At 31.8% G+C, this 57,671-nt stretch carries 60 protein-coding genes (1 of these 60 running past the window's edge); 51 read left to right on the forward strand and 9 right to left on the reverse strand.

The genetic code is table 11. From position 1 onward, the window contains the following. From rpsE to ACSYT2_RS15165, 24 genes are all read left to right on the forward strand, one after another. Positions 1-139 carry the final stretch of a 30S ribosomal protein S5 gene (gene rpsE / locus ACSYT2_RS15050; protein WP_430857746.1) on the forward strand. The gene continues 359 nt to the left of window position 1, outside the view, so 139 of the gene's 498 nt are visible here — the last part of the coding sequence; its start codon lies beyond the left edge, outside the window; it ends in the stop codon at positions 137-139. Positions 140-152: 13 nt separating this feature from the next. Continuing rightward, positions 153-332 (forward strand): 50S ribosomal protein L30, encoded by a 180-nt coding sequence (rpmD, locus tag ACSYT2_RS15055; RefSeq protein WP_430857745.1) that lies wholly within the window; start codon positions 153-155, stop codon positions 330-332. A 21-nt stretch (positions 333-353) separates the two neighbouring features. Next, positions 354-794, forward strand: a complete 441-nt coding sequence (gene rplO, locus ACSYT2_RS15060) for a 50S ribosomal protein L15 (protein ID WP_430857744.1) — start codon at positions 354-356, stop codon at positions 792-794. A 2-nt stretch (positions 795-796) separates the two neighbouring features. Continuing rightward, entirely contained in the window at positions 797-2,071 is a 1,275-nt protein-coding gene (gene secY / locus ACSYT2_RS15065) for a preprotein translocase subunit SecY (protein ID WP_430857743.1), read from the forward strand. Positions 2,072-2,094: 23 nt separating this feature from the next. Next, a complete protein-coding gene (locus ACSYT2_RS15070; protein ID WP_430857742.1) occupies positions 2,095-2,742 on the forward strand; it encodes an adenylate kinase in 648 nt (215 codons plus the stop codon). Next, positions 2,742-3,491 (forward strand): type I methionyl aminopeptidase, encoded by a 750-nt coding sequence (gene map / locus ACSYT2_RS15075; RefSeq protein ID WP_430857741.1) that lies wholly within the window; start codon positions 2,742-2,744, stop codon positions 3,489-3,491. Before ACSYT2_RS15070 ends, map begins: the two co-directional genes overlap by 1 nt. A gap of 76 nt (positions 3,492-3,567) precedes the next feature. Then, positions 3,568-3,849, forward strand: coding sequence for a hypothetical protein (locus ACSYT2_RS15080; RefSeq protein WP_430857740.1), 282 nt, complete (start codon positions 3,568-3,570; stop codon positions 3,847-3,849). Between the two features lie 7 nt (positions 3,850-3,856). After that, positions 3,857-4,075 carry a translation initiation factor IF-1 gene (gene infA, locus ACSYT2_RS15085; protein WP_310939275.1) on the forward strand — a complete coding sequence of 73 codons (219 nt, stop codon included), beginning with the start codon at positions 3,857-3,859 and terminating at the stop codon, positions 4,073-4,075. 40 nt (positions 4,076-4,115) lie between these two features. Beyond that, positions 4,116-4,229 (forward strand): 50S ribosomal protein L36, encoded by a 114-nt coding sequence (rpmJ, locus tag ACSYT2_RS15090; RefSeq protein ID WP_003448032.1) that lies wholly within the window; start codon positions 4,116-4,118, stop codon positions 4,227-4,229. Positions 4,230-4,443: 214 nt separating this feature from the next. Next, on the forward strand, positions 4,444-4,809 hold the full coding sequence (gene rpsM / locus ACSYT2_RS15095) for a 30S ribosomal protein S13 (protein ID WP_430857739.1): 366 nt from the start codon (positions 4,444-4,446) through the stop codon (positions 4,807-4,809). A gap of 15 nt (positions 4,810-4,824) precedes the next feature. Further along, positions 4,825-5,220, forward strand: a complete 396-nt coding sequence (rpsK, locus tag ACSYT2_RS15100) for a 30S ribosomal protein S11 (protein WP_430857738.1) — start codon at positions 4,825-4,827, stop codon at positions 5,218-5,220. A 26-nt stretch (positions 5,221-5,246) separates the two neighbouring features. Next, positions 5,247-5,867 carry a 30S ribosomal protein S4 gene (gene rpsD, locus ACSYT2_RS15105; protein ID WP_430857737.1) on the forward strand — a complete coding sequence of 207 codons (621 nt, stop codon included), beginning with the start codon at positions 5,247-5,249 and terminating at the stop codon, positions 5,865-5,867. A gap of 102 nt (positions 5,868-5,969) precedes the next feature. Next, on the forward strand, positions 5,970-6,917 hold the full coding sequence (locus tag ACSYT2_RS15110) for a DNA-directed RNA polymerase subunit alpha (RefSeq protein ID WP_430857736.1): 948 nt from the start codon (positions 5,970-5,972) through the stop codon (positions 6,915-6,917). A gap of 12 nt (positions 6,918-6,929) precedes the next feature. After that, complete coding sequence (gene rplQ / locus ACSYT2_RS15115; protein ID WP_430857735.1) at positions 6,930-7,271, forward strand: 50S ribosomal protein L17; 342 nt, start codon at positions 6,930-6,932, stop codon at positions 7,269-7,271. Positions 7,272-7,492: 221 nt separating this feature from the next. After that, a complete protein-coding gene (locus ACSYT2_RS15120; RefSeq protein ID WP_438385111.1) occupies positions 7,493-8,338 on the forward strand; it encodes an energy-coupling factor transporter ATPase in 846 nt (281 codons plus the stop codon). Further along, positions 8,323-9,180, forward strand: coding sequence for an energy-coupling factor transporter ATPase (locus ACSYT2_RS15125; protein WP_430857733.1), 858 nt, complete (start codon positions 8,323-8,325; stop codon positions 9,178-9,180). The genes ACSYT2_RS15120 and ACSYT2_RS15125 overlap by 16 nt, the downstream gene beginning before the upstream one ends. Positions 9,181-9,193: 13 nt before the next feature. Then, on the forward strand, positions 9,194-9,997 hold the full coding sequence (locus ACSYT2_RS15130; protein WP_430857732.1) for an energy-coupling factor transporter transmembrane component T family protein: 804 nt from the start codon (positions 9,194-9,196) through the stop codon (positions 9,995-9,997). 13 nt (positions 9,998-10,010) lie between these two features. Next, positions 10,011-10,745, forward strand: coding sequence for a tRNA pseudouridine(38-40) synthase TruA (truA, locus tag ACSYT2_RS15135; protein ID WP_430857731.1), 735 nt, complete (start codon positions 10,011-10,013; stop codon positions 10,743-10,745). Between the two features lie 155 nt (positions 10,746-10,900). After that, positions 10,901-11,335 (forward strand): 50S ribosomal protein L13, encoded by a 435-nt coding sequence (rplM, locus tag ACSYT2_RS15140; protein WP_430857730.1) that lies wholly within the window; start codon positions 10,901-10,903, stop codon positions 11,333-11,335. 26 nt (positions 11,336-11,361) lie between these two features. After that, positions 11,362-11,754, forward strand: coding sequence for a 30S ribosomal protein S9 (gene rpsI, locus ACSYT2_RS15145; protein WP_430857729.1), 393 nt, complete (start codon positions 11,362-11,364; stop codon positions 11,752-11,754). A 215-nt stretch (positions 11,755-11,969) separates the two neighbouring features. After that, positions 11,970-13,571 carry a Na/Pi cotransporter family protein gene (locus ACSYT2_RS15150; protein WP_430857813.1) on the forward strand — a complete coding sequence of 534 codons (1,602 nt, stop codon included), beginning with the start codon at positions 11,970-11,972 and terminating at the stop codon, positions 13,569-13,571. Positions 13,572-13,685: 114 nt separating this feature from the next. Continuing rightward, entirely contained in the window at positions 13,686-14,333 is a 648-nt protein-coding gene (locus ACSYT2_RS15155) for an N-acetylmuramoyl-L-alanine amidase (protein WP_438385112.1), read from the forward strand. Between the two features lie 342 nt (positions 14,334-14,675). Further along, positions 14,676-15,518, forward strand: a complete 843-nt coding sequence (locus ACSYT2_RS15160) for a fumarate hydratase (RefSeq protein WP_430857727.1) — start codon at positions 14,676-14,678, stop codon at positions 15,516-15,518. A 9-nt stretch (positions 15,519-15,527) separates the two neighbouring features. Then, positions 15,528-16,094: a Fe-S-containing hydro-lyase gene (locus ACSYT2_RS15165; RefSeq protein ID WP_430857726.1), complete on the forward strand. Its 567-nt coding sequence runs from the start codon at positions 15,528-15,530 to the stop codon at positions 16,092-16,094. A 23-nt stretch (positions 16,095-16,117) separates the two neighbouring features. Here ACSYT2_RS15165 and ACSYT2_RS15170 read toward each other — a convergent pair whose 3' ends face one another. Further along, complete coding sequence (locus ACSYT2_RS15170; protein WP_430857725.1) at positions 16,118-16,975, reverse strand: YitT family protein; 858 nt, start codon at positions 16,973-16,975, stop codon at positions 16,118-16,120. 206 nt (positions 16,976-17,181) lie between these two features. On the opposite strand from ACSYT2_RS15170, the gene ACSYT2_RS15175 reads away from it, so the two are divergent. Beyond that, on the forward strand, positions 17,182-17,895 hold the full coding sequence (locus ACSYT2_RS15175) for a tetratricopeptide repeat protein (protein ID WP_438385113.1): 714 nt from the start codon (positions 17,182-17,184) through the stop codon (positions 17,893-17,895). A gap of 39 nt (positions 17,896-17,934) precedes the next feature. On the opposite strand, the gene ACSYT2_RS15180 is transcribed toward ACSYT2_RS15175, so the two are convergent. Next, the gene (locus ACSYT2_RS15180) at positions 17,935-19,515 is read right to left on the reverse strand and encodes a putative ABC exporter domain-containing protein (protein WP_438385114.1); all 1,581 of its coding nucleotides are present in this window, start codon (positions 19,513-19,515) and stop codon (positions 17,935-17,937) included. After that, positions 19,515-20,225, reverse strand: coding sequence for an ABC transporter ATP-binding protein (locus ACSYT2_RS15185; protein ID WP_430857722.1), 711 nt, complete (start codon positions 20,223-20,225; stop codon positions 19,515-19,517). The genes ACSYT2_RS15180 and ACSYT2_RS15185 overlap by 1 nt, the downstream gene beginning before the upstream one ends. A gap of 206 nt (positions 20,226-20,431) precedes the next feature. Between ACSYT2_RS15185 and ACSYT2_RS15190 the strand changes: the two genes are divergently transcribed. The 5 genes from ACSYT2_RS15190 (at position 20,432) to ptsP (ending at position 28,382) form a co-directional block, all read left to right on the forward strand. Continuing rightward, a complete protein-coding gene (locus tag ACSYT2_RS15190) occupies positions 20,432-21,115 on the forward strand; it encodes a response regulator transcription factor (protein WP_430857721.1) in 684 nt (227 codons plus the stop codon). Continuing rightward, a complete protein-coding gene (locus ACSYT2_RS15195; RefSeq protein ID WP_430857720.1) occupies positions 21,105-22,925 on the forward strand; it encodes a sensor histidine kinase in 1,821 nt (606 codons plus the stop codon). Before ACSYT2_RS15190 ends, ACSYT2_RS15195 begins: the two co-directional genes overlap by 11 nt. 260 nt (positions 22,926-23,185) lie before the next feature. Then, positions 23,186-25,414 (forward strand): ribonucleoside-diphosphate reductase subunit alpha, encoded by a 2,229-nt coding sequence (locus tag ACSYT2_RS15200; protein ID WP_430857719.1) that lies wholly within the window; start codon positions 23,186-23,188, stop codon positions 25,412-25,414. 68 nt (positions 25,415-25,482) lie between these two features. Then, complete coding sequence (locus ACSYT2_RS15205; RefSeq protein ID WP_430857718.1) at positions 25,483-26,517, forward strand: ribonucleotide-diphosphate reductase subunit beta; 1,035 nt, start codon at positions 25,483-25,485, stop codon at positions 26,515-26,517. A 245-nt stretch (positions 26,518-26,762) separates the two neighbouring features. Beyond that, positions 26,763-28,382 (forward strand): phosphoenolpyruvate--protein phosphotransferase, encoded by a 1,620-nt coding sequence (ptsP, locus tag ACSYT2_RS15210; protein ID WP_430857717.1) that lies wholly within the window; start codon positions 26,763-26,765, stop codon positions 28,380-28,382. 37 nt (positions 28,383-28,419) lie between these two features. Here the strand turns inward: ptsP and ACSYT2_RS15215 are convergent, their stop codons facing one another. Then, positions 28,420-29,289: a DegV family protein gene (locus ACSYT2_RS15215; protein ID WP_430857716.1), complete on the reverse strand. Its 870-nt coding sequence runs from the start codon at positions 29,287-29,289 to the stop codon at positions 28,420-28,422. A gap of 205 nt (positions 29,290-29,494) precedes the next feature. Between ACSYT2_RS15215 and ACSYT2_RS15220 the strand changes: the two genes are divergently transcribed. From ACSYT2_RS15220 to iadA, 4 genes are read left to right on the forward strand one after another with little or no spacing between them, the layout of a single operon-like run. Continuing rightward, complete coding sequence (locus tag ACSYT2_RS15220; RefSeq protein ID WP_430857715.1) at positions 29,495-30,028, forward strand: chromate transporter; 534 nt, start codon at positions 29,495-29,497, stop codon at positions 30,026-30,028. A gap of 3 nt (positions 30,029-30,031) precedes the next feature. Beyond that, positions 30,032-30,562, forward strand: coding sequence for a chromate transporter (locus ACSYT2_RS15225; RefSeq protein ID WP_430857714.1), 531 nt, complete (start codon positions 30,032-30,034; stop codon positions 30,560-30,562). Next, on the forward strand, positions 30,563-31,813 hold the full coding sequence (locus ACSYT2_RS15230) for a tetratricopeptide repeat protein (RefSeq protein WP_438385116.1): 1,251 nt from the start codon (positions 30,563-30,565) through the stop codon (positions 31,811-31,813). A gap of 16 nt (positions 31,814-31,829) precedes the next feature. Next, entirely contained in the window at positions 31,830-33,002 is a 1,173-nt protein-coding gene (iadA, locus tag ACSYT2_RS15235) for a beta-aspartyl-peptidase (RefSeq protein WP_430857712.1), read from the forward strand. A 25-nt stretch (positions 33,003-33,027) separates the two neighbouring features. On the opposite strand, the gene ACSYT2_RS15240 is transcribed toward iadA, so the two are convergent. Together ACSYT2_RS15240 and ACSYT2_RS15245 are read right to left on the reverse strand one after the other, a co-directional pair. After that, positions 33,028-33,600: a cell wall hydrolase gene (locus ACSYT2_RS15240; protein ID WP_430857711.1), complete on the reverse strand. Its 573-nt coding sequence runs from the start codon at positions 33,598-33,600 to the stop codon at positions 33,028-33,030. 61 nt (positions 33,601-33,661) lie between these two features. Further along, entirely contained in the window at positions 33,662-34,648 is a 987-nt protein-coding gene (locus tag ACSYT2_RS15245; protein ID WP_430857710.1) for a hypothetical protein, read from the reverse strand. Positions 34,649-34,831: 183 nt separating this feature from the next. Here ACSYT2_RS15245 and cdaA point away from each other — a divergent pair, with 183 nt between their 5' ends. From cdaA to ACSYT2_RS15275, 6 genes are all read left to right on the forward strand, one after another. Next, positions 34,832-35,683 (forward strand): diadenylate cyclase CdaA, encoded by an 852-nt coding sequence (gene cdaA / locus ACSYT2_RS15250; protein ID WP_430857709.1) that lies wholly within the window; start codon positions 34,832-34,834, stop codon positions 35,681-35,683. Then, on the forward strand, positions 35,656-36,885 hold the full coding sequence (locus ACSYT2_RS15255; RefSeq protein ID WP_438385117.1) for a CdaR family protein: 1,230 nt from the start codon (positions 35,656-35,658) through the stop codon (positions 36,883-36,885). Before cdaA ends, ACSYT2_RS15255 begins: the two co-directional genes overlap by 28 nt. 80 nt (positions 36,886-36,965) lie before the next feature. Then, complete coding sequence (locus ACSYT2_RS15260; RefSeq protein ID WP_430857707.1) at positions 36,966-38,567, forward strand: NAD(P)/FAD-dependent oxidoreductase; 1,602 nt, start codon at positions 36,966-36,968, stop codon at positions 38,565-38,567. 199 nt (positions 38,568-38,766) lie between these two features. Continuing rightward, positions 38,767-39,675, forward strand: coding sequence for a phosphate butyryltransferase (ptb, locus tag ACSYT2_RS15265; RefSeq protein ID WP_438385118.1), 909 nt, complete (start codon positions 38,767-38,769; stop codon positions 39,673-39,675). A gap of 23 nt (positions 39,676-39,698) precedes the next feature. Further along, entirely contained in the window at positions 39,699-40,766 is a 1,068-nt protein-coding gene (gene buk, locus ACSYT2_RS15270) for a butyrate kinase (RefSeq protein ID WP_438385119.1), read from the forward strand. Between the two features lie 226 nt (positions 40,767-40,992). Then, positions 40,993-41,145 (forward strand): zinc-ribbon domain-containing protein, encoded by a 153-nt coding sequence (locus ACSYT2_RS15275; RefSeq protein WP_438385120.1) that lies wholly within the window; start codon positions 40,993-40,995, stop codon positions 41,143-41,145. 306 nt (positions 41,146-41,451) lie between these two features. On the opposite strand, the gene ACSYT2_RS15280 is transcribed toward ACSYT2_RS15275, so the two are convergent. The 3 genes from ACSYT2_RS15280 to ACSYT2_RS15290 all read right to left on the reverse strand — a co-directional run bounded on the left by ACSYT2_RS15280 (position 41,452) and on the right by ACSYT2_RS15290 (position 44,700). Then, positions 41,452-42,507, reverse strand: coding sequence for an Ig-like domain-containing protein (locus ACSYT2_RS15280; protein ID WP_438385121.1), 1,056 nt, complete (start codon positions 42,505-42,507; stop codon positions 41,452-41,454). A 74-nt stretch (positions 42,508-42,581) separates the two neighbouring features. Continuing rightward, positions 42,582-44,018 carry a sensor histidine kinase gene (locus tag ACSYT2_RS15285; protein ID WP_438385122.1) on the reverse strand — a complete coding sequence of 479 codons (1,437 nt, stop codon included), beginning with the start codon at positions 44,016-44,018 and terminating at the stop codon, positions 42,582-42,584. After that, positions 44,008-44,700, reverse strand: a complete 693-nt coding sequence (locus ACSYT2_RS15290) for a response regulator transcription factor (protein ID WP_438385167.1) — start codon at positions 44,698-44,700, stop codon at positions 44,008-44,010. Before ACSYT2_RS15290 ends, ACSYT2_RS15285 begins: the two co-directional genes overlap by 11 nt. Before the next feature lie 213 nt (positions 44,701-44,913). On the opposite strand from ACSYT2_RS15290, the gene ACSYT2_RS15295 reads away from it, so the two are divergent. The 11 genes from ACSYT2_RS15295 to ilvC all read left to right on the forward strand — a co-directional run bounded on the left by ACSYT2_RS15295 (position 44,914) and on the right by ilvC (position 57,635). After that, positions 44,914-45,744: an AIM24 family protein gene (locus ACSYT2_RS15295; RefSeq protein WP_430857702.1), complete on the forward strand. Its 831-nt coding sequence runs from the start codon at positions 44,914-44,916 to the stop codon at positions 45,742-45,744. Between the two features lie 83 nt (positions 45,745-45,827). Next, a complete protein-coding gene (locus tag ACSYT2_RS15300) occupies positions 45,828-46,124 on the forward strand; it encodes a YerC/YecD family TrpR-related protein (RefSeq protein WP_430857701.1) in 297 nt (98 codons plus the stop codon). A 92-nt stretch (positions 46,125-46,216) separates the two neighbouring features. Next, complete coding sequence (gene glmM, locus ACSYT2_RS15305) at positions 46,217-47,563, forward strand: phosphoglucosamine mutase (RefSeq protein ID WP_430857700.1); 1,347 nt, start codon at positions 46,217-46,219, stop codon at positions 47,561-47,563. A gap of 623 nt (positions 47,564-48,186) precedes the next feature. After that, the gene (gene ilvN / locus ACSYT2_RS15310; protein WP_430857699.1) at positions 48,187-48,702 is read left to right on the forward strand and encodes an acetolactate synthase small subunit; all 516 of its coding nucleotides are present in this window, start codon (positions 48,187-48,189) and stop codon (positions 48,700-48,702) included. A 37-nt stretch (positions 48,703-48,739) separates the two neighbouring features. Further along, entirely contained in the window at positions 48,740-50,335 is a 1,596-nt protein-coding gene (gene cimA, locus ACSYT2_RS15315; RefSeq protein ID WP_430857698.1) for a citramalate synthase, read from the forward strand. A 16-nt stretch (positions 50,336-50,351) separates the two neighbouring features. Then, on the forward strand, positions 50,352-51,611 hold the full coding sequence (gene leuC, locus ACSYT2_RS15320; RefSeq protein WP_430857697.1) for a 3-isopropylmalate dehydratase large subunit: 1,260 nt from the start codon (positions 50,352-50,354) through the stop codon (positions 51,609-51,611). A 14-nt stretch (positions 51,612-51,625) separates the two neighbouring features. Then, positions 51,626-52,114: a 3-isopropylmalate dehydratase small subunit gene (gene leuD / locus ACSYT2_RS15325; protein WP_430857696.1), complete on the forward strand. Its 489-nt coding sequence runs from the start codon at positions 51,626-51,628 to the stop codon at positions 52,112-52,114. Positions 52,115-52,155: 41 nt separating this feature from the next. Further along, positions 52,156-53,226: a 3-isopropylmalate dehydrogenase gene (gene leuB / locus ACSYT2_RS15330; protein ID WP_438385123.1), complete on the forward strand. Its 1,071-nt coding sequence runs from the start codon at positions 52,156-52,158 to the stop codon at positions 53,224-53,226. A 16-nt stretch (positions 53,227-53,242) separates the two neighbouring features. Next, the gene (ilvD, locus tag ACSYT2_RS15335) at positions 53,243-54,901 is read left to right on the forward strand and encodes a dihydroxy-acid dehydratase (protein WP_430857694.1); all 1,659 of its coding nucleotides are present in this window, start codon (positions 53,243-53,245) and stop codon (positions 54,899-54,901) included. 45 nt (positions 54,902-54,946) lie between these two features. Beyond that, entirely contained in the window at positions 54,947-56,614 is a 1,668-nt protein-coding gene (gene ilvB / locus ACSYT2_RS15340; RefSeq protein ID WP_438385124.1) for a biosynthetic-type acetolactate synthase large subunit, read from the forward strand. 19 nt (positions 56,615-56,633) lie between these two features. Continuing rightward, a complete protein-coding gene (gene ilvC, locus ACSYT2_RS15345; protein ID WP_430857692.1) occupies positions 56,634-57,635 on the forward strand; it encodes a ketol-acid reductoisomerase in 1,002 nt (333 codons plus the stop codon). The last annotated feature ends 36 nt before the right edge of the window (positions 57,636-57,671 follow it).

Raw genomic sequence — 57,671 nt, forward strand, 5'->3', positions numbered from 1 at the left:
GGATGTTAGAGCTAAGTCACTTGGTTCAAACAATCCAAGAAACATGGTTAACGCTACAATTAACGGATTAGCAAACTTAAGAACAGCTGAAGATATAGCTAAATTAAGAGGAAAATCTGTTGAAGAGATTTTAGGTTAGGAGGGAATTTGTAATGGCAAAGTTAAAAGTTACTTTAGTAAAGAGCTTAATCGGAAGAAAGAAGGCTCACATAGCTACTGCAAATGCCCTTGGACTTAAGAAGATCGGTAAAACAGTAGAACATGAGGGTACTCCTCAAATACAAGGTATGATTAAAAAAATAGACTACTTATTAAAGGTAGAAGAAATATAAAACAGAGGAGGTGCACTGAGTATGAAACTTCATGAATTAAAGCCAGCAGCAGGTAGCAGAAAGGCTCCAAAAAGAGTTGGTAGAGGTACAGGTTCTGGTTTAGGAAGAAACGCTGGTAAAGGTGAAAAGGGACAAAACGCTAGATCAGGCGGTGGAGTTAGACCTGGATTTGAAGGGGGTCAAATGCCTCTATACAGAAGACTTCCAAAGAGAGGGTTTACAAATATATTTGCTAAGAAGATTGTTAGCATAAACGTTGATAGATTAAATATGTTTGAAAACGGAACAGAAATTACTCCAGAAGTTTTACTTGAAACTAGAGTTATAAGTAAGGTTATGGACGGAGTTAAGATCTTAGGAAACGGAAACTTAGAAAAGAGCTTAACAGTTAAAGGCTGTAAGCTTTCAAAATCTGCAGTAGAGAAAATCGAAGCAGCTGGAGGAAAAGTTGAGGTGATTTAATAATGCTATCAACCCTACGTAATGCCTGGAAGGTTCCAGAATTGAGGAAAAAGTTTTATTGGACGCTAGCATTAGTTGCAATTTTCAGGATAGGAACTCATATTCCTGTTCCTGGAATGAATTCAGACTTCCTAAAAGAAGCTACTCAATCTGGGTTACTTGGTTTCTATGATTTAATATCTGGTGGAGCTTTCAGTAATTTTAGTATACTAGCACTTGGTGTTATGCCATACATTAATGCTTCTATAATAATGCAGTTGTTAACAATTGCTATACCATCCTTGGAGCAACTTCAAAAAGAAGGTCAGGAAGGTAGAAAGAAGATACAAAATGCAACACGTTATGTGGCAATTGTTATTGCTGTAATAACTGCATTTGGTATGGGAGCATCTCTTGCCCAAAAAGGCGGAGCTGCAGGAATAACGTCATTTGAGTTTGCTATAGTTGTACTATCGTTAGTAGTAGGATCCACATTCTGTATTTGGTTAGGAGATCAAATTACTGTAAAAGGTTTTGGAAATGGTACATCAATTTTAATCTTTATAAATATAATTTCAAGATTACCAATGACAATAGGTAGGTTACTACAGATGGAAGATGCTGGTACAGTAACTATCGTAGAATTAACACTATTCTTTGTAGGTGCAATTGCTCTTGTTGCAGTGGCAATTTTCTTCAGCTTAGCTGAGAGAAGAATACCAGTGCAATATGCAGGAAAAGCTGTAGGTAATAAAATGATGAAGGGACAATCAACTCATATCCCGCTTAGCATTATAAGTGCAGCAGTAATAGCAATAATATTTGCAATGTCTGTTATGGGATTCCCAGAAGCAATAGCGAACTTCTTCCCAGGAAGAAGTTGGTCTGATTGGATATTAAATAGTCCTTACAGTATATTTAATAAGAGTACATGGATGTATCCAGTAATATATGCTGTATTAACAGTATTCTTCACTTGGTTCTATAACGAAGTTACATTAAAACCTGATGAAATGGCAGAGAACTTAAATAAATCTGCAGGGTTTGTACCAGGAATAAGACCAGGAGAGCCAACAACAGAATTCTTTGAGAAGGTATTAGCTAGAGTATCTATAATAGGAGGCTTATTTGCAGCAGTTTTAGCTGTAATACCTATATTAATAGCACAATACTCAGCATTTGAACAAATATCCTTCGGAGCAACAGCGGTATTGATAGTTATTGGTGTAGCACTTGATTTTTCAAGGCAACTTGAATCTCAAATGGTTATGCGTCACTATGAAGGATTCCTTAAATAGATTTGAAAATGGAGATGATGCCCGTGAAGATTATATTATTAGGTCCTCCTGGAGCAGGAAAAGGAACACAGGCAAAATCAATTAGTAATAGATACTCCATACCACATATTTCAACTGGTGATATTTTCAGAAAGAATATTTCAGAAAATACACCACTTGGAGTAGAAGCTAAGAAGTATATAGATAACGGACAATTAGTTCCTGATGAAGTGACTATAGATATGGTTAAGGATAGACTTCAACAAGAAGATTGTAAACAAGGATATCTATTAGATGGTTTCCCAAGAACGGTAAATCAAGCTGAAGCACTTCAAGATTTCTTAAAAAATATAGATGAATCTTTAGATACTGCTTTATTAATTGAAGTTCCTAGAGATTTTATTCTTGAAAGAATGACTGGAAGAAGAGTATGTCCATCATGTGGTGCAAGTTATCATGTTAAATTCAACCCACCAGTTGAAGGTAAATGTGAACTTTGCGGATCTGATGTCGTTCAAAGAAAGGATGATACTGAAGAAACTGTAAAGGAAAGACTTGACGTATATGAAAGACAAACGCAGCCGCTAATTGATTTCTATAAAGATAAGAACTTACTTTCAATAGTAGATGGAACAAAAGCTATTAATGAGGTTTTTGAAGGTATTTGCGATATATTAGGGAGCGACAAGTAATGATTATTATTAAAAATAATCATGAAATCGACCTAATGCGTGATGCCGGCCGAATTGTAGCAGAAACACTACTATTAGTGGAAGAGAAAGTTAAACCTGGTATAACTACTGCAGAATTAGACAGGATTGCAGAAGAATTTATAACTAAGCATGGAGCAAAGCCATCCTTTAAAGGGTTATATGGTTTTCCTTCTTCACTATGTATATCTGTGAATGAGCAAGTAGTTCATGGAATACCAGGAGCCTATATTCTAAAAGAGGGCGATATAATCAGTGTAGATTGTGGAGCACTTCTAAATGGATTCCATGGAGATGCAGCAAGAACTTTTCCAGTAGGGAAAGTATCACAAGAAGCACAAAAACTTATAGATGTTACAAGAGATTGTTTCTTTGAGGGAATTAAGTTCGCTCAAGTAGGCAATAGATTGACTGATATTTCACATGAAATACAAAGCTACGTAGAAGATTCAGGTTTCTCAGTAGTAAGAGATTTCGTTGGACACGGGATAGGCAAAAATGTTCACGAAGATCCTGAAGTACCAAATTTCGGTAGACCAGGTAGAGGTCCAAAACTTTCAGCAGGAATGGTATTAGCTATTGAGCCTATGATAAATATAGGATCATATAGAGTCAGAACTCTTGAAGATGATTGGACTGTTGTAACAAGTGATGGAAGCCTATCTGCACATTATGAAAATACTGTTGCAATTTTACCAGATGGACCCGAAATATTAACACTGATTAAATAAAAGTGTTGCTTAGTTATAAATTCGCATGTAGAAATAATATGTGATTTATACTAAGGTAATCATCGAGGTGAAGAATTTGCAAAACAATGACTTGATTGGAAGAGTTGTACTTTCTAAAGCAGGAAGAGATAAAAATCATTTATATATTGTTGTTAGGCAATTAAACGATGAGTATGTACTATTAGCTAATGGTTGTACGAAGACTTTTGAAAAGCCTAAGAAGAAAAAACTTAAACACTTAAGTTTAATAAATAGTATGGATGAAGAGATCAAATCGGCTATTGTGAATAACGATAAGGGTACGGACTTAAAAATTAAGAGGTTTCTAAAATTAAAAGGCATTGTTAAGGAGGGTTGATTACCTTATGTCAAAAGATGATGTTATTGAAATGCAGGGTACAGTACTAGAATCTTTACCCAATGCAATGTTTCAAGTTGAACTTGAGAGTGGGCATACAATTTTAGCACATATATCAGGTAAGTTAAGAATGAACTTCATAAGAATTCTACCAGGAGACAAAGTTACTGTAGAGCTTTCTCCTTATGATCTAACAAGAGGTAGAATTACATGGAGAGCTAAATAGGTAGATTAGTCTACCAGGACAAATACAAGGAGGGTTAGCTATGAAAGTAAGACCATCAGTTAAGCCTATTTGCGAAAAGTGCAAGATTATAAGAAGAAAAGGACGAGTAATGGTAATCTGTGAAAATCCAAAGCACAAGCAAAAGCAAGGCTAATATAAAATAATATTAGACAAAAAATACAGATAAGGCATTTAAAATTTATTGACTTTTATACTAAAGTCAAATATGATTATATAGGCAATAATTTAATAATTAGGTTTTAGGAGCGGCTGACAATAGAGAGTATTCTCTAATGACCTAAAATTTTATTATATACTATAAAATCGACTTTTTAAGGCATTTTAATTACCAGGAGGTGTAAATTTTAATGGCAAGAATAGCAGGTATTGACCTACCAAGAGAAAAAAGAGTTGAAATAGGTCTAACATATATATTCGGAATAGGTTTAGCAACATCTCAAAAGATTTTAGCAGAACTTAACATTAATCCGGATACTAGAGTTAAAGATTTAACTGAAGATGAAGTTAATGCAATCAGAACCTATATCAAAGAATTAAATGTTGAAGGTGACCTAAGAAGAGAAGTTGCATTAAACATTAAAAGATTAACAGAAATAGGATGTTATAGAGGAATTAGACATAGAAGAGGTCTTCCAGTAAGAGGACAAAAGACTAAAACAAATGCGAGAACAAGAAAAGGTCCTAAGAAGACTATCGCAAATAAGAAAAAGTAATAAGGAGGGAAGATAATGGCAGCTCAAAAGGTTAAAAAGACTAGAAGAAGAAAAGAAAGAAAAAACGTTGAGCATGGTGCTGCACACATCAAGTCAACTTTCAATAACTCAATAGTTACTTTAACAGATGCAGCAGGAAATGCGTTATCATGGTCAAGTGCAGGTGCTCTTGGATTCAGAGGATCAAGAAAGAGTACTCCATTCGCTGCACAAATGGCAGCTGAAACAGCAGCTAAGACAGCAATGGAACATGGCTTAAAGAGCATTGAGGTTTATGTAAAGGGACCAGGAGCAGGTAGAGAAGCAGCTATAAGATCCCTACAAGCGGCAGGATTAGAAGTAACTCTAATTAAAGATGTTACTCCAATCCCACACAATGGATGTAGACCACCAAAAAGAAGAAGAGTCTAGTACAACCATAACAGGAGGTGTAATTAATGGCAAGATATACTGGAGCTACATGTAGATTATGTAGAAGAGAAGGTATGAAACTATTCCTTAAAGGGGATAGATGTTATACAGATAAATGTGCTTTTGCTAGAAGAAGCTACGCACCAGGACAACATGGAGCTAACAAAAAGAAAGTTTCAAACTATGGTGTTCAATTAAGAGAAAAACAAAAAGCTAAGAGAATATACGGCGTGTTAGAAAGCCAATTCAGAAATTACTATGAAAAAGCTGAACACATTAAAGGTATTACAGGTGAAAACTTACTTAAGTTACTAGAATTAAGACTTGATAACGTTGCTTATAGATTAGGTTACGGTGCATCAAGAAGTGAAGCTAGACAGTTAGTTACTCACGGACATTTCTTAGTAAATGGCAAGAAAGTTGACATTCCTTCATATAAGGTTTCTGTTAACGACGTAATTTCTGTATGCGAAAAGAGCAGAGGAAGCGAGAAATTCAAGATATTTGCTGAAAATCCGAAGACTTTACCAAAATGGTTAGAAGCAAACGTTGAAAACTATGAAGGCAAAGTAGTTGCTGAACCAGCAAGAGAAGATATCGACGTACCAGTTAACGAAACTCTTATTGTTGAGTTATACAGCAAGTAATATATTAGTATTTGTTAAAAAGATTTCTATCTTTTTAACAAATATAAGAATCAGTTGCCCTCAAAATAAGGTTGCCATTTTAATAATAAGGAGGGTTTGTGTATGTTAGAAATTGAAAAGCCAATAATCGAATGTGTAGAAGCGAATGAAGACGGTACTTATGGAAAGTATGTAGTTGAACCACTTGAAAGAGGATACGGAATTACTCTTGGTAATGCTCTAAGAAGAATTTTATTATCATCTTTACCAGGTGCTGCAACTACATCTGTTAAAATCGATGGAGTACTTCATGAATTCTCTACTGTACAAGGAGTTAAGGAAGATGTTACAGAATTAATTCTTAATATTAAAGCCTTAGCTTTAAGAATGAATGGTGAAGGTCCTAAGACTATCTATATAGATGCAAAGGGCCCTGGAGTTGTTACAGGAGCTGATATTAAGACTGATGGAGATATCGAAGTTGTTAATAAGGATTTACATATTGCAACTTTAGATAATGACGGAAGACTTTATATGGAACTTACAGTAAATAAGGGAAGAGGATATGTTACTCAAAATAAAAACAAGAGTGAAGAATTACCTATTTCTGCAATTGCTGTCGACTCAATATACACACCAGTTAAAAGAGTTAACTTTACTGTAGAAAATACTAGAGTTGGTCAAATTACTGACTATGATAAGTTAACTTTAGAGATATGGACTAATGGTACTATAAAAATTGATGAAGCTATAAGCTTATCAGCAAAAATTCTTATAGAACATTTTAAATTATTCATGTCATTAACTGATAATGCTAATGATGTTGAGATAATGATAGAAAAAGAAGAAGATAAAAAGGAAAAAGTCCTAGAGATGACTGTAGAAGAACTTGATTTATCAGTTAGATCATATAACTGTTTAAAGAGAGCTGGCATCAATACTGTTCAGGAGCTTGCAACAAGATCAATGGATGATATGATGAAGGTTAGAAATTTAGGAAAGAAATCCTTAGAAGAAGTAGAAAGAAAACTTAAGGAACTAGGCTTAAGTTTAAAACTAAACGACGAGTAAGGAGGGAAATCCATGGCAGGTTATCGTAAGTTAGGTCGTCCTACTGACCAAAGAAGAGCTATGCTAAGAGGTCTTGTAACAAGCTTCTTAAAGTATGGTAAAATAGAAACAACTGAAACTAGAGCTAAGGAAGCAAGAAGCCTTGCTGAAAAGATGATCACTCTTGGTAAAAGAGGAGATCTTCATGCTAGAAGACAGGTTTTAGCTTTCGTTCAAGAAGAAGCAGTAGTTAAAAACCTATTTGACAATGTGGCTCCACAATACGCTGAAAGAAACGGTGGATATACAAGAATGTATAAAAAAGGCCCTAGAAGAGGGGACGGAGCTGAAATAGTTATACTTGAATTAGTATAATAATTAGGGGATTAAGTGTAGACTTAGTCCCCATTTTCTAATATAAAAAACATTTTCTATGTAGTATAGAGAGGGACTAATGTTATAATATTCAAAATAATATAGAGTTAACTTTAGATTAGGATATAATAAATTTAGGAATAGTGTGAATTTACATAATAAAGTCCTTTTGTATAATGGATAGAAGAATTTTTAGTTTGATATAGGCATGGAGGTTAGAGATGAGTGAAAAGATGATAACTTTTGATAAGCTTACTTATAAATATATGTCTCAAGAAGAGGGCAAAGAAAAGTATGCTGTTAAAGGTATAGATTTAGACGTCAAGAAAGGAGAATTTCTTGTTATTTTAGGACACAATGGATCTGGTAAATCAACAGTTGCAAAACATATAAATGCATTGCTATTACCAAGTGAAGGTACTGTTTTTGTTGATGGATTAGATACTTCAGATTCTAAAAATTTATGGGATATACGTAGTAAAGCAGGTATGGTGTTTCAAAATCCTGATAACCAGTTAGTTGCAACTATAGTAGAAGAAGATGTTGCATTTGGACCAGAAAATTTAGGTATAGAGCCTAAAGAGATAAGAAGACGTGTAGATGATAGTCTTGATAAGGTAGGGATGAGTGAATATAAGAGACATGCACCACATTTGCTTTCTGGTGGACAGAAGCAAAGAGTTGCTATAGCTGGGGTTTTGGCTATGCAACCTGAATGTATTGTTTTTGATGAGCCTACAGCAATGCTAGATCCTAGTGGAAGAAAAGAAGTAATGAAGAATATTAAAGAATTAAATGAAGTTTATGGAATAACAATAGTACTAATTACTCACTATATGGATGAAGCGGCACAGGGAGATAGAATTGTGGTTATAGATAATGGATCTATTGTTATGGAGGGAAATCCAAGGGAAGTATTTTCTGAAGTTGAGAAAATGAAAGAAATAGGATTAGATGTTCCTCAAGTAACAGAACTTGCGTATGAACTTAAAAAATCTGGTATTAATATTGATACAGATATATTAAATGTGGATGAGATGGTGGATGTGTTATGTCAATTAAGATAGAAAATTTAACTCATGTATATATGCCTAAGAGTCCTTTTGAGAAGGTGGCATTAGATAATGTAAGTATAGAATTTAATGATGGAGAATTTATTGCACTGATAGGTCATACGGGATCAGGTAAATCTACATTAATTCAGCACTTAAATGGGCTTTTAGAAGCCTCTAGTGGTAAGATAAAAGTTGATGATATTGAGATTACAGCTAAAGGTGTAAAATTAACAGATATAAGGAAAAAAGTTGGACTTGTATTTCAGTATGCAGAATATCAACTTTTTGAAGAAACCATTGAAAAAGATATTGCTTTTGGACCTAAGAATCTTGGGTTGAGTGAAGAAGAAATCAATATAAGAGTTAAGGATGCAATGAATATGGTAGGACTTAACTATGAAGAATATAAGGATAAATCACCTTTTGATTTGAGCGGTGGTCAAAAAAGAAGAGTAGCAATAGCTGGTGTTATTGCTATGAAGCCAAGAGTTCTAATATTAGATGAACCAACAGCAGGGTTAGACCCAAAAGGAAGAGATGATATTTTAGATCAAATAAAAAAGCTTCATGATGAGTATTCTATGACAATAATATTGGTGAGTCATAGTATGGAAGATGTAGCTAAGATAGCACAAAGGGTTGTTGTAATGAATAAAGGAAAGATAGCTTTACAAGGAAAGCCTGATGAAGTGTTTAGAGAAGTTGAAACTCTTGAAGAGATAGGTCTTGGAGTTCCGCAAGTAACTTATTTAATGAAAGCATTAAGAGAAAAAGGCTTTAATATCTCAGATGAAGCTTACACAATAGAACAAGCTAAAAAAGAATTATTGCAGATATTAAGTGAGAATAGATAAGGGGGAATATAAGGTGTTAAAAGATATAACAATAGGACAGTACTTACCGGGTGAATCATTTACTCATAAGTTAGATCCGAGAACAAAAATAATAATATCTATTTTATTCATTGTATCCTTATTTATTATAGATAAATTTCCAGGATATTTGTTAGTTGTTGCATTTCTATCGGCAGTTATAATTAATGCTAAGGTACCTTTAAGATTTATATTTAAAGGGCTGAAGCCAATACTATTTTTAATAATACTTACAGCAGCGTTAAATATTTTTATGATAAAGGGAACAGCTGATACTTTATTAGTACAGATAGGTTTTTTAGAGATTTATTTAGAAGGTGTAAGAACGGCTGTATTTATGGGATTAAGGTTAGTTTTTCTAATAGTAGGTACTTCATTATTAACTTTAACAACATCACCTATAGAACTTACTGATGGTATAGAAAGATTACTTAGACCAATTGGAAAAGAATTAGCTCACGAATTAGCTATGATGATGACGATCGCTTTAAGATTTATTCCAACTTTAACTGAAGAGACAGATAAGATAATGAAGGCTCAAAAAGCAAGAGGAGCTGATTTTGAAACTGGAAATATAATTCAAAAGGCAAAGAGTTTAATACCACTATTAGTTCCTTTATTTATTAGTTCTTTTAGAAGAGCTGATGAACTTGCTATGGCTATGGAAGCAAGATGTTATAGAGGGGGAGCAGGTAGGACTAGAATGAAAGAGTTAAAACTTTCATCAAACGACTTTATGGCCTTTGTAATTTTTGGAATACTATTTATTGGCAGTTTTGTAATAAGGTTTGTTTTATAAGATAGGAGAACTAATGAGAAATATAAAGCTAATAATAGAATATGATGGAACAAATTATGGTGGATGGCAGAAACAAAATAATAATAAGACTATTCAAGAGAGTATAGAGAAATCTATATATAAAGTGACTGGGGAAGAGGTTAATTTATTTGGTAGTTCTAGAACTGATGCAGGAGTGCATGCAAGAGGGATGGCTGCTAATTTTGTAACGAATAGTAAGATACCTGAAGAAAAATTTCGTGAAGCAATTAATAGTAAGTTACCAGATGATATTGCTATCATAAAATCAGAAGAAGTTGATAAGGAGTTTCATGCCAGATACTGTAGTAAAGGTAAGACTTACTCCTATACAATTATAAATAGATATGAAAAAGTTGCTATAGGGAAACAGTATTCTTATCATATTAGAGATATACTAGACATTGATAAGATGAGTGAAGCTTGCAAATATTTTGTTGGGACCCATGATTTTAAAGCATTTAGAACAGCTGGAAGCTCTGTAAAGACATCAATTAGAACAGTATCAGAACTATATATAGAAAGGAATTGTGGTGAGTTAAAAGTTTATATAACTGCGGATGGATTTTTATATAACATGGTGAGAATCATAGTAGGTACTTTAATTGAAGTAGGAAAAGGGAAGATAGAGCCTAATGATATAGAAAATATTATATTAAGTGGAGATAGAACTAAGTCAGGGCCATGTGTTCCACCAAATGGATTAATTTTAGAGAAAGTTTACTATTAAAGATAAAAAAATGTTGACACGCCCGTAAGCGTGTATTATAATAATCTTGTTTGTTAGAAATATTTATGTGTATAAGATCCACTAGCCCCGGGTCTTGACATAAATGCAATACTTGAAAAAGTGGAGCGAAAATGTAAGTTCAGGGAGGGAAAGAGATGAAATCATACATTGCAAAAGCACAAGAAGTTGAAAGAAAATGGTATGTAGTAGACGCAGCTGGAAAGCCACTAGGAAGAGTAGCTAGCCAAGTTGCTTCAATATTAAGAGGTAAGAACAAGCCAACATTTACACCAAATGTTGACTGTGGAGATTTCGTTATAGTAATTAATGCTGAAAAGGTTGTTTTAACTGGTAAGAAGTTAGATCAAAAGATGATGAGAAAGCATAGTTTCTATCCAGGCGGATTAAAGGAAACTCCATACAGAGAAGTATTAGAAAAGAAGCCTGAATTCGCTTTCGAAGAAGCAGTAAGAAGAATGCTTCCAAAGGGTGTTTTAGGTAGACAAATGTTAAAGAAGTTAAAAGTTAACAGAGGTGCAGAACACGATAATGCAGCTCAAAAACCAGAAGTGCTTGAATTAAAGTACTAATACAAGCTCGGGAGGAGGAATAATAAATGGCAAAAGTTCAATACATGGGTACTGGAAGAAGAAAGAAATCAGTTGCAAGAGTAAGACTTGTACCAGGAAATGGTAAGGTTGTTGTTAATAAAAGAGAAATCGAAAACTACTTTGGTTTAGAAACTCTAAGAATGATAGTTAATCAACCATTAGTATTAACTGGAACTAAAGATAAGTTCGACGTACTAGTTAACGTACATGGTGGTGGATTCACAGGTCAAGCTGGAGCTATCAGACACGGAATTACAAGAGCTTTAGTTAAGGCTGACGAAGCTTTAAAGCCAGAATTAAAGAAGGCTGGATTCTTAACAAGAGATCCTAGAATGAAGGAAAGAAAGAAATACGGTCTTAAGAAGGCAAGAAGAGCTCCACAATTCTCAAAGAGATAATATTGTTGGAAGCAAGAATCCCACAAACCTTATGGTTGTGGGATTTCTTTTTATGTATTTTCAATTTTTAAGATTTTATCTCATAATAGGAAGTAAATGTTTATTAAAATCATGTTAAAACTTTGTTTAATATATTAACAAATAGTTAAAAATAAAGTAAACTAGTCTAGTAAACATTAAACGAGTCGGAGGAGAAGATTTTGGAATCTACAATAATGATAATCATAAAATTAATGGGTGGACTTGGTTTATTCATATATGGAATGAAGCTTATGGGAGACGGCCTAGAAAATGCTGCTGGAGATGGGTTAAAAAAAATACTTGAGAAAGTAACAAGTAATCCATTTAAATCAGCATTAGTAGGTGTGATTGTAACTGCAGTAATACAAAGTAGTAGTGCTACCACAGTTATGGTAGTAGGGTTTGTAAATGCAGGATTAATGAATTTAACACAAGCAACAGGTATAATAATGGGAGCTAATATTGGTACTACAATAACAGCTCAATTAGTATCATTTAAACTTGATCAAATAGCACCTATCTTTGTATTTGTTGGTACTGCTATGGTTATGTTTGCGAGAGGAAAAAAGAGAAAAGAAATTGGAAATATAGTTCTAGGATTCGGTATTTTATTTACAGGTATGGGAATAATGAGTGGAGCTATGAAACCACTTACTTCTTCGCCAGTATTTGAACAACTAATAGTAACAATAGGCGATAATTGGCTACTAGGTGTTGTGGCGGGTACAGCTATTACGGCTATATTACAAAGTTCTTCAGCTACAACTGGGATTCTAGTTGCTTTAGCTACAGCAGGAGCAATAAATATAGATATTGCATTACCTATTATATTTGGATGTAATATAGGTACTTGTATTACAGCTATGATAGCAAGTGTAGGGGCTAATAAAACAGCTCATAAGGCGGCAGCAGTGCATTTGATATTTAATATAGTGGGAACAATTATATTCCTACCTTTTTTATCAATATTGGGATCAGTGGTAAAAGAAATGACACCGGATGTTAGTAGACAAATAGCTAATGCACATACAGTATTTAATATTGTAAATACATTACTACTATTACCATTTAGTAAATATTTAATAGTAATAGTTAATAAGATAATACCAGGGGAAGATGAAATAGAGAAGGTTGGACCTAAATACATAGATGATAGATTTTTAGAGACCCCTGTAATAGCTGCAGGACAAGTTATTAAAGAGACTATTAGAATGGCAACAAAGGCAAAACAAAATCTTGAATTATCAATGAATGCTTTTACTGGCCAGGATGAAGAGTTAGTTAAAAAGGTTTATGAAAATGAAAAGATAATAAATGTATTAGAAGAAGCAATAACTACCTATTTGGTTAAGCTTTCAAAGTGTGAATTATCTGATAAAGAAGCAGGTATTGTAGCATCTACATTCCATGTTATTACTGATATTGAGAGAATAGGAGACCACGCTAAAAATGTTGCAGATTTAGCAGCCCAGAAGATAAATAAAAATCTTTCATATAGTTCTGATGCTATAGAGGAGTTATATGAAATATATAACTACACAATGACTGCATTACAGTTAGCTATAGAAAGTTATGCAAATAGGGATGTTGAAAAGGCAAGAGGAATACAATCTATTGAATCAAGAATTAATGCATCACAAAAGAAATTTAGAGAGAAGCATATCAAAAGATTATATGATGGAAAGTGTAATGCTTATGCAGGAGCAATATTCCTAGACTTAATTAGTAACTTTGAGAGAATTGGTGATCATTCAACTAATATTACAGAAAGTGTAATTGAGAATCATTCAATTTAGTTTAATTTAATTTATAAACGCTATGATTAATCATAGCGTTTATTTTTATAGAATAAATGGACAAATTATTCACATAATAAAACTGTAATGAATTGAGTGAATGGAGGAAGAATTATGAGAATAAAGAGATTACTATGTGCATTAATAATTGCTTTATTATCTTTTACAACACCAGTAATAGCAGAGGAGAACAAAGGTATAATATTGATAGATGCTGGACACGGAGGAATAGATGGGGGCGCAAAGTCTAAGAATGGAACTGTTGAAAAAGAGATAAATCTTATAATTAGTCAAAAGTTAAAGAAAAGGTTAGAAAGTGATGGTTATACGGTGTATATGACTAGAGATGAAGATACTCAGTTATCAAAGAAAAAGGTAGAAGATTTAAATCTTAGATGTAAGTTGAAGAAAGAAACTAAGTGCGATGCCTTTATATCAATACATCAAAATAAATTTGGAAAGGAAAATTGTTTTGGAGCTCAAGTATGGTATTCAAATAACGATAAAAGTGCAAAACTTGCCAATTTAATTCAGGATGGTTTGAAAGAGAAAGTTGATGATAATAATAAAAGGTTAGCAAAATCAGCAAAAGAACAATATAGAATATTAAGAGATGGCTATGAAGGTGCATCTATTATTGTTGAGTGTGGTTTTATATCTAATAATGCTGAAGAAGAAAGATTAAAGACTGATATACATCAAAATAAAATAGTTGAGGGGATTAGTTGTGGAATAAATAAATATTTTGATGAGAATAAATAATTTCCTAGGAAATATGGAGAACTAAGAAAGGAAGCCTAAAAATTTAGGCTTTCTTCACTATTTGGAGGAGATACATTAATGCTATTATTAGGAGGATTTTCACTTATTTTGTTTTGATGAATTAAATATATGTTATAAAATATTAGCAAAGATAGGAGGATAATAAGTATATATATTGTTAAATTTATTATCTTATAAATGTTTTTTGAATTCATATTAGTACCTCATACATTTTTAATTAAGTATAATATTCAATCTATGAAAATATGATAATTATTGATTATAACTTGTAAAAAATAGCAAAAAGAAATAAACTATTATTATATTAATGGAGGTGCAATAGTGAGGGAAATACATATTAAAGAAATAGAAAATGCAATAAGAGATCTATGTATAGATGCAAATTATTATATAGGGTCAGATATAAAAAAAGCTCTTGAGGATTCGAAAGAAAGAGAAACATTTAAAATTGCTGAGGATGTTTTAGATAAAATTATTATAAATAATGATATTGCCTGCAATGATAAAATGCCTATGTGCCAAGATACAGGTATGGCATGTGTATTCTTAGAAGTTGGACAAGATGTTCACTTCATAGGTGGATTGGTAGAAGTGGCTATAAATGAAGGTGTTAGAAGAGGATATGAGGAAGGATATTTAAGAAAATCAGTTGTTAAGGATCCGATAAATAGAGTAAATACAAAGGATAATACACCAGCTGTAATATACTATGATATCGTGGCAGGAGACAAGGTTAAGATTACTCTTGCACCTAAAGGATTTGGATCTGAAAACATGAGTAGGATAGGTATGCTTAAGCCAGCAGATGGATTAGAGGGAGTTAAGAAATTTATAATAGAAACTGTTAGGTTAGCAGGACCTAATCCATGTCCGCCAATGGTTGTCGGTGTAGGAATAGGTGGTACATTTGATAAAGCCGCATACTTATCTAAGAAGGCTTTATTAAGACCAATAAATGAAGGGAATAAGGAAGAGTTTTATAGAAATTTAGAAATTGAATTGCTAGAAGAGATGAATAAATTAGGAATAGGACCTCAAGGTTTTGGTGGTAGAACAACTGCATTAGGACTTAATATAGAAACATATCCAACACATATAGCAGGTTTACCAGTAGCGGTTAATATAAGTTGTCATGCAACAAGGCATAAGGATATTATTTTATAGGAGGAGACTATGAATATTAAAGTTACTACACCATTAACAGAGGATAAGGTTAGAGTGCTGAAAGCTGGAGATAGTGTGTTATTATCAGGAGTTATATATACAGCTAGAGATGCAGCTCATAAAAGGCTAATTGAGTTATTAGAAAAAGGAGAAGATCTACCTTTAAAAATAAATAATGAAATAATATATTATGTAGGACCAAGTCCAGCTAAACCTGGACAAGTTATAGGGTCTGCAGGGCCAACAACAAGTTATAGAATGGATCCCTATACTCCAAGATTATTAGATTTAGGTTTAAAGGGAATGGTAGGTAAAGGAGCTAGAAATAAAGAAGTAATTGATTCAATAGTAAGGAATAAAGCAATTTACTTTGGAGCAATAGGTGGGGCAGCTGCACTTATAGGTAAAAGTATAGTTAAGTCTGAGATAATAGCCTATGAGGATTTAGGTGCTGAAGCAATAAGAAGAATAGAGATAAAGGATATGCCATTAACCGTCATTATTGATAGTGAAGGAAAGAATTTATATGAGGTAGGGCAGAAGGAATATTTAGATAGCATAAAACAAGACAGATAACTAAAAATTATCTGTCTTGTTCTTTAAATATTTTGGAATCCATGACCTTTTACTTCAGATATATCTAATATACTTATGAAAGCCTTCGGGTCTCGAGCAAGAATACTAGATTTCAATGTAACCATCTGTCTAGATGTAACAACACAATAAAGCATACGTCTATTACTATCGGTAAATTCACCTCTTGCAGGAAGGGTAGTTACTCCTCTATTTAAATCTTTTATTATGTACTTAATTATTTCATCTTCTTTTTCAGTAAGAATTAGCATTAATTTCTTACTAGAGAATCCTTTAAGCATTTGATCTAAGACTATACCTTGAATGAATATTGAGATAAGTGTGTATAGGGCTTTAGGTATACCGAAAATCATAGCACCAATAATAACTATAATACAGTTTATTGAAAAGCCAACAGCACCTATGTTAAAGTTTGAATATTTTTTTCTTATAAGCATAGTTATAATATCTGTACCACCAGCTGAACCATTTCTCAGAAATATTAGTCCATAGCCAATACCGCATAATACTCCACCATAAATGCAATATAATAATATATCATTTACATTAATAAATGAAGAAAGTGGTTTAGTTATAATTAATGATAATGAAAGGGACACCATTCCTATAGCAGAATAGGTTGTAAATTCTCTACTAAGCTTCTTATAGCTTAATAAAAACAATGGCAAATTAATTATAAATACAGTAAACCCAGCTTGAAATTCTGTAAGGTATTCAAGGATAAGAGCTATACCAGTAGCACCACCACTTAATAACTCCGCATGAGTTAAGAATAGATTTACTCCAAGAGATGCTATAAAGCATCCAATAAAAATTAAAATAACATCCATGATAAAATCTTTTTGCTTAAATAAAATGTTCATATTAGACCCCTCAGCTAAAAATAGTTTTTCATTTGTTTCATTGTTAATTATATATAAAAAGCTATATAAAGTTAAGCTCTATTATAGGATGAGAGTGAACAATATAGAGAATATGCTCTAAATATGTCAATATAACGGTGAATAACATATATTCCTTGTAAAACATAATATTTTTTAGGATAATAAAAAAGAAAGGCGTGAGAGATATGAGTAGAGTGAAGTTACCTGGAAGCTTAAAGGTGAAAAAGATATTATTATCAATTCTAGTTGTTGTGGCTATAGGAGTGGTAGTTAAAGTTGGTATAGATAATAGAAGGGAAAAAGAAACTAATGAGAAGATAATATCAGAAGAAATAGCAGATAGAGAGAGAATAAAGAAAGAAGAGGAAGAAATAAGAAGAGCTTTAGAAGAAAAGGAAGAAGCTTTATATAGTGAGGCATACAACTCATTTTTTGGAGAGCTTAACTATAAGGATACAATAGATAAAGCTAATATACTTATACAAGAGTTTCCTCAAAGTTATAAGGGGTATAATATAAGAGGGATAGCTAAAGCTTATAATGGAAGTTTTGAAGATGGAATGCAAGACATAGAAAAGGCTTTAGAATTAAAAGATGATTATGGTTATGCTAGATTTAATAAGGCTCTAAATTATGAGCTCTATAATAGATTAGATGATGCATTGATATGGTATGATAAGGCATTGGAAGTTGAAGAATATATATGGAGCCACTACGGAAAGGCGTCTATATATGGACGAAGAGGTGATGTGGAAAATACAGTTTCCAATTTAAAAAAAGCAATTGATTTAGCTGCGAAATCCGGGCAAGATCAGGCAGTTAAGGAAGAGGCGAAAACTGAACATGATTTTGACCCAGTTAGAGGAAAGAGTGAATTTGAAGATTTAATTAATAGTTAGAAAAAAGTAAGGATGTAGCACTGGCTACATCCTTTAATTCTAAGTTTCAATACTATCGTATATACCTTTGGCACCTTGTATTATAACTAATGATGCTATTGTGTTATAAATTATAAAAGATAAATGGAGGGCATAGGGACCAAAAATTTTAAGCTGAAAGCTCAGAAGTAGTCCAACTACTATTCCTGGTAATATAAATATGAATAGAGTAATCATCATAAATATACCCTTCATCATTTGATTTGAAACTCTATCAAATAACTTATAGTTTAATACTGCACCATAGGTAGATATAGCACCAAACGATACATAAGCAAGTATTGATAAAAGTATTTCTAAAAGCGTAGATCCTGTAAGTATTCCAGCTGGTATGAATAATATTAACCCATCCACTAAATATTTAATAATAGATGACAGGGTTGAATAGAACAATTTTGATGCACTACTTGCAGGAATAAGGAATATATAGTGTCCGTTGAAATCTGATGACCATTTACCAGCATAGGTTGCGATAACCATAATATACACTGCAAATAGTAAGAAGAAATATAATGGAGCTTTTATATATAAACCAAAAATCATGGAGACAACAAAATAAATCCCTGAAAGGATATTTAAGAAGTAGAAACCAGTCTTTTTATATTCTAGCATATGTCTAAAAAATATTGACTTAGCATAGAAGGCGTTATAGTTCATAGTAGTTTTTCTACGAGCTAAAGGCTTACGTACTTTATTCATTTGAGCTAATTGCTTTGGATCATAACCACTATTTTTATAACTTTGAGCTACCTCATTTTGTTCTGCTGATGGTAAGGCATCTTCATAAAAATCTAAATTTAGATTATAAAGAATAACACCGGAAATTATACAAGTTATAAGTAATAATCCAGAGTATAAAATTGTAGAAGAATTAAATCCTTCAATACATTGAATAAGCAATGAGCGTATCCAACCTACTATAGGAATATAGTTCCACAATTCCTCATTAAAAAAGTTAATTCCGAAATTAAAGTAATCACCTTTAGAAGAGGTATAAATATATATTGCAATAGTAAGGAGTACTAATAGTATAGCTGCCTTTGCTATCTTAGAAGCTTTATCTCTATATTTATGTAGTTTTGAAAATATTCCATACATTAATAAAGATATAAATGATAGCGTAACTGCAAATAAAAAGAAGAAAATTATAAATAAAGGAATACCACCGCTAACAAAGTTAAAGTTATTTGCTATATTAGGTATTTGGAACATAAAAAAAATACCAAAGGCAAAAATAAAGGATACCTCTCTTAGGAAACCATATAAAAGTATATTTTGAGATTTTATTGGAGAGGTAAAGATAATATTTACATCACTCATGCTATAACGAAAGTTTTTTCGGGTAATACCGCTATAAATTATAAATAAGAAACCTATAAATGATGCTAAAGTACAGCCAGCAATGAAGTATTTAGGATTATTAAAAGAGTCAGGAGAGTTACTTCTATTACCCAAGGAAAAGAGCATTAGTATAAGAAATATACCATAAAAAACAAAGGGAATAATCTTTGTTGGTTTATGCTTCATGCTTTTAATATAATTTATAGCATTTCTTTTAAGTAAATAAGAAAAAGGCTTCATTATCTATCAGCCTCCTCAGTAACTCTAAAGAATATTTCTTCAAGACCTTCATTAGTTTCATCCTTATTAAATTCTTCTTTGGTTTTTGAAAGAACTATATTTCCTTTATTCATGATAACAAGTCTATCCCAAAGGTTGTCTACAGAATCAAGAAGATGAGTACTAACTATCATAGAAACTCCTTCATTTTTTAACTTTAACATAAGGTTTTTAAGTTCCTTAATAGCTTTAGGATCAAGTCCAATCATAGGTTCATCTAGAAGAACTAATTTAGGCTTGGTAACCAAAGCACAACATAAGCTTAGTTTTTGTTGCATACCCTTTGAGAGTTCCGATCCAAACTTCTCTGTTTTATCACTTAAATCAAATATTTCAAATAATTCATTTGCATAATCCTCATAGTCATTAAGTCCATAGGATTTAGCAACAAAGTGAATATGTTCCCTTACTGTTAGCAATGGAAATAATCCTGGAAGCTCCGGTACATATGAAAAGAGTTTTTTTCCTTCGATACTTTTATTCGAATAGCCTCCTATTTTAATATCACCAACATAGCGAAGAAGTCCGGCTATACATTTTATAGTAGTAGATTTTCCAGCACCATTTGGTCCAGCTAGTACCCCGATTTCTCCTTCGCCTATTAAAAGATTTAAATCCTTAACTGCATCAAAATCTTTATATCGCTTTGTAAGGTATTTTATTTCTAACATTTATAATATCCCCCTTTAAAATTCATGTAATTATTATACTATATTAACATCATTAGGATTGTAGAAAGTGTGAGATTTAAGGGAAACTTTATATTGATGTATGAGTAGTGGGTTAATTAATAAAAAAGTAATAAAGGGTGGGATATTTTATGATTTAATAAAGTTAGGTTATAATAAAAAGTAAAGAATCCTAAGGGGGTTAGTATATGTTTAACATTTTAGTTGTTGATGATGAAAAAGAGATAAGAGATGCCATAGATATATATTTAAGAGGTGAGAATCTTAATGTAATAAAGTCTGGTGATGGATTAGAAGCTTTAGATATATTGGAGAGAACTCAGATACATTTAATAATATTAGATATTATGATGCCTAAGATGGATGGTATTAGGACTTGCTTGAAAATAAGAGAAAGTAAAAATATACCTATAATCATGCTTTCAGCTAAAGGTGAAGATTCAGACAAAATATTAGGATTAAATGTTGGTGCAGATGATTATATGACAAAGCCTTTTAATCATTTAGAACTTGTTGCAAGGGTAAAGTCTCAGTTAAGAAGATATGATAAACCACTTGATATAGAGGATAAAGGAATTCTTAAGGTAAAAGATTTAGAAATAGATACTTTAGCTAAAAGTATAGTGGTAAGAGGGGAAGAAATAAAGGTTACAGCTACAGAATATAAAATATTACATTTATTAGCTTCAAATATAGGTCGTATTTTTTCAATAAAAGAGATTTATGAAAAAGTATGGGATGAGCCTTTTTATAAGAGTGAAAATACAGTTACAGTTCATATAAGAAGAATAAGAGAAAAGATAGAATTGAACACAAAGGAGCCTGAATATATCAAGGTGGTGTGGGGAATTGGTTATAAAATTGAAAAATAAAATAAAAAGATACTTAAGTGAAATATGGCTAATAGAGATAGTTGCATTATTATTTTTATGTTTTTATTTTGGACTAGAATCATATAAAAGTACATCTTCAAAATTCTATACGATGGTGACCTCATCAATAGAAGCTACTATGAATCCCCAAGGATATTATAAAGAGAAGATAGAAGAAGATTTAACAGGGTTAGCTGCATTGGCATATAAGCAAAGTGGATCACTAGAAGAGATATATTATGGAAGTGATAAAACTATTAAAAGTTTAAAGGATTTCTTTACAAGTAATTCATTTGAAGGTATGGGTATAACACTTGGACAATACAGTGGATCAATACCAAGTGATTCATATTTTATTATAAGAAATAAAAATAGTAACAAAATAATCACTAATGATAAGAGTATTGCTTTATCCTCTGATGATTCAATATATACAGATAATTATATAAGGAATTATATAAAAAATAAATTTAAAGGAAGAGAAACTATAATAAATTATGATAATAGTAACACATTTAACTTGTTAGTTAGAAGTGGTGTTGTTGCCAATGATAAGAGCGTATTGAATAATTATGAGGAGTATTACTATACTTCAATTGATAAATATATAAAGAAGGATGATACTAGAATAGCATTAAGTGTTGGTATCATAGCAGTAATAGCTATAATAACATTCTTTAAAATAATTATAGCTATAATTCATAATAGAGGTAAGGTTAATATTAGAGGAAACTTTATTTATAGTATTATATATGTATTTAGATATGGGTTTAGTTATAAGCAAACAAGAAAAACTTTGATGATAAGTATAATTGGTGTAATTGTATTCTTTATAGGATATTTATATTTATTAGCTATAGGGGGTTATGATAATAATATAATAAGAAATTTCTTTAAATTATATCCATTTAAAGGAAGTATTTTATTGGTGACACTACCTATGATAGGTGTTATTTATACTGCTAAGAAAAGCATTGAAATATCAATGATTAATGATAGCTTGAAAAAAATAAATGAAGGAGAACTAGGATATAATATTGTAGAAAATGGCACTCCAGAAATATTAGAACTTATAAAAAATATAACTGAAATAAAAGATGGGTATGAGATAGCCGTTGAGGAAACATTAAAAAATGAGAGGTTAAAAACAGAATTAATATCAAACGTATCACATGATCTAAGGACACCTCTTACTTCAATAATTAATTATGTAAATATATTAGAGGAGGAAGGTATAACAGAAGAAGAAAGGAAGGATTATTTAAAGATAGTAGAGCAGAAATCAAAAAAATTAAAAGTATTAATAGATGACTTATTTGAGATGTCTAAAATTAATAGTGGAAAGATGGAGATAATTAAAGAGAAGATAGACGTAATGTCATTAATTCATCAAGCTATAGGGGAATATTCTTACTTATATGAAGATAAGAATATCGAATTTAAAGTAAATAGCTTTAGTGAAGAAATAATTATAGAATTAGATGGAAAGATGATATCAAGGGCAATAGAAAATGTGGTTATTAATGCATTGAAGTATTCTCTTCCAGGGACAAGAGTATATGTTGATATTGAAGATAAGAATGGAGAAGTTCAGATATCATTTAAAAATATATCAAACTATGATATGAACTTTGATAATGAAGAAATATTTGAAAGATTTGCTAGGGGAGATAAATCTAGAAATTCAAATATAGAAGGATCTGGGCTAGGCCTTGCAATAACAAAGAGTATTGTTGAACTTCATAAGGGTGATGTTACTGTATGTAGGGAAGGAGATATGTTTAAACTGTATATTAATTTACCTATTTAGAGGGGGAGATCCCCCTTTTTTATTTACAAGAAATCAGAAGATGATATATTAGGTGAAATATAATATCAAATAATAACAATTATAGATAAAAGGAGAAATAAGGAGAGTTAATTATTTAGAATTATATTTTTAGGGTTAAAAGGGGTTTTGCAGATTTTACATAATTATATATAGTAACTATAATTATAGTTACTGTATATTGTGCGTATAATAGAATAAAGTATATATACATATACTACATATTGTAGAGGGGGATTACGGTGGATTTAGATAAACTGTGTGATATTGCACTTGGAGCAGTAGAGGATAATGAAGGAGTATATACAAAAGAGAGACTTATAGAGGCTTTAGAACATATAGTTAGGCCTACGATGAATGAAAGAGAAATAAGGGATTCATTAATTCAAATTTCATTAGAATTAACTACAGATTTAGAGCCAAAGTGGCAGTTTGTAGCAGCAAGGCTATATATATTTAAGTTACATGAAGAAGTTAGAGAAAATAGGGGATTAAACTCAGATACAGATTTATATTTAGGATTATATGACTTCATAAGGGAATTAACCGATATGGGTCTGTATGGTAAATATATTTTAGAAAATTATACAAGAGAAGAAGTAGATGAATTAGAGAGAGAATTAAAACCTGAGAGAGATTTCTTATTTACTTATAGTGGAATTAGCTTATTAAGTAAGAGATATTTAATTCAGGATTTCAATAGAAAGCCATTAGAATTACCACAGCAATTATTCATGGGAATTGCTATGCATTTAGCAATTCCAGAAAAAGCAGAAAATAGAGTAGATTGGGCAAAGAGGTTTTATAATGTTTTAAGCTCACTTAAAGCCACAATGGCAACGCCAACTATATCTAATGCAAGAAAACCATTTTATCAATTAAGCTCATGCTTCATAGATACTGTGGATGATAGTTTAAAGGGTATTTATAAGTCTTTAGATAATTTTGCAGAGGTTTCAAAATTCGGTGGTGGAATGGGTATATACCTTGGTAAGGTTAGAGCATTAGGTTCACCAATAAGAGGATTTAAAGGGGCATCAGGTGGGGTTGTACCTTGGATAAAATTATTTAATGATACAGCAATTGCAGTTGACCAACTTGGGGTAAGAAATGGATCAGTTGCAATATGGTTAGATGCTTGGCATAAGGATATTCCAGAATTCTTGCAATTAAGAACTAATAATGGTGATGATAGAAAGAAAGCTCATGATATATTCCCAGGCCTTTGTTATCCTGATTTGTTCTGGAAGTTAGCAGAGAAAGATATAAATGCTAATTGGTACATGATGTGTCCACATGAAATTGAGAATGTTAAGGGATACTCATTAGAGGATTTCTACGGAGAAGAGTGGGAAGAAAAGTATTTTGACTGTGTTAATGATGATAGAATTGATAAGAGAGTAATGGTGGTTAAGGATTTAGTTAGATTAATTATAAAGAGTGCCGCAGAAACAGGAACACCATTTGCTTTTTATAGAGATACGGTAAATAAGATGAATCCAAATAAGCATAAGGGAATGATTTATTCATCAAATTTATGTACTGAAATTATGCAAAATATGAGTGCTATGGAAGCACAACAATCAGAAATAGTAGACGAAAATGGGGATACTATTGTAGTTGAAAAAATAAAGGCTGGAGATTTTGTAGTATGTAATTTATCATCAATTGTTTTAGGAAATGTTGATGTAACAAATGATGAAGAACTAGGATACGTTGTAGAAACTCAGATTAGAGCTATGGATAATGTTATAGATTTAAATTATTATTCAGTACCATTTGCTGAAATTACCAACAAGAAATATAGAAGTATAGGCCTTGGAACTAGTGGATATCATCATATGCTTGCAAATAATAGAATTCATTGGACAGCAGATTCACATATAAACTTTGCAGATAAGGTATATGAAAGAATTAATTATCATGCAATTAAAGCTAGTATGAACATAGCAAAGGAAAAAGGCAGATATTCTCAATTTGAAGGATCTGACTGGGATAATGGAGATTACTTTAGATTGAGAGGATATGATTCTGAAGAGTGGAATAATCTAAGAGAAGATATATCTAGGTATGGAATGAGAAATGGATATTTAATGGCTGTAGCTCCAAATGGTTCAACTGCAACTTTAGCAGGAACTAGCGAAGGAATAGACCCTATAATGTCTAGATTTTTCCTTGAAGAGAAAAAGGGAAGTATTATACCTAAGACAGCACCAGATCTTTGTGATGAGAATTACTGGTATTACAATTCAGCTTATAATATTGATCAGGCTTGGTGTGTAAAGATAAATGGTATAAGACAAAGACATATAGATCAAAGTCAATCATTCAATTTATATATAACAACAGATTATACAATGAGAGCTATAATGAATTTATACATAGAAGCATGTAAATGTGGGGTAAAATCAATATATTATGTAAGAAGTAAGTCATTAACAGTTGGAGATTGTGAAAGTTGTTCGGCATAAAATATAAAAAAGAGAAGGAAAGAATTTTACCTCTTTCCTTCTATTAATTGAGTTTAGGGAGGATAATAATGAATATTAATAGAAAGCCACTTTTTAATGAACTTGGAGATGTTGAAGTTAGTAAAAAGAGGATGATAAATGGGAATACTACAAATCTTAACGATTTCAATAACATGAAATATTCTTGGGTAAGTGATTGGTACAGACAGGGGATGAATAATTTCTGGATTCCAGAAGAAATAAATTTATCCCAGGATTTAAAGGATTATGGTAAGTTGCTTGAAGAAGAGAGAACTGCCTACGATAAAATACTATCATTTTTGATATTTTTAGATTCAATACAAACTGCTAATATAGGAAATATATCAAATTATATTACTGCAAGTGAAGTGAATTTATGTCTTACTATACAAGCATTCCAGGAAGCAGTACATTCACAAAGTTATAGCTATATGCTTGATACGATTTGTTCTCCTGATAAAAGAAATGAAATATTATACCAATGGAAAGATGATGAAGTACTTTTAGAAAGAAATAAATTTATTGGAGAGCTATATAATAACTTCATTTTGGAGCCTTCAAAAGAGAATTTACTTAAGACAATTATGGCAAACTATATATTAGAGGGAATATACTTTTATTCAGGATTTATGTTCTTCTACAATTTAGAAAGAAATGGGAAGATGCCAGGTTCAGCTCAAGAGATAAGATACATAAATAGAGATGAGAATACCCATTTATGGTTATTTAGAAATATAATTAAAGAGTTGCAAGAAGAAGAGCCTGAACTATTCTCAGAGGAAATGAAGAGAGAACTTTGTGAAATGATGAGAATTGGAGTAGAACATGAAATTTCATGGGGACATTATGTTATAGGAGATAATATTCAGGGGATAAATAAAAAATTAATAGAAGATTATATTAAATACCTTGGGAATATGAGACTTAATGCAATAGGATTGCCTAGAATATTTGAAGGACATGATGAAAATCCAGCAGCTTGGGTAGATGTATTATCAGATGCAAATGCAGTAAAAACAGATTTCTTCGAAGCAAAATCTACAGCTTATGCAAAAGCAGCTACTCTTGTAGATGATTTATAATAAAATTATATAGGAAAAATAAAAAAATGGTATTTATATTAAATATTAACGATTAATTGGCAAAACCCCTGGGATTTAAATATAAATTTACTCATAAAGAGGTTAACATGTTTTAAAAATATGTTATAATGTTTTATGGTTATACTTTAATTGTTAAAGGTTTACTAAGGGAATGTTACATTTTTAACATATTTGTGAGAGTATTATAAATTTATATGGACTATGTTTAAGGAGGATCATTAATTATGAAAAAAGGTATTGCTGCTTCAAAAGGATATGCAATAGGAAAAGTTTTTGTACAAGAACATGAAGAAATAGTTATAACAGATGCAAAGGTTGCTGATGTAGTTCTAGAAAAGGAAAACTTGCAAAAAGCATTAGATGCTTCAAGAGTTCAATTAGAAAAGATCAAAGAAAAGGCAGCAGCTGAAATGGGAGAAGAGAAGGCTGCAGTTTTTGAAGCTCATATTACATTATTAGATGACCCAGAATTTACAGGAGCTATGTCTCTTGAAATTGAATCAAATAGTATAAATGCAATGAAGGCTGTTGAAGGCGTTACAAATACATTTGTTATGATTTTTGAATCAATGGAAGATGCTTATATGAGAGAAAGAGCAGCTGACATTAAAGATGTTTCAAAGAGAATAATTGCTAATTTAGCTGGTAAGGGTGGAGATGCATTTGCAATTACAGAAAGTAATACTGTAGTTGTTGCTCATGACTTAACACCATCAGATACAGCTCAATTAGATAGAAGCAAGGTTGTAGGATTTATTACAAATATAGGTGGAAGAACTTCTCATGCTGCTATTATGGCAAGAACATTAGAAATTCCAGCTGTACTTGGATTAGGAGATATAACTACATCAGTTAAGACTGGTGATATGATTATTGTTGATGGTATTGAAGGAGATGTTATAATAAATCCTTCAGAAGAAGTTATAGCTGAATACAAAGCTAGGAAAGAAAAATTCCAAGCTGAACAAGAAGAATTAAAGAAATTAATAAATGTTAAGACTGTTACTAAGTCAGGTAAAAGAATTGAAGTTTGTGGTAACATTGGTCAACCAGAAGATGTACTTGGAGTTATAGCTAATGGTGGAGATGGTGTTGGTCTATTCAGAACTGAGTTCTTATACATGGATAGAGATAGTGCGCCAACAGAAGAAGAACAATATGAAAGCTACAAGTTTGTTCTTGAAAAGATGGAAGGAAAGCAAGTTGTTATAAGAACACTTGATATCGGTGGAGATAAGACTCTTCCTTACTTACCATTACCAGAAGAGATGAATCCATTCTTAGGTTATAGAGCAATAAGACTTTGTTTAGATAGAAAAGAAATATTCAAGGTTCAATTAAGAGCATTATTAAGAGCTTCTGTTTACGGAAATCTTTGTGTAATGTTCCCAATGATCTCAGGATTAGAAGAGTTCCAACAAGCTAAGGCTGTGGTTGATGAATGTAAAGAAGAATTAAGAGCAGAAGGAAAAGAATTCTCAGATAGTATCCAATGGGGTATCATGGTTGAAATTCCAGCGGCAGCTGTATATGCTGATGAATTAGCTAAGCATGTTGATTTCTTCTCAATCGGGACTAACGATTTAATTCAATATACATTAGCTGCTGACAGAATGAGTGAAAAGGTATCATACCTTTACAACCCAATGCATCCAGCAGTATTAAGATTAATAAAGATGACTATCGACGGTGCTCATAAGCACGGTAAGTGGGTAGGAATGTGTGGTGAAATGGCTGGAGATGAGTCAGCTATCCCAACTCTAGTAGAATACGGATTAGACGAATTCTCAATGAGCGCTACATCTATCTTAAATGCAAAGAAGATAATGTTAGAACAAGAATAATATATAATTAAAAGCGAAGCTAAATAGCTTCGCTTTTTTATCTGGAATTTCCTAAGAAAAATAGAGCAATAGTGTTAGCACCAGTATGACTGCCTATAACACAACCTATAGAGTTTATTAGGATTTTGACATTATACTTTTCTTTTATCATATCTGCTAATAATTGCGCATCTTTTAAGCAATCTGAATGAGAAATTGCTATTAAATCTTGAGATGGAATATCTATAGCCCTAGCTTCAAATTCTTTAAATAAGGTAGTAATTGATTTTTTTCTTCCCTTTACCTTTCCGTAATTGATTAGTTGACCTTCATCATTAATTTTAACCATAGGTTTCAATTGTAGAATAGTACCTAAGGTTGCAGCGGTACCAGAAAGTCTGCCTCCTCTTTTAAGATAGTCTAGATCATCCATTGCTACAATATGGTTAAGTTTAGGTGAGGTTTCCTCAATTATTTTAGATATATCATTTTTAGACATACCGTCTATTCTTAATTTGCAAGCTTTTAGAACAAGTAAACCATATCCAAGTGATGCTGATTTAGTATCCAAGATTGTAATGTCTGCATTTGGATATTTATCTAAGATATCATTTTTGGCTAATCTTGCACTATTAATAGTTCCGCTTAAAGCAGAAGAAAATGCAAGATATAAAATAGCTTTATTCTTTTTAATGTAACCTTCAAAAAGATCATAGTAAGTTAGGCTATTTACTTGGGATGTACTAGGCATTTCTCCTTCACGAATTCCTTTATAGAAATCCTCATATGGAAGTGAATCACCGTGGTCTTCAACATATTCTTTACCTTTAAATAAACATGTTAGACCTACATAACATATATTATTTTCTTCGATTAGACTTTTAGGTAGGTCACAGGCTGAATCAGCCATTATTATAAAATCCATCATAATACCAATTCTCCTTAAATAATAAAATTAACCTAATATTTATATTGAGATATTTCTTTATAGTATAACACATATAAAAGTTACCCCAAAATTAAAGTTCACTAATATAGAGTATATGTAAATAAAAATCTTGGGATGAAGGCAAAATAAACTTATGATAGAATTAGATATATTATTGTGTACAACAGATAAAATGGAGGGAATAATGGATAAGTTACTTAAGATGTTTTTCTCTTTCTTTAAAATAGGAGCATTCACCTTTGGAGGAGGATATGCAATGATTCCATTAATTGAAGAAGAGGTTGTTAATAAGAATAACTGGCTAGATAAAGAAGAATTTATGGATATACTTGTAGTATCACAAAGTTTTCCAGGAGCATTAGCTATTAATTGTTCAACCTTTATAGGTTATAAATTAGGAGGAGTATTAGGAGGATTTATTGCTATATTAGGAGTAGTATTACCATCTTTTATAATTATTCTTCTAGTAGCTACAGTATTTATGCAATTTAGAGATAATTATTATGTGAACTTAGCATTTAAGGGAATAACTGCAGCAGTTCCGATGTTAGTACTAGTAGGGGTTGTTAGCCTTGCCAAAGGTGTTAAAAGAAATGTAAAGAATGTAGTAATAGGAATTATAGCATTAATAGCATTAGAAATATTTAAAATACATCCAGTAATAGTGATTTTAATAGCAGCACTATACGGTATACTATTTTTAAGAGAGAAGGTGTAGTAAGTGGAGATATTAATTAATCTTTTTATTACATTCTTCAAAATTGGATTATTTAGTTTCGGTGGCGGGTATGCAATGATACCCTTTATGCAAAGGGAGATAATAGAGAAAAATGGCTGGTTATCTTTAAATGAGTTTGTAGATATAATAGGAATATCGCAAATGACTCCAGGACCAGTATCAATAAATTCAGCTACATTTGTTGGGTATAAGGTTAGTGGAGTAATAGGAAGTATATTTGCAACATTAGGAATGGTTACAGTATCATTCATATTAGTAACAATAGCATCAAAGATGATGGATAAATTCAAAGAGTCTAAAGGATTAAAAGCGGCATTATTGGGAATGAGGCCAGTATTAATTGCATTAATAGTAAATGCATTTATAACTTTAGCTAAAGAAGCCTATTTAGATGTAAAATCAGTAATAATTACTTTGATAATTGGAGCATGTATGTTTAGCAAAAAAATTCATCCTATAGCAACTATAGTAATAGCAGGTATTTTAGGAATAATATTTTGGGGGTTTTTATAAATGAGTAATAAACAGAAGAATAAATTACACATAAAGGCAACAGGTTATTATGAAAAAGGGGAGATTGATAAGGCACTAGAAACATGTGAGGAAGCTATATCAGAGAATTTAAAGGATTCAGCCATACTAAATTTAAAAGGCTTACTATTGTATATTAAAGGGGATTTACAAGGTGCATTAACTTCTTGGAGAATAAATGCAGATTTTAATGATGATAGTATGGCGAAAGGTTACATAAAAGATGTAAAAAAAGATAAAGAGAGATTAGCTCTATATAATAAGAGTGAGGAATTAATAAAAAAAATCAAGATAGATGAAGCTATTATTCTTTTAAATAAGTGTTTGGAAAGTGATTTTAACTCTATAAAGGTTAATATAGCATTAGCAAGATGCTATTTAAGAAAGGGAGAGTATAGTACAGCAAGTGTTTATATAACTAAAGCACTAGATATAGATAGAAATAATCAAATAGCAAAGGTATTAGCTAAGGAATTAAAAGAATTTGCTGGAATAGAGCTAGAGGTTGTTAGAAAACAGTTTTGGATAAAACCAATGTTGGTAGCTATACTAGTTGGTATTATATGTATAGTTGGTATTAAGGTATATAATATGTCTTGGAATAATGCTGATAATTCTAATGTTGCAGAAGAATTGGACAAACATCAAGAAGAGAATATTGACTCAATTAAGGAGAATGATGAAGAGGAAAAAGGAGAAACTAAAGTAGAGGCTCTAGTGAATATAGACGAAATAGAAAAATCAATAAATAACAAAGACTATAGCTCTCTATATGAGTTGCTTAAAAATTTAAATGCTAATGGATTAAAGGGTAAAGAGAAGGCACTATATGTAAAGGGAGTAGAGATTTTAGAAACAGAGGGAGTAGATACATTTTATAAAAGTGGTATGAATTTTTATGAAAAAGGTGAATTAACTTTAGCTAAAGATGAGTTTTATAAGGCATATAAGTACGGTAAAGAAAGTTATTTATATCCTCATATAGTATTTTTCAATGCTGTAGTAAATGAAAAGTCTAATAATAATTTAGAATCAATTAAGTATTATGAGGAGTACTATCAAAATTATAAAGATGGTAATTATATTGAGGAAACCTTATATAAGCTTGCCTTATTATACAAGGAAGAAGATATAGATAAAAGCATAGGATTTGCTACTGAACTGAGAAATAGCAACCCGAATTCTATATATAATAATGATACTATTTCTAATTTGCTAGAGAAGAATAAATAAATTAGGAAGTGATACTTTGATTACTGTTATAAAAAATGTAGAAGTGTATAGCCCTGAATATCTTGGAAAGAAGAATGTGGTAGTGGTAGGCGATAAATTTGAAGGTATTTATGAGGATATAAATATCCCGGAAAATTTTATCAATATTAATACGATTGATGGAGAAGGGAAGATAATTTTTCCTGGGTTTATAGATTCTCATGTACATATAGTAGGTGGTGGTGGTGAAGGTGGTTTTCATACCAGAACTCCTGAAATCAAATTTACTGACTTAATTAGCTCTGGAATAACTTCTGTTGTTGGATGCATAGGCACAGATGGAGTATGTAGAGATATGAGAAGTCTTATTGCAAAGGCAAAAGCATTAGAGGAGGAAGGAATCTCTACATATTGTTATACTGGTTCTTATGAAGTGCCAGTAAAAACTATGACAGATAGTATTAAAGGGGATTTAATGCTAGTAGATAAAATAATAGGTGTTGGAGAAGTAGCATTATCAGACCATAGAAGCTCTCAACCTACTTACGATGAATTTGTTAATTTAGTGGCACAAGCAAGGGTTGGAGGTTTATTATCTGGTAAGGCTGGAATTGTTAATGTACATTTAGGTGGAGGAGCAAGGAAATTAGAATTAGTATTTTCATTAATTGAAAATACAGAAATTCCACCAACTCAGTTATTACCTACACATATTAATAGAACATCAGAATTATTTGATATGGGAATAGATTACATAAAAAAAGGTGGATTTATTGATTTGACAACAAGTTCTGATCCTAATTTTTTAGAAGAGGGCGAATTAACAGCAAGTCAAGGATTAAAGAAAATTTACGAATTAGACTTACCTATTGAGCAAATAACATTTTCCTCTGATGGAAATGGAAGTATGCCTAAATTTAATGAGGAAAGAGAGTTGGTAGGATTAGGGGTATGCTCTGTAAAGACTTTATATGAAGAGGTTAAATCCGCTATTTTAAATGAAGGAATACCTATAGAAATAGGGATAAAAGTAATAACATCTAATGTAGCTAATCTTCTTAAATTAAGTGATAAAGGATATATTAAGAGGGGATATTCTTCAGATTTTGTTATTGTAAATAAGAAAGACTTATCTATTTGTGATGTTTATTCAAAGGGTAAGAGATTAGTTGAAAATGGGGTTGCTATTGTTAAGGGTACTTTTGAGTAAAGTAAAAGAGGGCGTAAGCCCTCTTTTAGCATTTAAAGAATATGTGGTGGCCGATGGCCTTACTATCTTTTTTTTCAGTTGCTTTCATCCAAGAACATGTAGCTATTGCAGGGTTATAAAAGTAAAGAGCCTGGTTAGTAGGATCTTTTCCTTTTATGGCTTCAAATACTGCATCGTAGCAATTTTGGTCTGGATTAGCTATGATTTGACCGTTTTTAACACATGAAAAAGCATTAGGTTGGAAAATCACGTCTTTTATGCTACTTGGAAAACTAGGATTAAGTACCCTGTTTAAAACCACAGAAGCAACAGCAACCTTTCCTTCGAAAGGCTCACCACGACTTTCAGCATAAACTAGTTTGGCCATAAGATTTATATCTGCTTGAGTAATATACAATTGTTTTTGGCCATTGTTAAACACTTCAACGACCTCATCAGACTTTATATTAGTGATCTCGTTATTTACAAATTTTGTTTCTGCTAAGCTTTTATTAGCTGTAGAATAACTCCCTAAAACTAAAGCCTTTGCAGGTATTGCAGAGCAAAATAGAATTGAGAGGGCTAAGCAAAGTGTAAACTGACTAAAAAATTTTTTCATACACAACCTCCTTTTTGTAACCCAGTCAAATTGTATTATTACCAAAAGGAGAGTTTATATACTACTTATTATTAAAATTATCCAACTCTGCATTTAATTCTTTTAAGCTTTTTGTAAAATCTGAATATTTAGAGAAGCTATTATTATAGTTTTTACCTATATTTTCATCATCATTTGCATTTGAAGAGGATTTTTCTAAAATAATTGAATGTTCTAAAGAAGTTATATATAAGTCGTAAAAGGTTATGGTATCTTGTAGTATTTCATAGCAATCATTACCCTTTTCAGGAATGGTTAAGGAATAAGATTTACTTTTAATTTCACTAAATTTTGATTTCTTATCTTTTATATCTTTAAGTAATACCTCTAGGGAACGACCATCTTCTTTTATTTTTTCAAGAGCAGGCTTTAAATCTTCATCTATTTCACTAAAAGCATTAATACATTCCTCTAAACTTACAACATATGCTTTTTTTTGATCTACTTTAATATCAGTTTCTCTATTTATTTTTATAACAGCATTAATAAAGTAAGAAGAGTTATCGAAAAATTTCTTGGTACTATCGGGAAAATCTACCTTCAAACCCGAAGATTTTAAATCTTTGTAGTTGCTTACTAGGAGGTTGTAAGTTTTTGTATACTCATTAAATTTTGAAATTATCTCTTTATCATTAGGGTTTCTTATTAAGCCTAAGGTGAGCTCGTAAATATTAATATTATAAGTCAATGTTTCATATAATTTTTCTTTTATAGCTTGATTCTTTTGCACTACAGTAGTTGCAAATAACTCATCATCTAATTCTTTTAATTTAACAATACCTGAACTAAGTAAAGCTTCAGATTTTTCAGAATCAATGCTTTGATCATTAATTGCTTTATTAAGAGTTAAGTTACATTCTTTAATTTCTTTAGATAGTTTATTCATCTTAGCTATATCTCTATGAGATGGGGTAAGTTTAATAATTACTAAGATTAATAAGGGGAGGATAACTATTAGGCTCAAGGCTATTAATAGTTTTTTATTTAATTTTAAATCTTCAATTTTCATAAACATATCTCCTTTTTCTCTTATGAATAGATAAAAGTATCCTTTATTAAATTTATATTTAAACTTTAATGAAAATAGTATGAAAAAGTAATAAAACTTCATAAAATTGTAATTGGAATTATATTAAGGATTGCTAATTTGGTGTATAATTTAAATACAGACTAATTTTAAGAGGTGAGACCAATGCAAGAATTCTATACTTTGCTATTAAATATAATAAAAAATATATCTATTTGGTCTATATTAGATATTTTAGTAGTATCTTTTATATTTTATAAAGGATATATGTTAATAAAGGAAACTAGGGCAGAGCAATTATTAAAAGGTATAGTTTTAATTGTAGCTTTAATTCCTATTAGTTATGTTTTAAAATTAAATATGCTAAATTTTATTTTAAATAAGACATTAACAATTGGGGTTCTAGCAGTAATTATTATATTTCAACCAGAAATCAGGAGAGTGCTAGAACATTTAGGACGAAGTACATTTGATGAAATACATAATATTGATGATAAAGAATATAGAAATGAAGTTGTAAATGAAATTGTTGCAGCTGTAGGTAATTTGGCAGAGAGTAAAACAGGTGCACTTATAGCTATAGAGCAGAGCACAGGCCTTGGCGAAATACTAGGATCAGGAACTATTATAGATGCTAAAGTGAGTGCCAATTTACTAGAGAATATATTCGTTGTTAACACGCCTCTACATGATGGTGCAACTATTATAAGAAAAAATAGAATACATGCATCAGGATGTGTACTTCCTTTAACAAGTAATAATTCTATAAATAAGAAATTAGGGACTCGTCATAGGGCTGCAATGGGTTTATCGGAAAACTCTGATGCATTAGTTATAGTAGTTTCAGAAGAAACAGGAATAATATCATTAGCAGCTAATGGGAGATTAACCCGTAATTATGACAAGGAAAAATTAAAGACTATATTGTTAAAAATTATGGAGAATAGAGAAGCTAAGAGAGTAAAAACAGCTGGTGAAAGGGTGAAGACATGGATAACGGGAATGAAAAAAAATTAACCATAAAACTCATATGTGTATTATTGTCTTTTGGGTTATGGCTATATGTAACCAATGTTGAAAACCCAACTAGAAAGTCAGAAATAAGGGGTATAGAAGTTGAGATGGTTAATACTGAAGTATTAGCAGATTCTAAGCTAGCATTATCACCTAATCAAAAGTTTTATGTTGATTTGACAATAGAGGGTCCTGCAAATGAAATATATACTGCTAAAAAGGAAGATTTCAAATTAAGAGCAGATATTAGCGCATATGCATTGAAAAAGGGTGATAACAATATACCAGTTGAAATAGTAAATTATCCTCAGGGCATTAATATTAAGAATAATGGAGTTATAGCAATAAAAGTAAAGATAGAAGACTTGGTAGAAAAAGAAGTGAAAGTGGATTCTAGAATAAAAACAAATTACAAAGAAGGATTTTCACAAGGTGCTATTACTATTAATCCTGAAAAAGTAACAGTTTATGGACCAGCGACAGCAGTGGATAAGGTAGTTTTTGCAGCATTGGTTGGAGAAGTGAAGGATATAGATAAAGATATGGAAGAAGAATTTGATATCCAGGCAATGGATAAGGAAGAGAAAGAAGTAGAGGGAGTTGGCATTAGCGAAACTAAAGGTACTTTATCTTTAAAGGTTGCTAAAGGAAAAGAGGTTCCAATTAAAACTACTTATACAGGGGTATTAAAGAATGGACTAAGTATAGAAACTGTTGAGTTATCTAGAAATAGGGTTAATATTCTGGGGGATTCTAATAAGGTAAAAGATATAGAACAGATAGAGCTGGAGCCTATAAATTTATCTGATATTACAGGTAGTAGAGAATTTACTCTTAAATTAATACCACCTCAAGGGATTACCATTGCTAAAGGTGAAGATGTTGTAACGGTTAAAATTAAAATAAAAGATACTAGAACTGTAACAAAGGATTTTGAGAATATAAGAATAAATTATTTAGATAAGGATGAGAATAAATATAAGTACGAAGTACCTGAGTTTGCCACAGTTACAGTAGAAGGTACAGAAGAGGATTTGAAAGCAATAACAGCTGAAAATCTAAAGGTAGAGGTAAGTGTTAAAGGACTTATAGAGGGAGAACATAATTTAGAATTAAAAGCTATGCTTTTAAATGTTAACAATAATAATATAAAAGTTAAGTCTAACTCAGGACCAATAACAATTAAAATAACTACCATAAAATAAAAAGTGGCATTGCCACTTTTTTTTATGGTATAGTATGATAAAATATTTGTCTACAAAATCATAAAAAAAGGGAGAAAGTAATGAGTATTAGAATTAATAATATAAATCTAAATATAGATGAGCCAATAGAAGATATTAAGAAAAAGGTAGCGAAGAAGCTTAAGATTTCAGAGGATGAGATAATAAAGTTAAAAATACTTAAAGAAAGTATTGATGCTAGAAAGAAAGATAATATTAAATTTAACTATTGTGTAGATATTAGATGCAATGGAGAGAAAAGAATAGTATCAAGAATAAAAGATAAAGATGTAAAATTTGAGGATAATGAAATAAAAGAAGATTTTAAGTATGGATTAAAGGAGCCAAAAACTAGGCCAGTAGTAATCGGATTAGGCCCAGCAGGTCTATTTGCAGCATTAACACTAGCTAAACATGGATATAAGCCTGTTATATTTGAAAGGGGAGAAGATGTTGATAATAGAACTAAGACTGTTGAATCATTTTGGAATGGTACTTCGGACTTGAATCTTGAATCAAATGTCCAATTTGGAGAAGGTGGAGCAGGTGCATTTTCAGATGGGAAACTTACTACAAGAATTAAGGATAATAGATGTGGTTTTGTATTAGAAGAGTTAGTGAAAGCAGGAGCACCAAAAGAAATAGTATATGCTGGAAAGCCTCATGTAGGAACTGATATACTAAAAGACGTGGTTAAGTCTATTAGGGAGGAAATAAAAGCACTGGGCGGAGAAGTCCATTTTAACTCTAAGTTAGAAAAAGTAGAAATTAAAGATGGTAAGCTTGAAAGTATAGTTATTAATGGAAAGTCTATGCCATGTGAATCCCTAGTATTAGCTATTGGTCATAGTTCAAGGGATACTTATGAGATGCTTCATAAAGAAGGGGTATTCATGCAACCTAAAGCATTTGCGGTTGGAGTAAGAATTGAACATCCACAAAGTATGATTAATAATAGTCAATATGGTCAATATGCAGGTCATCCAAGGCTTAATGCCGCAGACTATAAATTAGTTTGCCAAAGTGAAAAGCTTAATAGGGGTATATATTCATTCTGTATGTGTCCAGGTGGAGTTGTTGTAGCAGCAGCATCAGAAGAAGGAAGACTTGTATCAAATGGAATGAGTTATCATGCAAGAGATTTAGATAATGCAAACTCAGCATTAGTGGTTACAGTAGGACCAGAAGATTTTGAAGGGGATTCTCCATTAAGTGGTATGGAATTCCAAAGAAAATATGAGGAATTAGCATTTAAACTTGGAGGAGGAAAATATAAAGCACCTGTTCAATTAGTTGGAGACTTTTTAAATGATAGAGTAAGTACTAAGTTAGGAAGTGTTATACCAAGCTATAAACCAGGATTTGAATTTAGAGATTTAAGGGAATGTTTACCTAATTATGTTGTGGAAGCAATAAAGGAAGGTATAGTAAAGTTTGATAGTAGAATTAAAGGCTATGCTATGGATGATGCTGTTCTTACTGGTATTGAAACAAGAACATCGGCTCCAGTAAGAATGACTAGAGATGAAAATCTAGAAAGTATAAACACTAAAGGACTATATCCAACGGGTGAAGGTGCTGGATTTGCAGGTGGAATTATATCTGCAGCAGTAGATGGAATTAAGGTAGCTGAGAGAATAATGAGTGAGTATAAACAAATATAATATTTAAAATATTCTGAAAACTTGAGTTTTCAGGATATTTTTTGTTACAATGAAAGTGGTATAAATGGAAAAATTATAGCTATGATTGTTATAATTTTAACATTATATTTTTGAAAAAATGAAATAAAGTTATTTTTGATGGTGTATTTATAAAGAAAGTAGTAAAAAATTATAAAAAATTTGTAAGAGGTGCATAAATATGAGTAAAAATTTTGACGATTTATTATCAAAGGTTAAGGTTTGTCAAAGAAAAAAAGTTTCAGTTGCAGTGGCACAAGATGAACCAGTGTTAGAAGCTATTAAAGCTGCTAAAGAACAAGGAATTGCAGACGCAATATTAGTAGGGGATAAGGATAAGATTAAAGAAATAGCAGACTCTATTGGGATGGATATAACTCAATTTGAAGTGATTCATGAGCCGGATGTAAAGAAAGCTACACTTTTTGCAGTTCAATTAGTATCTAGTGGAAGAGCTGATATGGTAATGAAGGGGTTAGTTGATACGGCAACATTCTTAAGAAGTGTATTAAATAAAGAAGTAGGACTTAGAACTGGTAAGGTTATGTCTCATGTAGCAGTCTTTGAGATAGAAGGATTTGATAGATTGATATTCTTAACAGATGCTGCATTTAATACATATCCAGATTTAAAAGCTAAGATTCAAATAGTTCAAAACTCAGTTTCTGTTGCTAAGGCTTGTGGTATAGATTGTCCAAAGGTTGCACCAGTATGTGCAGTTGAAATTGTTAATCCAGATATGCCAGCAACAATTGATGCTTCATTATTATCAAAAATGAATGAAAGAGGACAAATAAAGGGATGTATAATTGATGGACCTTTAGCATTAGATAATGCATTATCAGAAGAAGCAGCTCATCATAAAGGAATAACAGGACCAGTTGCAGGTAAGGCTGATGTAATTATGCTTCCAAACATTGAAACTGCAAATGTTATGTATAAGTGCTTAACTTACACCTCAAAATCAAGAAATGGTGGTTTACTAGTAGGTACATCAGCACCAGTTATATTAACTTCAAGAGCAGATAGTTTTGAAACAAAAGTAAATTCAATTGCTTTAGCAGCTATAGTTGCAGAAGCTTCAAAATAATAGAATTCATGGAGGTTTATGATATGTCATATAAGTTACTAATTATCAATCCAGGTTCTACTTCAACTAAAATTGGAGTGTATGAAAATGAAAAAGAATTATTTGAAGAAACATTAAGACATTCATCAGAAGAAATTGCTAAGTATGATACAATATACGACCAAAGAAATTTTAGAAAAGAAGTTATATTGAATATATTAAAGGATAAAAACTTTGATATAAAGACTTTAAACGCAGTTGTTGGTAGAGGTGGAATGCTAAAGCCAATGGCAGGTGGAACATATGCAGTTACAGAAGAATTATTAGAAGACCTAAAGGTTGGAGTACAAGGACAACATGCTTCAAATCTTGGTGGAATATTATCAAATGAAATAGCTAAAGAATTAGGGGTTCCAGCATTTATTGTTGATCCAGTTGTTGTTGATGAATTAGATGAAGTAGCAAGATTTTCAGGAGTTCCTGAGCTACCAAGAAAGAGTAAATTCCATGCTTTAAACCAAAAAGCTGTTGCTAAGAGATATGGTAAGGAAAGTGGAAAAGGATACGAGAATTTAAATCTTATTGTAACTCATATGGGTGGAGGAGTTTCTGTTGGAGCCCATAAGAATGGTAGGGTTATAGATGTTAATAATGCCCTTGATGGAGATGGAGCATTTTCACCAGAAAGAGCAGGAGGAGTTCCAGCAGGAGATTTAGTTAAGCTTTGCTTTAGTGGAAAATATACAGAAAAAGAAATATACAGCAAGTTAGTTGGTAATGGTGGGCTTAATGCTTATATAAACTCTAATGATATGAGGGATGTATTAAAGCTTATGGAAGATGGAGATAAAAAAGCTGCTATATTATTTGATGCATTTATATATCAAGTGGCAAAAGAAATTGGTGCGATGGCAACAGTTCTTGAAGGTAAGGTTGATAGAATATTACTAACAGGAGGAATTGCTTATTCACCAGTAGTTGTTGAAGCAATTTCGAAGAGAGTAAGCTGGATTTCTGAAATAAAAGTATATCCAGGAGAAGATGAATTATTAGCTTTAGCTCAAGGAGCTATTAGAGTTCTTGATGGGGAAGAAAAGGCTAAGGTTTATTAGGATAAAAAGGGGATGTTGTAAAACAGCTCTTTTTGTGTGAAAAATAAGTGATAAAATATGGTTTTATTAGAATAAATTAGTAATTTTTGATTGAAATATATCAAAATATATGTTATTATAAGAGAGTAGCAAATGCTAACAACAAAAAGTTTCATTTAGGTAAATAGTTTCCTCAAAATTAGGGAGTATTATCAAATTAGAATCTTTAAATTTAGGAGGAACATTTATGACAGATAAAACAATAGTATGTAGAGATTGCGGTAGTGAATTCATATTTTCAGTAGGGGAGCAAGAATTCTACAAGGAAAAGGGATTCGATAATGAGCCAACAAGATGTACATCTTGTAGAATAGCTAAGAAAGAACAAAATAGAAGATAATTTTGATTATTGCAAGCTGTAGATAAAACTACAGCTTTTTTTTGTTTTGCAAAAATATATTCAGAATAATATCGGAATATCAGGGTGAATTAGATAAGAAGATATGAGATATCGGGATAAAAGGAAAAACTGCTGAAAGCTAATTTTTAGATAAGCGATCAACAGTTATAATTTTTTTACATTATCGTATAAGAATATTTTCGTATGGGTCAAATTTATGATTATATTGTTTTTAAGTCGTTGAACTTGGATTTGATGCCATTCTTGCGTGTAAAACTATAGTTTGCGAATTACATAGTTAATAAACTATGGAGCATATTGCATATCAATGTTATTAACTATATTATCTTCCGTATCAATCCAAAATAATAAAGCGTGGCTTGGCTGATGGGAATACCCTCTTGCAGTAGCAATATACTTACTAAAAGTAGTATAATCTACAGACGTAGGTTGAGCTGTGTTTGCGCTTATATCTGAATTTTTATCTACTATAAATCTGCATAAAAGGAATTTAGTAGATTTGGAAAGTTTATATTCTTTTGTAGCTGTGCTCGAGTTTTTAATATAATAGCTATTGTAGATTAGGCCATCTTCAGAGAAACCACCATCGTGGATATTTCGCCCATCTTTAAGTGCTTCATTTGTAGCAGTTTTATCAGTTTCTGTATCTATGAAGAATTGTGCTTCATCAAAAGTGATATAAGCCTCTCCATTTTTCTCATAAAAATTAGTTATGAAACCAATCTTTTTTTCTTTTATAGGTTTTCTGACAGTTAAGTTAAGAAGTACTTTTCTACCATACTCATCTGATATTCCATTAAAGGAAAAGGTGCCAAGAGTGCTTGTATTAACATTCTTATTTTCCCATTGAATTTTTACTTTATTTGATTCACCATTAATAGAAATAGGTACTTCTTCAGGTAAGGTGTAGTTTGTATTAATATTAATAGTATTATTTATAGTTGTAGTATCAAACTTTGATTGAATATCATTTAGTGCTGCTATCATATTATCTCTATCAACATTATTATCTATTGATAGCTTTATAAAGTAATAAGCATCATCTAGTCTGTTAGCATCTAAATACTTATCTCTAATTTCAACATAGGTGTCTAAGTTGTTTTTATCACAAGATATTGCTTTTTCATAAGATTTTTTTGCTTCAGTAAAATTTTTTTCTTGAAGAAAGTTATTACCTTCTTCTAAAGATTGAAGAATAGAATTTTCTTGGATCTTCATATCTTCTGCAACATTTGTGGTTAGAAGAATTTCCTTGTTTGAAGGACTGCATCCAATAATAGTGATGGATAAGAAGGTTAAAATAAATAATGATAATACCTTTAAATAAATAGTTCGTTTCATTTTTAATCACTCCTATATTTAGTTTATATTTATATATTATGGGTAATTAATTGCTAAATTTAGTTAAGATATTATCAACTTGTTAACAGGAGAGGTAATTTTACCATTATAGTTACTATTTCACCATTATCTATATAAATTTCTCCGTTATGATCATTGATTATTTCATTAGCAATATATAATCCTAATCCACTACTACTTTTTTCTTTTGAATTGTTAGTTTTTACAAAAGGATTAAATATAGAGTTAAAGATATCCTCAGGAATAATATTTGAGCTATTTTTAATTTCTATACAATAATAATTAGTGGAGATATAGGAGACAACGGTAATATCTAAAGTGTCGCTTGAATACTTGATTGCATTATCGAGAAGGTTTATAAAAAGTTGCTTCAGTTTATTCTCTTGGCCTTTTATGACACCATCTTCAAGTGTACCAATTATACTTAGGGAATATTTATTTGCTTTTATATTCATATCCTTGATTATTTCGGTTAAAATATTTTTTATATTAATTGTAATTATCTCCTCATTCGTTTGACTTTGGCCCTTAGATACATCAATTAAATCTAGAACCAAATTATGAATTCGCTCACTCTCACTATAAATTCTATCAAGAGCTCTTCTTTTAAACTCTTCATCAGGAACCATATCATCTTTAAGCATTTCAGCATAACCTGTAATAGCAGTTAATGGGGTTTTAAGTTCATGGGTTACATTATCAAAAAATTCTTTTCGATGCTTTTCTAAAGTTTCAACTTTATCTTTTTCAGAATTAATAGTTTCAAGTTGACCTTTAATTTTTTCCTTCATATTGATGAATTCCCTTGAAAGTATACTAACTTCATCGTTTCCTTTAGGAGTAATAGAGAATTCATAATTACCTTCTTCAATCTTCTTAACACCATCTGTAAGTTGAACAATAGGTCCTATGATTTTGGTGGTAATTATATAGGCAATAAAAAATATGGACATAAAGATTACTACTTCTATAACTGTAATCATATTAATAGTATCTAAATTAGAGGAGTAGATATCATTATATTCCTTGGTTGTGTTAATTACTCCCAATTGGTTGTTATTTACATAGATAGGGTATGATAAAATACCAAAGGCACTATCATTTATGTATTTTATATAGATAATAGCACTTCCGTTTTGAGTTCTTGAATTAAGTTTATCAATATCATTTTTAAATATTTCATCAGTGTTGTTAGCTAGAATATTATTATTAATATCCTTAATTTCTAGAAAGCAATCATTGTTTAAAGTTAAATATTTCATTAGATAATTAGATTCAATTTTAAATTTAGCCTTATCTGTATCAGCCGAATTTAATAGAATTCTGTATTTAATTGACTCAGTCATACTCCCCATTAGTTGTGTTAAAGATTCCTTAATAGTGGTCTCCATTTTATCTATAAGGATATTTCTTATAGAAATATTTAATATAATACCTAGGACTACTAAAATTGTACCTAAGCTAAGGATTATTTTAGTTTTAATCTTCATTATAGGACCTCATTACATAACCAATTGAAAATACCGTTTCGATAAGGGAATTATTATCATCTAATTTGCTTCTTAATCGTCTTATATGTACATCTACAGTACGGTCATCACCATCATAATCAAATCCCCAAAGTTGATTCAATATTACTTCTCTAGAGAATACTTTATTTCTATTTTTAGCTAGAAATTCTAATAAGTCATATTCCCTAGGTTTTAATTTAACCTGAATATCATTTTTGAAAACAATTCTGCTTTCATAATTTATTTTTACATCTCTATTTAATTTAATAAGATTATTATCTTTTTTAAATTTATATTTATCTACTCGCCTTAAGGCAATCTTAACTCTTGCTAAAACTTCTTTTATATGAAATGGTTTTGTAATGTAGTCATCTGCACCAAGTTCAAGGCCAAGGACCTTATCAAAAATATCAGTTCGTGCAGTAAGAATTAGTATTGGTATAGAATAATTTTGATTTATATCCCTACAAATATCAAATCCACTTTCATCTGGCAGATTAATATCTAGAAGGGTTATATCAGGATTAAAATCCTTTAATAGTAATCGAGCCTCTTTACCGTTAAATGCACTTCGTACATTATATCCTTCAGATCTTAAGGCGGATGTTAAGATATCGTTTATTGATATCTCATCTTCTACAATTAGTACTTTGTTGTTAATCATTATATTTTCTCTCCCCCTAGGACATTTTAAAATTAAATGTTACAATGAAATATTCAAAAAATGCTAAATATTACTTTTATTATAATTATTATAAATTAATTCTTGTGAGAAGGATATCGATATATTAAGATTTTCTTTTGAATTTCTTAGTAGAAGGATTTTAAAATGATATTATGGTAAAATAATCATAGAAATTTAAGGGGTGATATTATGAGAACATCAATAAACTCAGAAAATAAATTAACAATGTTGTCACAAATGTCTAACGATTCAAAATTTCAAGTTTTAGAATTTGATAAGCTTGAAGGAGCAACAGATATTGAGACCGCTTTTGGATTACAGGTTATGAATGATGCTGGAATAAAATTAAGGCAAGTAAGAATTATATTGGAAGATAGTTCTGTTAAGCTTGAGTCTGGCGCTTTAAGTTATATGAAGGGTGATATAGCAATAAAGAATAAAACTGGTGGTGTTGTTGGTTTAGGAAAAAAGTTTATTAATAGTAAACTGACTGGTGAGACCATGTTTAAACCTACATATGAAGGGACAGGAGAAATTTTCCTAGAACCATCCTTTGGTCACTATGCATTAATTGAGTTAGAAGATGAAGAGATAATAGTTGACGATGGATTATTTTATGCCTGTGAAGAGGAAGTTGAAATAGGATCAAGTATGCAAAAAAGCGTTTCTTCAATGTTATTTGGAAATGAGGGACTATATCAAACGAGTATTTCAGGTAGTGGAATTGTTGTATTAGAGCTTCCGGTTCCTGAATCAGAAATATTTAAATGTAAATTATTTAATGATACCTTAAAAGTTGATGGGAACTTTGCAGTACTTAGAACTAGTAATGTTAAATTTACTGTTGAGAAATCATCATCTATTATTGGTAGTGCTACAAATGGTGAAGGACTATTAAATGTATATAAAGGAACTGGTGAGGTTTGGTTATTGCCAACCAAAAGTATATATAGAGATATAAAAATTAAGGGATTAGGAGAAATGAGTGATCCGGATGGGGAAATGAATACTGAAATATAAATACACTTTAAATGGTTAAAGTTGTGAATTGTTAAAGCTTTAGGTATAATTATGGATAGATATAAATCTAAGGAGTGAAGACAATGAGCAACATAGATTCAAAGATTAAGAGTGAGGAAATGGATTTATTATTCAATGCAATTTTGAAATTGGAAAGTATTGAAGAGTGTTATAAATTTTTTGAAGACGTAGCAACTATAAATGAGGTTAAGGCTTTAGCCCAAAGAATACAAGTAGCTAAATTATTAAGTGAAAAAAAGACTTATACAGAAATAGCAGAGATAACAAAAGCTAGTACGGCTACAATAAGTAGGGTAAATAGATGTTTAAATTATGGAACAGAAGGTTATAACATTATCCTTGGTAGATTAAAAGAATAGATAATGTTGTCAATATTAAAGGAAAAGACTATACTAAATTATAGATAAATACACAAGAATAAAATGATTATGAATTAAAGAGAGGTATATATATGAGTAGAATGTTTGGAACTGATGGGGTAAGAGGTATAGCAAATACAGAGTTAACTGCTGAATTAGCATATAATCTTGGAAGAGCTGGAGCATACGTATTAACAGAAGGAGCTCATAAACCTAAAATACTAGTAGGTAAAGATACAAGAATATCAGGAGATATGCTAGAGGCAGCATTAGTTGCGGGTATTTTATCTGTTGGTGCTGAGGCAGTTATATTAGGTGTAGTACCAACACCAGCAGTTGCACATTTAACAAGAAAGTATGGCGCAGATGCAGGTATAATGATATCAGCTTCTCATAATCCAGTAGAATATAACGGAATTAAATTCTTTAATGATAAAGGATATAAACTTTCTGATGACTTAGAAGATGAGATTCAAAGAGTTATAGAAAGCAAGTTTGAAGGAGTTCCAAGCCCTACAGGAACGGCTCTTGGAAGAGAAATAATAGAGGTTGGGGCATTAGAAGACTATATAGAATTTGCTAAAGAGACTATAGCTGTAAATTTAGAAGGTTTAAAGGTAGCCCTAGATTGCGCAAATGGATCAGCCTACGAAGCAGCTGTAAGAACCTTTAGAGAATTAGGTGCTGACGTTTATGTAATTAATGATAATCCAGATGGTACTAATATAAATGAAAGCTGTGGATCAACACATCCAGAAGAGTTAATGGAGTATGTTGTAAAAAAGGGGTGTGACATCGGGTTTGCTTTTGATGGAGATGCTGATAGGTGTTTAGCAGTAGATGAAAAAGGTAAATTAATAGATGGAGATTTTATATTAGCCCTTTGTGGAAAACACTTAAAAGATATTAAAAGATTAAAAGACGATATGCTAGTTGTCACTGTTATGAGTAATTTAGGATTAGAGATAGCCTGCAAAGAGATGGGGATAAATACTATTAAAACTAAGGTTGGAGATAGATATGTTCTTGAATCAATGGTTAAAGGAAAATATGTACTTGGTGGAGAACAATCAGGACACATCATATTCCTAGACTATAATACAACAGGAGATGGACTAGTTACAGCACTTCAAGTAGCATCAATAGTTAAGAAGGAAAAGAAAACTTTAAGTGAATTGTGTTCTATAATGAAGGAACTTCCACAGGTATTAGCTAATGCAACTGTTCCAAATGATAAGAAGAATATATACTTAGAAGATGAAGAAATAAAGGCTGAAATTGTGAGAATAGAAGAAAGTTTACAGGGTAAGGGACGAGTACTAATAAGACCATCTGGTACTGAACCTTTAGTAAGAGTTATGCTAGAAGGTGAAAATCAAGAGGAAATTGATAAGATGGCACATAACCTTGCTGATATGATAGTAGAAAAATGTAAATAATGTGATTTTAGAAACGCTAAGTATTTTTAGCGTTTCTTTTTTATATAAAATATTATTTTAGTTAAATGATAAAAAAATGGCATAATTGATATTATAGTAGTAATAAAAATAAGAAAAAGACTAAATGATAATAATAAAATTTAAGTATTATTAATATATTGATAAATATAATGGGTGGTTATTTTGTAAAAACAAATAACAATAGTCTTATAATATTAAATTTATAAAAATATGTATATTTTATTGACAATAGGGAACTATAAGAGTAAAATCTTAACAAAAGAACAACTAAATAGTTCCTTTTAGTTTAATAAATGCTAAGAAGGAGACAGTTATTTAACAGGATAAAGTTACAGAGAGTCGATGGTAGGTGTGAATCGATACTTTAAGTTAGATAGTTATCACTCCAGAGCAGAATCCTGAAAGCTAGAATATTTAAGTGAGTAGGCGATATCCGGTGTGCACCCGTTATAGGCAAGGGTTTGTTAGAACCTAGTGATATTATTTTAGGCGGAGTATTTTCCCACCTCTTATGATCTATATCATTAAGGGTGGGACTTTTTATACCTTTATACTAAATTTACGCAATAAGCAATATTTTGATATTTAAGGAGGGGAAGGGAATGGAACAAAAGCATGTTTTATCAGTTTTAGTTAAGAATTCTTCGGGGGTGCTTAGTAGAGTCGCTGGACTATTCTCAAGAAGAGGCTATAATATCGATAGCTTAACAGTAGGCAGAACAGAAGATGAAAAAATTTCAAGAATGACTATTACATTAATGGGGAATGCAGATGTATTAGAGCAGGTTATGAAACAATTGAACAAGCTTGAAGATGTGATAAAAGTAATAGATCTTAAGTCTGATAATTCAGTGTATAGAGAATTAGTTCTAATTAAGGTAAGTGCAAAGGCAGAAAATAGGGCAGCAATCAACGAAGTTGTAAAGATTTTTAGAAGTAAGATAATAGACATATCTGTAGATACTCTAACAATTGAGTTAACAGGTGATGAGAGCAAGATTTCAGCATTGATAAAGCTTATGGAGGAATACGGAATTCAAGAGCTAGTAAGAACAGGGGTAACGGCACTTGAAAGAGGAGACAGAAGCATAAGAAGTTATGATGATTATTCTGAATAGTAATAAGGAGTAAATAATAGAATAGGGGGTGTTTTTAGTGGATGAAAAGAAAATTAGTATTTTCGATTCTACTTTGAGAGACGGGGCTCAAGGGCAAGGAATATCTTTTTCTTTAGAAGATAAGATTAAGATAGTGAAGGTACTAGATGACATTGGGGTCACTTATATTGAGGCTGGCAATCCTGGATCTAATCCTAAGGATATGGAATTTTTTAAAAGGATTAAAGGTGTTCAATTAAAGAATTCGAAAATTGCAGCTTTTGGATCAACTAGAAGACCTAATATTAAAGTTGAAGAAGATAAGAATCTGAAAAGCTTACTATCAGCAGAGACAGAGGTAACTGTAGTATTTGGTAAGTCATGGGAGTTTCAGGTTAAAGAGATACTAAAAACTTCATTAGAAGAGAATTTAAATATGATTAGTGATACAGTTAAGTATTTATCTGATAAAAATAAAGAAGTAATTTATGATGCAGAGCATTTTTTTGATGGATATAAGGAAAATAAAGAATATGCATTATCCACAATAAAATGCGCAAGGGAAGCTGGGGCAAGCGTTGTAGTCCTCTGTGATACAAATGGAGGAACACTACCGGATGAAATCAAAGAAATTACTTCAGAAGCAATAAGCAAAATAGGGGGCAACGTAGGAATACATTGTCACGATGATATTGGCATGGCTATAGCCAATTCTGTAGTGGCAGCGCAAGTTGGGGTAAACCACATTCAAGGAACATTTATAGGAATAGGTGAAAGATGTGGTAATGCAAATTTAAGTACAATTATTCCAACATTAAAGTTGAAATTGGGGCAAGACATCATAGATGATAACAACCTATCTAAACTAACTACAGTTGCTAGATTCATAGCAGAAATTTCAAATATAACATTAAGAGATGAGACGCCATATGTAGGTAACTCAGCATTCGCACATAAAGGTGGAATGCATATAGATGCAGTTTGTAAGACACCAAAAGCTTACGAACATATAATTCCTGACAAAGTAGGTAATAGAAGAAGATTTTTAGTTTCAGAAGTAAGTGGTAAAAGCACTATACTTTCAGAAATTCAAAAGATATTTCCAAATATATCTAAAGATGGAGAAGAAGTACAAAAAATTACTGATAAACTAAAGGAATTAGAGTATGAAGGATATCAGTTTGAAGGAGCAGAAGGAACAATTGAATTAGTAATGAGAAAGATAATAGGAAAATATAAGCCTTTCTTTAAACTAAATCATTTTAAGGTATTTGCTGAACAGCCTTCAGAAGAATCTGATATGACATCCTCAGTAATGATAAATATTACTGTAGATGAAAGAGAAGAAATGAGTGCAGCTAGAGGAGAAGGTCCTGTAAATGCATTGGATAAAGCTTTAAGGAAAGCCCTTGAAGTATTTTATCCTCAATTAAAGGATGTAAGACTTGTGGATTATAAGGTTAGGGTCTTAGATTCGGAGAATGCTACAGAAGCAAAGGTAAGAGTTTTAATAGAATCAACAGATGGTGTGGAAAATTGGAGTACTGTTGGGGTATCAAGAGATGTAATTCAAGCAAGTTGGATAGCACTAGTGGATTCTATAGAATATAAGCTAATAAAAGATATTGAAAGAAAAGCAAAGACATATTTTTAAGGGGGATGATTAACAAATGGGAATGACCATGACGCAAAAAATATTAGCAGCTCACGCTGGTTTAGAAAAAGTAAAGGCTGGACAATTAATTGAGGCAAAGCTTGATTTAGTATTAGGAAATGATATTACAACACCTGTTGCTGTAACTGAATTTAAAAAATTTGGTGTGGAGAAGGTATTTAGCAAAAGTCAAATAGCTATAGTTCCAGATCACTTCACTCCAAATAAGGATATAAAGGCTGCAGAGCAAGTTAAATATATAAGAGAATTCGCAGAAGATAATGGAATAGAAAATTACTTTGAAGTTGGAGAAATGGGAATAGAACATTGCTTGATTCCAGAGAAAGGATTAGCAGTAGCAGGAGATGTTGTTATAGGCGCAGATTCACATACTTGTACTTATGGTGCATTAGGGGCATTCTCAACTGGTATTGGATCAACTGATATGGCAGCAGGAATGGCGACAGGAGAATGTTGGTTTAAGGTTCCTTCAGCAATTAAATTTGTTCTTAAAGGAAAACCTGCTAAATGGGTTAGTGGTAAAGATATTATACTTCATATTATAGGGATGATAGGAGTAGATGGAGCTTTATACAGATCAATGGAGTTTGTAGGAGATGGTATAAATTATCTTTCAATGGATGATAGATTTACTATGGCAAACATGGCAATAGAAGCTGGTGGAAAGAATGGAATTTTCCCAGTTGATGATAAGACAGAAGAGTACTTAAAAGAGCATACTAAAAGAGAATGGAAAAAGTATGAGGCTGATGAGGATGCTGAGTATGATGAGGTTTATGAAATAGATTTAAGTTCATTAAGACCAACAGTAGCATTCCCACACTTACCAGATAACACAAGAACAATAGACAATGTTGGTGATATTTCTATAGACCAAGTTGTTATAGGTTCATGTACAAATGGTAGAATATCAGATTTAAGAGTAGCTAGAGACATTATAAAAGGTAAGAAAGTTAAGAAGGGACTAAGATGTATTGTATTCCCTGGAACTCAAAAGATTTATCTTCAAGCTTTAGAAGAAGGAATTATAAAGGATTTTGTAGAGGCAGGAGCTATATTCTCAACTCCAACTTGTGGGCCATGTCTAGGAGGGCATATGGGAATATTAGCAGCTGGTGAAAGAGCTGTATCAACAACTAACAGAAACTTCGTAGGAAGAATGGGACATGTTGAATCAGAAGTATATTTAGCAAGTCCAGCAGTTGCAGCAGCATCAGCATTAACAGGAAAAATTACAGATCCAGAGTTAGTTTAAGGAGGAGTTAGAAGATGAAAGTAACAGGTAAGGTTTTTAAATATGGAGATAATGTTGATACAGATGTAATAATTCCAGCAAGATATTTAAATACATCAGTTCACAAAGAGCTTGCAGCTCACTGTATGGAAGATATAGATTTAGATTTTGTAAAAAATGTTGAACAAGGAGACTTCATAGTAGCTAATAAAAATTTTGGATGTGGTTCATCAAGAGAACATGCGCCAATAGCTATTAAAGCAGCAGGGATAAGTTGTGTTATAGCATCAACATTTGCAAGAATATTTTACAGAAATGCTATAAATATAGGTCTACCAATATTCGAATGTGATGAAGCTGTTAAGGCCATAGAGGCAGGAGATAAATTAGAAGTAGATTTTTCAACTGGTGTAATAAAGAACTTAACTAAAAATGAAGATTATCAAGGGGAACCATTCCCAGAATTCATGCAAAAAATTATTGATAATGATGGCTTGATAGGATACATCAAAAATAATAAATAAGCACAAAAGTGTAGGCTTTTAATAAATTGGGGGTTAGAAAGATGAAATATAATATAGCAGTTATACCAGGGGATGGAATAGGACCTGAGGTTATAGAATCAACAATTAAGGTTTTAAATGCAATTGGGGAAAAGTTTAATCACAAGTTTGATTATGAATATTTAGTTGCTGGTGGATGTGCAATAGATGAAACTGGAACACCACTACCAGAAGAAACTTTAGAAGCTTGTAAGAAGAGTGATGCAGTTTTACTTGGAGCAGTAGGTGGACCTAAATGGGATGAACCAACAGCAAAGGTAAGACCAGAACAAGCTCTTCTTGGGTTAAGAGGTGGATTAGGACTTTATTGTAATCTTAGACCTGCATTATTATATGCACCATTAAAAGATGCATCACCACTAAAGGAAAGTATTATAGGTGATGGAATTGATGTTCTTGTAGTAAGGGAATTAACTGGTGGTATTTACTTTGGAGAAAGAGGACTAACAACTGTAAATGGAATTCCAGCAGCTTATGATACTGAAAGATATGATGAGGAAGAAGTAAGGAGAATAGCCAAGATAGCATTTGAATCAGCAATGAAGAGAAGTAAAAAAGTTACTTCTGTAGATAAGGCAAATATACTTGAAAGTTCAAGATTATGGAGAAGAATTGTTGAGGAAGTGGCTAAGGATTATCCTGAGGTTGAATTAAATCATTTATATATAGATAATACAGCGATGCAAATGGTTAGAGATCCAAGACAATTTGATGTAATTGTAACTTCAAATATGTTTGGAGATATATTATCTGATGAAGCTAGCATGGTAACAGGTTCAATAGGAATGCTACCATCAGCATCTTTAGGAGAAAATAGTTTTGGTATGTATGAACCGATTCATGGAAGTGCTCCTGATATAGCAGGCACTGGAATAGCAAACCCTCTTGCAACAATTTTATCAGCAGGAATGATGCTTAAGCATACATTTGGATTAGATGAAGAGGCATTAGTTATAGATAAAGCAGTTCTTAGTGTTTTAGAGGATGGATATAGAACTGGAGACATTATGAGTGAAGGAATGAAACTAGTAGGAACAGAAGAGATGACAAAACTAATTTTGGAAAAGATTTAAAAGGAGATGTAAATATATGAGAAGTGACGTTGTAAAAAGAGGACCTGAAAGGGCTCCTCATAGGTCACTATTCAAAGCAGCTGGTCTTACAGATGAAGAAATAGATAGACCTCTAATTGGAGTAGTAACCTCACAAAATGATATTATCCCAGGACACATAAACTTAGATAAAATAGTTGAAGGTGTTAAAAAAGGTGTTCTTATGGCAGGAGGTACTCCATTAGTATTCCCAACTATAGGAGTATGTGATGGAATTGCTATGGGGCATGAAGGAATGAGATATTCCTTAGTAACTAGAGAACTTATAGCAGATACAATTGAATGTATGGTAAAAGCTCATGGATTTGATGCATTAGTTTTAATTCCAAACTGCGATAAGATAGTGCCAGGAATGATGATGGCGGCATTAAGATTAAATATACCAGCAATAATTGCTAGTGGTGGGCCTATGCTACCAGGTAAATTTAAAGGTGGAGATGTATCTTTAACAACGGTTTTTGAAGGTGTAGGTGCTTTTGAAAATGGAACAATGCTAGAGGCAGATCTTAAAGAATTAGAAGAAAAAGCGTGTCCAACTTGTGGTGCATGTTCAGGAATGTTTACAGCAAACTCAATGAACTGTCTAACAGAAGTTTTAGGATTAGCATTACCGGGAAATGGAACTATTCCGGCGGTTTATTCGGAGAGGATAAGACTTGCAAAACAAGCTGGTATGAAAATAATGGAGTTATTAGAAAAGGATATAAAGCCTAGGGATATAGTTACAGTTGATGCTATAGAAAATGCTTTATCAGTAGAAATGGCACTTGGATGTTCTACAAATTCAGTTTTACATCTAACAGCTATAGCAAACGAAGCAAAATTACCAATAAACCTTGATATCATAAATGAAGTATCAGCTAAAGTGCCAAATCTTTGTCACTTAGCACCTGCATCTCAAGTTCATATTATAGATTTATATTATGCAGGTGGTATCTCGGCAGTTATAAATGAACTTTCCAAGAAGGATATAATTCATCTTGATTGTATGACTGCAACAGGAAAGACTCAAGGAGAAAATACTAAGAACTCTTATGTTCAAGACTATAGTGTAATAAAATCTGTTGATGAACCGTTTAGTCATACAGGTGGTATAGCTATACTTAGGGGAAATCTTGCAGTTGATGGAGCAGTAGTTAAGAGAGCAGCAGTTGCACCAGAAATGCTTAAGCATGAAGGACCAGCAAGAGTATTTAATTCAGAAGAGGATGCAATAGCAGCAATTAAGAGTAAGAAAATTGTATCAGGAGATGTTGTTGTAATTAGATATGAAGGACCTAAGGGTGGCCCAGGGATGAGAGAAATGCTAGCACCTACATCTACAATAGCAGGTATGGGGTTAGACAAGGAAGTAGCTCTTATTACAGATGGAAGGTTTAGTGGAGCAACAAAGGGGGCTTCAATAGGACACGTATCACCAGAAGCTGCCGAAGGTGGATTAATCGCTTTTGTTGAAGAAGGGGATACAATATCAATAGACATTAATGCAGGTAAGCTTGAGCTAAAAGTTTCAGATGAAGTATTAGCTGAAAGAAGAAAGAATTTTATAGAACCTGAGCCAAGAGCTACAGAAGGATATTTAGCTAGATATGCTAAACTTGTAACTTCAGCAAGTACAGGAGCTGTATTTAAATAGTTAAAAGATAAGTTAAATTAAAATATGTGATAAGGAGGGGGCAAAATGTTATTAACAGGGGCTGAGATATTAATTAATTCGTTAGTTGATGAAGGCGTAGATACTATCTTTGGGTATCCAGGTGGAGCAGTACTAAACATTTATGATGCATTATATAAGCATAGTGAGGATATAAATCACGTCTTAACATGCCATGAACAGGGTGCTGCACATGCAGCAGATGGATATGCAAGAGCAACTGGTAAAGTTGGAGTTTGTTTAGCAACTTCAGGACCAGGGGCTACGAATTTAGTAACTGGAATTGCTACAGCATATATGGATTCTATACCTATGGTAGCAATTACAGGGAATGTTACCATGCCACTATTGGGAAAGGATAGTTTCCAAGAAGTTGATATAGCAGGTATTACAATGCCAATAACGAAGCACAATTATATAGTTAAGGATGTTAATGATCTTCAAGATGTTATAAGAGAAGCATTCTATATAGCAAAAGAAGGAAGACCAGGACCTGTATTAATAGATATTCCTAAGGATATAACTGCAAACAAGACAACTTATCATAAGTTAGAATCTAAAGAGGTTAAAAGAAAAGAGAAGTATATAACAGAAGAAGCAATAAAGGAAGTTGCGGAATTGATAAATAAGTCAAATAAACCTTATATATATGCTGGTGGGGGATTAATATCAGCAGATGCTTCAGAGGAATTAGTTACTTTTGCTGAAAAGATAGGAGCTCCGGTATGTACTACTCTTATGGCAGAAGGAGTTATAGATAATGATAATCCTCTTTATACGGGAATGATAGGCATGCACGGAACAAAAGCATCTAATATTGCAGCTACAAAGTGTGATTTGCTTATAGCTATAGGGGCTAGGTTTTCTGACAGAGTAATAAGTAGTCCAGAGCATGTACAGAATGCAAAAATAATTCATATAGATGTAGATCCAGCAGAAATCAACAAAAATATTAAGGTAGATGAATTCTTAGTTGGTGATGCTAAGTTAGTTTTAGAAAAACTAATAAAAGCAGTTAATCCTAAGAGAAATGAAGAGTGGCTTGAAAAGATAGATGGGTTAAAGAATGTAGTCAGTGGAAAAAATGATGAAAAATTAGCACCTAAATATCTTTTTGACAAGATAAATGAGCTTAATGATGGAAGCATAATAATAACAACAGAAGTTGGCCAACATCAAATGTGGGCAGCTCAATACTTTAACTTTAAGAAACCAAGAACATTCATATCTTCTGGTGGATTAGGAACTATGGGCTTCGGTCTTGGAGCGTCTATAGGAGCTCAAATGGGGAGAACAGAATGTAAAGTTATAAATATAGCTGGTGATGGTAGCTTTGGAATGAATTGTAATGAACTTGCTACAGCTGTTACAAACAAGCTTCCATTAGTAGTAATAATAATGAATAATAACTCATTAGGAATGGTTAGACAATGGCAGGATTTCTTCTATGAAGCTAGATATTCTCATACTACTTTAGATAGAAAGACTGACTTTGTAAAACTAGCAGAAGCATATGGTGCTAGGGGAATAAGAGTAACTGAAAAAGAAGAATTAGATTCAGCACTTAAAGAAGCAATAGAAAGTAAGGAACCGGTAGTTATTGATTATGTAATTAGTAACGACAAAAAAGTTTTTCCAATGGTTGCACCTGGTGCACCCATTAATCAAATAATAACAGAAGAAGATTTTCAATAAATTTTAGGAGGAATAGAAGATGGTAAAAATGTATTACGAAAAGGACACAAATCTTGATTATTTAAAGGGGAAGAAGGTAGCAGTAATTGGTTATGGTAGCCAAGGACATGCTCATGCATTAAACTTACATGATAGCGGTATTGAAGTTATAGTTGGTTTATATAATGGAAGTAAATCTTGGGAGGTTGCAGAAAATGATGGATTAAAGGTTGCTACAGTTCCAGAAGCTGTTAAGGCTGCTGATATTGTTATGTTACTTGTTCCAGATGAAAGACAAGCAGCAATATATAAGGAGCAAATTGCACCTTACCTAGAAGCTGGAAATGCTTTAGTATTTGCACATGGATTTAATATAAACTATGGTCAAATAGAACCACCTGCAGATGTAGATGTATTTATGGTTGCTCCAAAGGGACCAGGACATATGGTAAGAAGAACTTATACAGAAGGATCAGGAGTTCCATGTTTAATAGCTGTACACCAAGATGCTTCAGGAAATGCTAAGGATTTAGCTTTAGCTTATGCTAATGGTGTTGGTGGTGCTAGATCAGGAGTGCTTGAAACTACATTCAAGGACGAAACTGAAACAGATTTATTTGGAGAACAAGCAGTTCTTTGTGGTGGTGTTACCGCATTAATTAAAGCTGGATTTGAAACTTTAGTTGAAGCTGGATATGCTCCAGAAAATGCTTACTTCGAGTGTATGCATGAAATGAAGTTAATCGTAGACTTAATGTACCAAGGTGGTATGGCTACCATGAGATATTCAATCTCTGACACAGCAGAATACGGTGACTACATGATTGGTAATAGAATAATCACTGAAGATACTAAGAAGGAAATGAAGAAGGTTCTTACTGAAATCCAAGATGGTACTTTCGCAAGAAATTGGTTAATGGAAAATATGGTAGGAAGACCAAACTTCAAGGCAACTAGAAGAATGGAATCAGAACATCAAATAGAAAAGGTTGGTGCAGAGCTAAGAGGAATGATGAGCTGGATCAACAAGAAGTTAGACTAGTATTATAGTTATAAATCCCTTACGTAATAGTAAGGG

Origin of the sequence: Clostridium zhoujianii, from assembly GCF_051590805.1 — a bacterium.
Taxonomy (GTDB): domain Bacteria; phylum Bacillota; class Clostridia; order Clostridiales; family Clostridiaceae; genus Clostridium.

What these genes read in the sequence shown, in the direction of transcription:
- rpmD (WP_430857745.1), top strand. Translation starts at nt 153, where the DNA reads ATGGCAAAGTTAAAAGTTACTTTAGTAAAGAGCTTAATCGGAAGAAAG.
- rplO (WP_430857744.1), top strand. Translation starts at nt 354, where the DNA reads ATGAAACTTCATGAATTAAAGCCAGCAGCAGGTAGCAGAAAGGCTCCA.
- secY (WP_430857743.1), top strand. Translation starts at nt 797, where the DNA reads ATGCTATCAACCCTACGTAATGCCTGGAAGGTTCCAGAATTGAGGAAA.
- map (WP_430857741.1), top strand. Translation starts at nt 2,742, where the DNA reads ATGATTATTATTAAAAATAATCATGAAATCGACCTAATGCGTGATGCC.
- infA (WP_310939275.1), top strand. Translation starts at nt 3,857, where the DNA reads ATGTCAAAAGATGATGTTATTGAAATGCAGGGTACAGTACTAGAATCT.
- rpmJ (WP_003448032.1), top strand. Translation starts at nt 4,116, where the DNA reads ATGAAAGTAAGACCATCAGTTAAGCCTATTTGCGAAAAGTGCAAGATT.
- rpsM (WP_430857739.1), top strand. Translation starts at nt 4,444, where the DNA reads ATGGCAAGAATAGCAGGTATTGACCTACCAAGAGAAAAAAGAGTTGAA.
- rpsK (WP_430857738.1), top strand. Translation starts at nt 4,825, where the DNA reads ATGGCAGCTCAAAAGGTTAAAAAGACTAGAAGAAGAAAAGAAAGAAAA.
- rpsD (WP_430857737.1), top strand. Translation starts at nt 5,247, where the DNA reads ATGGCAAGATATACTGGAGCTACATGTAGATTATGTAGAAGAGAAGGT.
- ACSYT2_RS15110 (WP_430857736.1), top strand. Translation starts at nt 5,970, where the DNA reads ATGTTAGAAATTGAAAAGCCAATAATCGAATGTGTAGAAGCGAATGAA.
- rplQ (WP_430857735.1), top strand. Translation starts at nt 6,930, where the DNA reads ATGGCAGGTTATCGTAAGTTAGGTCGTCCTACTGACCAAAGAAGAGCT.
- ACSYT2_RS15120 (WP_438385111.1), top strand. Translation starts at nt 7,493, where the DNA reads ATGAGTGAAAAGATGATAACTTTTGATAAGCTTACTTATAAATATATG.
- ACSYT2_RS15125 (WP_430857733.1), top strand. Translation starts at nt 8,323, where the DNA reads ATGTCAATTAAGATAGAAAATTTAACTCATGTATATATGCCTAAGAGT.
- truA (WP_430857731.1), top strand. Translation starts at nt 10,011, where the DNA reads ATGAGAAATATAAAGCTAATAATAGAATATGATGGAACAAATTATGGT.
- rplM (WP_430857730.1), top strand. Translation starts at nt 10,901, where the DNA reads ATGAAATCATACATTGCAAAAGCACAAGAAGTTGAAAGAAAATGGTAT.
- rpsI (WP_430857729.1), top strand. Translation starts at nt 11,362, where the DNA reads ATGGCAAAAGTTCAATACATGGGTACTGGAAGAAGAAAGAAATCAGTT.
- ACSYT2_RS15150 (WP_430857813.1), top strand. Translation starts at nt 11,970, where the DNA reads ATGATAATCATAAAATTAATGGGTGGACTTGGTTTATTCATATATGGA.
- ACSYT2_RS15155 (WP_438385112.1), top strand. Translation starts at nt 13,686, where the DNA reads ATGAGAATAAAGAGATTACTATGTGCATTAATAATTGCTTTATTATCT.
- ACSYT2_RS15165 (WP_430857726.1), top strand. Translation starts at nt 15,528, where the DNA reads ATGAATATTAAAGTTACTACACCATTAACAGAGGATAAGGTTAGAGTG.
- ACSYT2_RS15170 (WP_430857725.1), bottom strand. Translation starts at nt 16,975, where the DNA reads ATGAACATTTTATTTAAGCAAAAAGATTTTATCATGGATGTTATTTTA.
- ACSYT2_RS15175 (WP_438385113.1), top strand. Translation starts at nt 17,182, where the DNA reads ATGAGTAGAGTGAAGTTACCTGGAAGCTTAAAGGTGAAAAAGATATTA.
- ACSYT2_RS15180 (WP_438385114.1), bottom strand. Translation starts at nt 19,515, where the DNA reads ATGAAGCCTTTTTCTTATTTACTTAAAAGAAATGCTATAAATTATATT.
- ACSYT2_RS15185 (WP_430857722.1), bottom strand. Translation starts at nt 20,225, where the DNA reads ATGTTAGAAATAAAATACCTTACAAAGCGATATAAAGATTTTGATGCA.
- ACSYT2_RS15190 (WP_430857721.1), top strand. Translation starts at nt 20,432, where the DNA reads ATGTTTAACATTTTAGTTGTTGATGATGAAAAAGAGATAAGAGATGCC.
- ACSYT2_RS15205 (WP_430857718.1), top strand. Translation starts at nt 25,483, where the DNA reads ATGAATATTAATAGAAAGCCACTTTTTAATGAACTTGGAGATGTTGAA.
- ptsP (WP_430857717.1), top strand. Translation starts at nt 26,763, where the DNA reads ATGAAAAAAGGTATTGCTGCTTCAAAAGGATATGCAATAGGAAAAGTT.
- ACSYT2_RS15215 (WP_430857716.1), bottom strand. Translation starts at nt 29,289, where the DNA reads ATGATGGATTTTATAATAATGGCTGATTCAGCCTGTGACCTACCTAAA.
- ACSYT2_RS15220 (WP_430857715.1), top strand. Translation starts at nt 29,495, where the DNA reads ATGGATAAGTTACTTAAGATGTTTTTCTCTTTCTTTAAAATAGGAGCA.
- ACSYT2_RS15230 (WP_438385116.1), top strand. Translation starts at nt 30,563, where the DNA reads ATGAGTAATAAACAGAAGAATAAATTACACATAAAGGCAACAGGTTAT.
- ACSYT2_RS15240 (WP_430857711.1), bottom strand. Translation starts at nt 33,600, where the DNA reads ATGAAAAAATTTTTTAGTCAGTTTACACTTTGCTTAGCCCTCTCAATT.
- ACSYT2_RS15245 (WP_430857710.1), bottom strand. Translation starts at nt 34,648, where the DNA reads ATGAAAATTGAAGATTTAAAATTAAATAAAAAACTATTAATAGCCTTG.
- cdaA (WP_430857709.1), top strand. Translation starts at nt 34,832, where the DNA reads ATGCAAGAATTCTATACTTTGCTATTAAATATAATAAAAAATATATCT.
- ACSYT2_RS15255 (WP_438385117.1), top strand. Translation starts at nt 35,656, where the DNA reads ATGGATAACGGGAATGAAAAAAAATTAACCATAAAACTCATATGTGTA.
- ACSYT2_RS15260 (WP_430857707.1), top strand. Translation starts at nt 36,966, where the DNA reads ATGAGTATTAGAATTAATAATATAAATCTAAATATAGATGAGCCAATA.
- ptb (WP_438385118.1), top strand. Translation starts at nt 38,767, where the DNA reads ATGAGTAAAAATTTTGACGATTTATTATCAAAGGTTAAGGTTTGTCAA.
- buk (WP_438385119.1), top strand. Translation starts at nt 39,699, where the DNA reads ATGTCATATAAGTTACTAATTATCAATCCAGGTTCTACTTCAACTAAA.
- ACSYT2_RS15275 (WP_438385120.1), top strand. Translation starts at nt 40,993, where the DNA reads ATGACAGATAAAACAATAGTATGTAGAGATTGCGGTAGTGAATTCATA.
- ACSYT2_RS15280 (WP_438385121.1), bottom strand. Translation starts at nt 42,507, where the DNA reads ATGAAACGAACTATTTATTTAAAGGTATTATCATTATTTATTTTAACC.
- ACSYT2_RS15285 (WP_438385122.1), bottom strand. Translation starts at nt 44,018, where the DNA reads ATGAAGATTAAAACTAAAATAATCCTTAGCTTAGGTACAATTTTAGTA.
- ACSYT2_RS15295 (WP_430857702.1), top strand. Translation starts at nt 44,914, where the DNA reads ATGAGAACATCAATAAACTCAGAAAATAAATTAACAATGTTGTCACAA.
- ACSYT2_RS15300 (WP_430857701.1), top strand. Translation starts at nt 45,828, where the DNA reads ATGAGCAACATAGATTCAAAGATTAAGAGTGAGGAAATGGATTTATTA.
- glmM (WP_430857700.1), top strand. Translation starts at nt 46,217, where the DNA reads ATGAGTAGAATGTTTGGAACTGATGGGGTAAGAGGTATAGCAAATACA.
- ilvN (WP_430857699.1), top strand. Translation starts at nt 48,187, where the DNA reads ATGGAACAAAAGCATGTTTTATCAGTTTTAGTTAAGAATTCTTCGGGG.
- leuC (WP_430857697.1), top strand. Translation starts at nt 50,352, where the DNA reads ATGGGAATGACCATGACGCAAAAAATATTAGCAGCTCACGCTGGTTTA.
- leuD (WP_430857696.1), top strand. Translation starts at nt 51,626, where the DNA reads ATGAAAGTAACAGGTAAGGTTTTTAAATATGGAGATAATGTTGATACA.
- leuB (WP_438385123.1), top strand. Translation starts at nt 52,156, where the DNA reads ATGAAATATAATATAGCAGTTATACCAGGGGATGGAATAGGACCTGAG.
- ilvD (WP_430857694.1), top strand. Translation starts at nt 53,243, where the DNA reads ATGAGAAGTGACGTTGTAAAAAGAGGACCTGAAAGGGCTCCTCATAGG.
- ilvB (WP_438385124.1), top strand. Translation starts at nt 54,947, where the DNA reads ATGTTATTAACAGGGGCTGAGATATTAATTAATTCGTTAGTTGATGAA.
- ilvC (WP_430857692.1), top strand. Translation starts at nt 56,634, where the DNA reads ATGGTAAAAATGTATTACGAAAAGGACACAAATCTTGATTATTTAAAG.